Annotated in this window: 47 protein-coding genes, 3 tRNA genes and 1 pseudogene (1 of these 51 running past the window's edge); 27 read left to right on the forward strand and 24 right to left on the reverse strand. The window is 45.5% G+C overall.

Annotation, left to right across the window (positions count from 1 at the left end):
• Positions 1-314: 314 nt before the first annotated feature.
• Entirely contained in the window at positions 315-557 is a 243-nt protein-coding gene (locus ABL924_RS01715; protein ID WP_349025336.1) for a hypothetical protein, read from the reverse strand.
• A 49-nt stretch (positions 558-606) separates the two neighbouring features.
• Entirely contained in the window at positions 607-735 is a 129-nt protein-coding gene (locus ABL924_RS01720) for a hypothetical protein (protein ID WP_349025337.1), read from the reverse strand.
• 90 nt (positions 736-825) lie between these two features.
• Between ABL924_RS01720 and ABL924_RS01725 the strand changes: the two genes are divergently transcribed.
• On the forward strand, positions 826-1,659 hold the full coding sequence (locus ABL924_RS01725; RefSeq protein WP_349025338.1) for an EAL domain-containing protein: 834 nt from the start codon (positions 826-828) through the stop codon (positions 1,657-1,659).
• 106 nt (positions 1,660-1,765) lie between these two features.
• Here ABL924_RS01725 and ABL924_RS01730 read toward each other — a convergent pair.
• A pseudogene (locus ABL924_RS01730) lies at positions 1,766-2,948 on the reverse strand (IS4 family transposase).
• A 499-nt stretch (positions 2,949-3,447) separates the two neighbouring features.
• Between ABL924_RS01730 and ABL924_RS01735 the strand changes: the two are divergent.
• Positions 3,448-3,657 (forward strand): hypothetical protein, encoded by a 210-nt coding sequence (locus ABL924_RS01735; RefSeq protein WP_349025339.1) that lies wholly within the window; start codon positions 3,448-3,450, stop codon positions 3,655-3,657.
• Positions 3,654-4,037: a type II toxin-antitoxin system death-on-curing family toxin gene (locus ABL924_RS01740; RefSeq protein ID WP_349025340.1), complete on the forward strand. Its 384-nt coding sequence runs from the start codon at positions 3,654-3,656 to the stop codon at positions 4,035-4,037. The genes ABL924_RS01735 and ABL924_RS01740 overlap by 4 nt, the downstream gene beginning before the upstream one ends.
• Positions 4,038-4,241: 204 nt before the next feature.
• On the opposite strand, the gene ABL924_RS01745 is transcribed toward ABL924_RS01740, so the two are convergent.
• From ABL924_RS01745 to cysS, 5 genes are all read right to left on the reverse strand, one after another.
• Positions 4,242-4,317: transfer RNA gene (locus ABL924_RS01745), tRNA-His, on the reverse strand.
• Between the two features lie 25 nt (positions 4,318-4,342).
• A tRNA-Arg gene (locus ABL924_RS01750) sits at positions 4,343-4,419 on the reverse strand.
• A gap of 5 nt (positions 4,420-4,424) precedes the next feature.
• A tRNA-Pro gene (locus ABL924_RS01755) sits at positions 4,425-4,501 on the reverse strand.
• Positions 4,502-4,606: 105 nt separating this feature from the next.
• Positions 4,607-5,236 carry a methenyltetrahydrofolate cyclohydrolase gene (gene fchA / locus ABL924_RS01760; protein WP_349025341.1) on the reverse strand — a complete coding sequence of 210 codons (630 nt, stop codon included), beginning with the start codon at positions 5,234-5,236 and terminating at the stop codon, positions 4,607-4,609.
• Positions 5,237-5,329: 93 nt separating this feature from the next.
• Entirely contained in the window at positions 5,330-6,769 is a 1,440-nt protein-coding gene (gene cysS, locus ABL924_RS01765) for a cysteine--tRNA ligase (RefSeq protein WP_349025412.1), read from the reverse strand.
• Positions 6,770-6,923: 154 nt separating this feature from the next.
• Between cysS and ABL924_RS01770 the strand changes: the two genes are divergently transcribed.
• The 4 genes from ABL924_RS01770 (at position 6,924) to ABL924_RS01785 (ending at position 12,583) form a co-directional block, all read left to right on the forward strand.
• A complete protein-coding gene (locus ABL924_RS01770) occupies positions 6,924-7,514 on the forward strand; it encodes a peptidylprolyl isomerase (RefSeq protein WP_349025342.1) in 591 nt (196 codons plus the stop codon).
• Between the two features lie 67 nt (positions 7,515-7,581).
• The gene (locus ABL924_RS01775; protein WP_349025343.1) at positions 7,582-8,307 is read left to right on the forward strand and encodes a UDP-2,3-diacylglucosamine diphosphatase; all 726 of its coding nucleotides are present in this window, start codon (positions 7,582-7,584) and stop codon (positions 8,305-8,307) included.
• A 251-nt stretch (positions 8,308-8,558) separates the two neighbouring features.
• Positions 8,559-10,412, forward strand: coding sequence for a PQQ-dependent dehydrogenase, methanol/ethanol family (locus tag ABL924_RS01780; RefSeq protein ID WP_349025344.1), 1,854 nt, complete (start codon positions 8,559-8,561; stop codon positions 10,410-10,412).
• A 269-nt stretch (positions 10,413-10,681) separates the two neighbouring features.
• Complete coding sequence (locus tag ABL924_RS01785; RefSeq protein ID WP_349025345.1) at positions 10,682-12,583, forward strand: transketolase C-terminal domain-containing protein; 1,902 nt, start codon at positions 10,682-10,684, stop codon at positions 12,581-12,583.
• Positions 12,584-12,643: 60 nt separating this feature from the next.
• On the opposite strand, the gene ABL924_RS01790 is transcribed toward ABL924_RS01785, so the two are convergent.
• Positions 12,644-13,897, reverse strand: a complete 1,254-nt coding sequence (locus ABL924_RS01790) for a GGDEF domain-containing phosphodiesterase (protein ID WP_349025346.1) — start codon at positions 13,895-13,897, stop codon at positions 12,644-12,646.
• Between the two features lie 690 nt (positions 13,898-14,587).
• Between ABL924_RS01790 and ABL924_RS01795 the strand changes: the two genes are divergently transcribed.
• The 3 genes from ABL924_RS01795 (at position 14,588) to cysN (ending at position 23,512) form a co-directional block, all read left to right on the forward strand.
• Positions 14,588-20,125 carry a PA14 domain-containing protein gene (locus ABL924_RS01795; RefSeq protein ID WP_349025347.1) on the forward strand — a complete coding sequence of 1,846 codons (5,538 nt, stop codon included), beginning with the start codon at positions 14,588-14,590 and terminating at the stop codon, positions 20,123-20,125.
• 806 nt (positions 20,126-20,931) lie between these two features.
• A complete protein-coding gene (gene cysD / locus ABL924_RS01800) occupies positions 20,932-21,840 on the forward strand; it encodes a sulfate adenylyltransferase subunit CysD (RefSeq protein ID WP_349025348.1) in 909 nt (302 codons plus the stop codon).
• 46 nt (positions 21,841-21,886) lie between these two features.
• On the forward strand, positions 21,887-23,512 hold the full coding sequence (cysN, locus tag ABL924_RS01805; protein WP_349025349.1) for a sulfate adenylyltransferase subunit CysN: 1,626 nt from the start codon (positions 21,887-21,889) through the stop codon (positions 23,510-23,512).
• A 201-nt stretch (positions 23,513-23,713) separates the two neighbouring features.
• Here the strand turns inward: cysN and ABL924_RS01810 are convergent, their stop codons facing one another.
• Entirely contained in the window at positions 23,714-25,669 is a 1,956-nt protein-coding gene (locus tag ABL924_RS01810; RefSeq protein ID WP_349025350.1) for an alkaline phosphatase D family protein, read from the reverse strand.
• Positions 25,670-25,932: 263 nt separating this feature from the next.
• Here ABL924_RS01810 and ABL924_RS01815 point away from each other — a divergent pair, with 263 nt between their 5' ends.
• On the forward strand, positions 25,933-27,708 hold the full coding sequence (locus tag ABL924_RS01815) for a di-heme-cytochrome C peroxidase (RefSeq protein WP_349025351.1): 1,776 nt from the start codon (positions 25,933-25,935) through the stop codon (positions 27,706-27,708).
• A gap of 307 nt (positions 27,709-28,015) precedes the next feature.
• On the opposite strand, the gene ABL924_RS01820 is transcribed toward ABL924_RS01815, so the two are convergent.
• The 4 genes from ABL924_RS01820 to ABL924_RS01835 form a co-directional block, all read right to left on the reverse strand.
• Positions 28,016-28,315, reverse strand: a complete 300-nt coding sequence (locus tag ABL924_RS01820; RefSeq protein WP_349025352.1) for a hypothetical protein — start codon at positions 28,313-28,315, stop codon at positions 28,016-28,018.
• A gap of 66 nt (positions 28,316-28,381) precedes the next feature.
• Positions 28,382-29,602 (reverse strand): N-acetylmuramoyl-L-alanine amidase, encoded by a 1,221-nt coding sequence (locus tag ABL924_RS01825; RefSeq protein ID WP_349025353.1) that lies wholly within the window; start codon positions 29,600-29,602, stop codon positions 28,382-28,384.
• A 137-nt stretch (positions 29,603-29,739) separates the two neighbouring features.
• Complete coding sequence (gene tsaE / locus ABL924_RS01830; RefSeq protein WP_349025354.1) at positions 29,740-30,147, reverse strand: tRNA (adenosine(37)-N6)-threonylcarbamoyltransferase complex ATPase subunit type 1 TsaE; 408 nt, start codon at positions 30,145-30,147, stop codon at positions 29,740-29,742.
• On the reverse strand, positions 30,147-31,610 hold the full coding sequence (locus ABL924_RS01835) for an NAD(P)H-hydrate dehydratase (RefSeq protein WP_349025355.1): 1,464 nt from the start codon (positions 31,608-31,610) through the stop codon (positions 30,147-30,149). Before ABL924_RS01835 ends, tsaE begins: the two co-directional genes overlap by 1 nt.
• Before the next feature lie 39 nt (positions 31,611-31,649).
• Between ABL924_RS01835 and queG the strand changes: the two genes are divergently transcribed.
• From queG to ABL924_RS01865, 6 genes are all read left to right on the forward strand, one after another.
• Positions 31,650-32,729: a tRNA epoxyqueuosine(34) reductase QueG gene (gene queG / locus ABL924_RS01840; protein ID WP_349025356.1), complete on the forward strand. Its 1,080-nt coding sequence runs from the start codon at positions 31,650-31,652 to the stop codon at positions 32,727-32,729.
• A gap of 433 nt (positions 32,730-33,162) precedes the next feature.
• On the forward strand, positions 33,163-33,387 hold the full coding sequence (locus tag ABL924_RS01845) for a type II toxin-antitoxin system prevent-host-death family antitoxin (RefSeq protein WP_349025357.1): 225 nt from the start codon (positions 33,163-33,165) through the stop codon (positions 33,385-33,387).
• Positions 33,384-33,785, forward strand: a complete 402-nt coding sequence (locus ABL924_RS01850; RefSeq protein WP_349025358.1) for a type II toxin-antitoxin system VapC family toxin — start codon at positions 33,384-33,386, stop codon at positions 33,783-33,785. Before ABL924_RS01845 ends, ABL924_RS01850 begins: the two co-directional genes overlap by 4 nt.
• The gene (locus ABL924_RS01855; protein ID WP_349025359.1) at positions 33,754-34,869 is read left to right on the forward strand and encodes a DUF3419 family protein; all 1,116 of its coding nucleotides are present in this window, start codon (positions 33,754-33,756) and stop codon (positions 34,867-34,869) included. Before ABL924_RS01850 ends, ABL924_RS01855 begins: the two co-directional genes overlap by 32 nt.
• Positions 34,866-35,822: a GNAT family N-acetyltransferase gene (locus tag ABL924_RS01860; protein WP_349025360.1), complete on the forward strand. Its 957-nt coding sequence runs from the start codon at positions 34,866-34,868 to the stop codon at positions 35,820-35,822. The genes ABL924_RS01855 and ABL924_RS01860 overlap by 4 nt, the downstream gene beginning before the upstream one ends.
• Before the next feature lie 3 nt (positions 35,823-35,825).
• Positions 35,826-36,515 carry an iron-containing redox enzyme family protein gene (locus ABL924_RS01865; RefSeq protein ID WP_349025361.1) on the forward strand — a complete coding sequence of 230 codons (690 nt, stop codon included), beginning with the start codon at positions 35,826-35,828 and terminating at the stop codon, positions 36,513-36,515.
• 125 nt (positions 36,516-36,640) lie between these two features.
• Here ABL924_RS01865 and ABL924_RS01870 read toward each other — a convergent pair whose 3' ends face one another.
• The 4 genes from ABL924_RS01870 to ABL924_RS01885 form a co-directional block, all read right to left on the reverse strand.
• A complete protein-coding gene (locus ABL924_RS01870; RefSeq protein ID WP_349025362.1) occupies positions 36,641-36,796 on the reverse strand; it encodes a hypothetical protein in 156 nt (51 codons plus the stop codon).
• Between the two features lie 51 nt (positions 36,797-36,847).
• A complete protein-coding gene (locus tag ABL924_RS01875) occupies positions 36,848-37,168 on the reverse strand; it encodes a hypothetical protein (RefSeq protein ID WP_349025363.1) in 321 nt (106 codons plus the stop codon).
• A 123-nt stretch (positions 37,169-37,291) separates the two neighbouring features.
• The gene (locus ABL924_RS01880) at positions 37,292-39,022 is read right to left on the reverse strand and encodes a bifunctional protein-serine/threonine kinase/phosphatase (RefSeq protein ID WP_349025364.1); all 1,731 of its coding nucleotides are present in this window, start codon (positions 39,020-39,022) and stop codon (positions 37,292-37,294) included.
• Between the two features lie 10 nt (positions 39,023-39,032).
• Positions 39,033-40,523, reverse strand: a complete 1,491-nt coding sequence (locus ABL924_RS01885) for a NarK family nitrate/nitrite MFS transporter (RefSeq protein ID WP_349025365.1) — start codon at positions 40,521-40,523, stop codon at positions 39,033-39,035.
• 477 nt (positions 40,524-41,000) lie between these two features.
• Between ABL924_RS01885 and nirB the strand changes: the two genes are divergently transcribed.
• From nirB to ABL924_RS01910, 5 genes are all read left to right on the forward strand, one after another.
• Positions 41,001-43,538: a nitrite reductase large subunit NirB gene (gene nirB / locus ABL924_RS01890; protein ID WP_349025366.1), complete on the forward strand. Its 2,538-nt coding sequence runs from the start codon at positions 41,001-41,003 to the stop codon at positions 43,536-43,538.
• Entirely contained in the window at positions 43,538-43,927 is a 390-nt protein-coding gene (gene nirD, locus ABL924_RS01895) for a nitrite reductase small subunit NirD (RefSeq protein WP_349025367.1), read from the forward strand. Before nirB ends, nirD begins: the two co-directional genes overlap by 1 nt.
• Positions 43,924-44,841: a PhzF family phenazine biosynthesis protein gene (locus ABL924_RS01900; RefSeq protein WP_349025368.1), complete on the forward strand. Its 918-nt coding sequence runs from the start codon at positions 43,924-43,926 to the stop codon at positions 44,839-44,841. The genes nirD and ABL924_RS01900 overlap by 4 nt, the downstream gene beginning before the upstream one ends.
• A 197-nt stretch (positions 44,842-45,038) precedes the next feature.
• Positions 45,039-47,195, forward strand: a complete 2,157-nt coding sequence (locus ABL924_RS01905) for a nitrate reductase (protein ID WP_349025369.1) — start codon at positions 45,039-45,041, stop codon at positions 47,193-47,195.
• Positions 47,196-47,368: 173 nt separating this feature from the next.
• Positions 47,369-49,279: a DmsC/YnfH family molybdoenzyme membrane anchor subunit gene (locus ABL924_RS01910; RefSeq protein WP_349025370.1), complete on the forward strand. Its 1,911-nt coding sequence runs from the start codon at positions 47,369-47,371 to the stop codon at positions 49,277-49,279.
• Between the two features lie 154 nt (positions 49,280-49,433).
• Here the strand turns inward: ABL924_RS01910 and ABL924_RS01915 are convergent, their stop codons facing one another.
• The 3 genes from ABL924_RS01915 to ABL924_RS01925 are packed head-to-tail and all read right to left on the reverse strand — an operon-like array spanning position 49,434 to position 51,385.
• Positions 49,434-50,036 carry a nitroreductase family protein gene (locus tag ABL924_RS01915; RefSeq protein ID WP_349025371.1) on the reverse strand — a complete coding sequence of 201 codons (603 nt, stop codon included), beginning with the start codon at positions 50,034-50,036 and terminating at the stop codon, positions 49,434-49,436.
• Between the two features lie 37 nt (positions 50,037-50,073).
• The gene (locus ABL924_RS01920; RefSeq protein ID WP_349025372.1) at positions 50,074-50,931 is read right to left on the reverse strand and encodes a pirin family protein; all 858 of its coding nucleotides are present in this window, start codon (positions 50,929-50,931) and stop codon (positions 50,074-50,076) included.
• The gene (locus tag ABL924_RS01925) at positions 50,924-51,385 is read right to left on the reverse strand and encodes a DoxX family protein (RefSeq protein ID WP_349025373.1); all 462 of its coding nucleotides are present in this window, start codon (positions 51,383-51,385) and stop codon (positions 50,924-50,926) included. Before ABL924_RS01925 ends, ABL924_RS01920 begins: the two co-directional genes overlap by 8 nt.
• Positions 51,386-51,502: 117 nt before the next feature.
• On the opposite strand from ABL924_RS01925, the gene ABL924_RS01930 reads away from it, so the two are divergent.
• The 4 genes from ABL924_RS01930 (at position 51,503) to ABL924_RS01945 (ending at position 54,601) form a co-directional block, all read left to right on the forward strand.
• Entirely contained in the window at positions 51,503-52,396 is an 894-nt protein-coding gene (locus tag ABL924_RS01930) for a LysR substrate-binding domain-containing protein (RefSeq protein ID WP_349025374.1), read from the forward strand.
• A gap of 272 nt (positions 52,397-52,668) precedes the next feature.
• Complete coding sequence (locus ABL924_RS01935; protein ID WP_349025375.1) at positions 52,669-52,839, forward strand: hypothetical protein; 171 nt, start codon at positions 52,669-52,671, stop codon at positions 52,837-52,839.
• A gap of 3 nt (positions 52,840-52,842) precedes the next feature.
• Positions 52,843-53,490: a hypothetical protein gene (locus tag ABL924_RS01940; RefSeq protein ID WP_349025376.1), complete on the forward strand. Its 648-nt coding sequence runs from the start codon at positions 52,843-52,845 to the stop codon at positions 53,488-53,490.
• 211 nt (positions 53,491-53,701) lie between these two features.
• The gene (locus tag ABL924_RS01945) at positions 53,702-54,601 is read left to right on the forward strand and encodes a DmsC/YnfH family molybdoenzyme membrane anchor subunit (RefSeq protein ID WP_349025377.1); all 900 of its coding nucleotides are present in this window, start codon (positions 53,702-53,704) and stop codon (positions 54,599-54,601) included.
• Positions 54,602-54,614: 13 nt separating this feature from the next.
• On the opposite strand, the gene phoR is transcribed toward ABL924_RS01945, so the two are convergent.
• Positions 54,615-55,889, reverse strand: coding sequence for a phosphate regulon sensor histidine kinase PhoR (phoR, locus tag ABL924_RS01950; protein WP_349025378.1), 1,275 nt, complete (start codon positions 55,887-55,889; stop codon positions 54,615-54,617).
• A 9-nt stretch (positions 55,890-55,898) separates the two neighbouring features.
• A complete protein-coding gene (gene phoB, locus ABL924_RS01955; RefSeq protein WP_349025379.1) occupies positions 55,899-56,591 on the reverse strand; it encodes a phosphate regulon transcriptional regulator PhoB in 693 nt (230 codons plus the stop codon).
• A gap of 246 nt (positions 56,592-56,837) precedes the next feature.
• Between phoB and mscL the strand changes: the two genes are divergently transcribed.
• Positions 56,838-57,245, forward strand: a complete 408-nt coding sequence (gene mscL / locus ABL924_RS01960; protein WP_349025380.1) for a large-conductance mechanosensitive channel protein MscL — start codon at positions 56,838-56,840, stop codon at positions 57,243-57,245.
• 275 nt (positions 57,246-57,520) lie between these two features.
• On the opposite strand, the gene ABL924_RS01965 is transcribed toward mscL, so the two are convergent.
• Positions 57,521-57,671: the 3' portion of a fructosamine kinase family protein gene (locus ABL924_RS01965; RefSeq protein WP_349025381.1), read on the reverse strand. The gene runs 731 nt beyond the window's last position; only the last 151 of its 882 coding nucleotides appear in the window; its start codon lies off the right edge, out of view; the stop codon is at positions 57,521-57,523.

Genomic DNA, 57,671 nt, shown 5'->3' on the forward strand with positions numbered 1-57,671 from the left:
AAAGGAGTTCATGGTCAATGCTTCCATCAAGCTGTGGGTAGCCCTGACTAATTCAACTACCTTCCTAGAGTACCAACGGAAATATATATGTATCTTTACATAAACACTCTCACTTAGTTTTTCAATAGACAAAAAAACTAATCCGGCTCTACTTTACAACTCCTGGTCGCATAAGAGCAAACACCTATCCGCCAAATAACCCTTTGAATATGCCCTTCGACAGATCCAAGACAAACAATGGCGGCTTGGTTCTGTTTGTCTTGAGCAACCATCAGACGAATCCATTCTAGAGCTCACTTAATGTTTCCCTGGTTCTAGCTTAACGCCTCGGCGTTCATGGGTAACATAGGCTTCAAAGCTATCATCTTCGGATCGTCCGCAGCCAAGGGTTGGCCTTCGAGCGGGTTTCTAAGACACCAGTTGATCATCTCCCAAAGCGGAACGACTTTAGCTAACTGCTTCTGAAACTTCGAATAAGTTTCGGGATGGATATTGGTCGCATTAGGATAGCATTGGGCGCGAGTACCCCGTTGCTGTCGAGGGTTGGACTCGTCCACAAGGAACTGCCTTCACCAACAGTTGCCATAAATTGCTCCTACCACCGCTTTACATCGGCATCGGTAAATTCATCTGCCGAAATACTGCTCGTAACCAGTCGGCAGCATCGACGATATTGCACACATCGCCGAAAAGCTTATCATTGCATGTGCTGAACCACGCACTCTCGATGGCCATGAGCTACACGTCGGCGCAAGTATCGGCATTAGCCTATATCCCGATGACGGGCAGGATATCGATGCACTAAGCCGCAATGCCGATGCGGCCATGTACCACGCAAAAGAATTAGGGCACAACAATTTCCAATTCTATAACCCGACCATGAATGTGCGCACCAGCGAACGTTTTGTTTTGGAGAACAGCCTTCGCCGGGCACTCAAGCAGAATGAATTCGTGCTTTTCTATCACCCCATTTTCGATTTAGCCACACAAAGCCTCATCGGATGTGAAGCGTTGCTGCGTTGGCAAGAGCTGGGGCGCGGCTTGTTGCTCCCCAGCGAGTTCCTTCCGCTGATCGAGGCTAGCGGACTGAACGTACCCATCAACCATTGGGTGTTGCAGGAAGCCTGCCGCCAGATCAAGGTCTGGCAATCACAGGGCTTGAACACGGTTCCGGTAGCGGTTAACCTGAGTGCGGCACAGTTTAAGCGCAGGGATTTTCTGTCCTCAGTAACTGAAACCTTAACCAATTCGGGGCTTGACCCGCACTATTTAGATCTGGATCTCACGGAAAGTATCGTAATGGGCGATGCCGAAACGGCTATCGGTATCCTGCGCAGCTTGAAGGAAATTGGCATCTCTATCTCCGTTGACGATTTCGGCACCGGTTATTCAAGCTTGAGCCATTTACGGCGCTTCCCCATTGATACGCTTAAGATCAACCAGTCGTTTGTACGCGACTTGACGACCGATGTGGACGATGCCGCGATCACCGCTGCGATAATCAGCATGGCCAAGAGCTTACGCCTACGGGTGGTGGCCGAGGACGTGGAAACGAAGGAACAACTCGATTTCCTGCGTGGTCAAGGCTGCGATTCGGTACAGGGCTTTTACTATTACCCGGCATTGCCTGCGGAAGAGTTTGCCCGGATTTTAGTTTAGGTTGCCTGGATAAAACCGCGTTAAAGCTACACAGGTAAACTTATCAATAAATTTGGTGGACAGGATTTGGGTAGCATGTACATGGCCTCTTCCGTATACGATTACATCATTGTCCGGAGATTTCTTCAAACAAATTCAATTGGTTAGGAATTCTCAGTTCCTCTGTATTGAATACTGTATTTGTATCCAAATTGTTTGAGTGGTTTTTTTTCGAATAGGGTCAGGCTTAAAATCTGTAGGATTGTGTAGAGTGAAGTTTCTGATTCCAGGCGTTTCTTGAGAATGGCGACGAGTACATAGACGGCGATGGCGATCCAGACTTGTGTCTTGACGGCACAACGGAAGTTCCAAAAAACGCCTTGATCCGCAGATGCTGCTTGATCCATCCTTCGGCCTTGCTCAGGACAGGATTGAAGAACAGCTCCACCTGCCAGCGGTAGCGATAAAGCTCGGCGATAGTCAGGGCTGGAAGATCGAAGTTGTTGGTAAGAAAGACCAGCAATTTGTCGTTCTTGGCATCGTAGAACTTCACCCGTCGCAACTGGATCGGATAATCCTGGCTGGCCTCCGTCCCAGTCAGCCTGATGGTTTGGTCGCAGCGTAGGCCGGTTGCCTTGTCGACTGGGCGCGAATGGATTCGCCGGTATCGTAGGTTGGCTTTGGCGCGCGTGACAAAGAAAGCTTGGGACATGTGCAGGGCATGGAGCCGGGCGAAGTCGATATAGCCCCGGTCCATGACGTAAAAGCTGCCAGCCTCGAAAGCAATCCGGCCGAGAATGTTGACATCGTGGAGCTTGCCGTCGGAGATATGGATAAAAGCCGGAATGTTGCCCCGCAAATCGAGTAACGTATGGAGCTTGACTGCACCTTTGTGTTTGCGAAAGCGCGCCCACGGAAACAGTGCCAGGCACAGGTCGATGGTGGTCGAATCGAGCGCATAGACTGTATGTGCCAATTCCAAGCCGAAGCTGTCCTCGGCATAGAGCTTGCGGGCCGTCTGGATCAAGCTGAGGGCGAAATCCTGGTAAATGCGCCAGTCGCGGTTCTCGTGGCATCCGCCAGTGTGCTCCTGGCAATGCCGCCCCGTATGCCCAGATGGTAGAGCTTGGCGGAATGCGCGCGCAGGCTTCCCGGCAAGTCAGTTGCGCGAAGGCCATGCATAGGAATTGGTCGAGGTGCGAGAAAGTGAGCGTTGGATAGCACCCAGGGTACTTGGCCACACAACGCCGGAAAGTGTGTAGTGGCAGGTAATCCATCAGTTGGGCAAACACCAGCTTCCCAGTATGCATTGAACCCCCTCCGGAAAAATCCGGTAGTTTCCAACACATTGAAATCGGTACACCTATAAATAGCATTTTCTCACTTTTTATCAATCAGTTAAGATGTACCAGTCCGATAATCTCCGGACAGCAGTGATTTAATCAATTAGAATTAATGCTTTGCATCCCCGCAATATTTGATAAAAAACCTCAGAAAGCGTCATTTATGGCTAATAAATTCTCGTTTTAGCGCGTTTTTGGACACGGCAAATAGCTTCCAGTTGCTTTTGAAACTAAACGGTCGCATAGCTGAGCATCCACTATATCCTGGCAAATACAATTCGGCAGATATTGTATGTGAGACAGACGTATTTCTTGAATCCGCCAGATATGGATAATAATCAACAAAAAGCTCTAAAGTTTCACAGGATTTATCTCTGGCTCAAAGCTACAACAATAGTATTGTGTTTTGTTGTAAAACAAGATAAATAATGATAAATTGTGTTTTTAAATCTATTAGGAACTCCACATGGCAGCCATCCAATTATCCGATAGCCTGTTAGACGCGGCCAAAACAGCGGCGAAAGCCATGCACAGGTCTACACCAAAACAGATCGAACATTGGGCTTTGCTGGGCAAGGCGGTTGAGGAAACGCAAGACATTTCCGCCGTGAAGCTGGCGAAGTTCGAGGACATTATCGGGCGGTATTCTGAAACCTTCAGAATTTTGTCAGAGTGACAGGGATTATCTGGATCACCGAGAGCGACACCATCCTGATCCACGAACGCTTATTGGCCCTTAACGGCGGTGCCGCCGGGATACTTGACCGTGGCTTATTGCAATCCGCGCTTGCCCGACCGCAGCAGTTGCACAATTACGGCAACAACCCAGCCATCATTGACCTGGCGGCATCGTACATCATGGGGATTGTCAAAAACCACCCCTTCGTTGATGGTAATAAGCGGGTTGGCTTTGGTGTGGGCATCCTGTTCCTGGAAATGAACGGCCATGCTTTCACCGCCAGCGCAACCGCCGTCGCAGATACCATATTGGCTGTCGCTTCCAGTGATTTGGATGAAGACGGGCTGCGGGCGTTTTTAAAAGAAAACAACCAATGAGCATAGCCTTAAACTCACTTAAGCGTTTTTAGGCATTCCCCATAGCCAATTTGTGAAGAAAGCGTACAGTTTTATAATAATTGTTCTCAGGTACGCTCATCTTGCATCTGAATATTTGGCTCGCCATGCCGAAAATGTGGTCATGAAATTTGGACACGGGAACCACAAGCAATGTTTATAGCTTAAGGTAACTGTTTGATTTAATGGGGTGAACGACGGGGCTCGAACCCGCGACAACCGGAATCACAATCCGGGACTCTACCAACTGAGCTACGCTCACCATAGGAAATATGGAGATAAGGAAATGGTACGCTTGGCAGGACTCGAACCTGCGACCCTCGGCTTAGAAGGCCGATGCTCTATCCAGCTGAGCTACAAGCGCAAAGCTGGTCGGGGTAGAGGGATTCGAACCCCCGACATCCTGCTCCCAAAGCAGGCGCGCTACCAGACTGCGCTATACCCCGACTATATCTTTACAACGACTTGTTGAATTTGCCAACCGCCCCTAAAGAGCAGCGTATGATAACGACGAGTAGTATAATCGTCAATTGTTTTTTATCCTGCCAACATCAAAGTCTGGTTTTAACAGTTTGGTAAATGTCATCGATAAGCTTATCGACACCTTCAATCAACTGCTCAAGCTCTGACAACTTATCTTCAGCGTAAACCTTATCCTTAAGGCTTCCTGCATTTATATAGACATTTAATGCAGAACTTTTTAGCCCGCCGTAAGCTGCCATTACCGCTGCACCGGCATCGCTGACTGCGCTAGGATTGCCTTTTTCGGCGGCAACTTTGCTTAATCGAATGACATCTACACAAGCATGGACGCATTGCATCGGCACTGCGGTTGCGTCTTTTAATACTTCTTGGATAGCTGCGCTGCGGATAGCTTTTTCATCGTCGGAGTCTTTTGGCAAGGCGTACTTGGACATGAGTCGATTGAACACGTCGATGTCAGCTTGGATAAGGCCGGTCAGTTGGCTGCGTAAGGCTTCGGCTTTGCCTAAGACTTCCTGCATTTCCGCTTCGACTTCGGCGAACTTGGGTTTGCCGATAGTCAGGTTGCAAACCATGCTGACCAAGGCCGCACCTTGTGCGCCCATAAGCGCAGCCGCACTACCGCCACCGGGCGTGGCGGATTTGCTAGCGAGTTCATCGAGGAAGGTTTGGATGGGTTGGTTTTTGATTTCGGTCATGTGTCAGGTTAGTCTGATTATTGCTTTAACAGTTTTCGGGTTACGCTGCGCTGCGCTAACCCAACCTTCATTTGATTAAATTAGCTTAAACGCTTATTCACGCCGCCAATTGGTTGAGCCATCCGGCTTATCTTCCAAGATAACGCCTTGCTTTTTTAACTCGTCACGGATTTGGTCGGCTAAAGTCCAGTTTTTTTCCTTTTTGGCGTTTAACCTTAATTGAATCTTTTCATTAATGTAAGCGTCACTATCTTCAACAGTGACTGTTATGTTTGCTATTGCATCTTCCGTAAAACCAGAAATACTAATATTTGTTACGATCCCTTTTAAGAAGCCATCTGGTTTTTGTTGTAATAACCCTAACAAACCTGCAAGGTTAATAAATGTAACTGCGAGTTTTTCTACCTTTTGAATTTCTTTATTTTGCTTGGCCTTATTTAACTCAGTCGCAATTTCAAATAAAACTGAGATGGCAACTGGTGTATTAAAGTCATCATCCATCGCTTGTTCAAAACGATTTTTATACTTTTCCTCTATTGGCGCATCAATTATCTCAACATCACGTAACGCAGTATACAATCGAGTTAACCCAGCCTTAGCATCATTCAGTTGTTCATCAGAATAATTAAGCGGACTACGGTAATGGCTTAGTAAGATAAAAAACCGGATAACTTCCGGCTGATATTGCTTTAGCACTTCCCGTACCGTAAAAAAATTCCCCAGTGACTTGGACATTTTTTCATTGTCCACGCGCACGAAACCGTTGTGCATCCAGTAATTTACAAAGGTTTCCCCAGTCGAACCCTCTGATTGAGCGATTTCATTTTCATGATGGGGAAATTGTAAGTCCATGCCGCCTCCGTGGATATCAAAATGGTTGCCCAGACAACAGGTGGACATGGCAGAGCATTCGATATGCCAGCCTGGCCTGCCCTGCCCCCACGGCGAATTCCAAAACGGCTCTCCGGCTTTTGCCATTTTCCACAGCACGAAATCCAGCGGGTCTTGTTTGGCTTGATCGACATCGACGCGTTCGCCTGCTTGCAAGTCAGCAAGGTTTTTGCCGGACAGCTTTCCGTAACCGTCGAATTTTGAGACTGAATAAAACACATCGCCGTTCGCGCCAACATAGGCTAAACCTTTGGCTATCAATGCCTCAATCATGCCGATAATATCAGGAATAGATTGCGTTGCCTTGGGTTCGATGTCCGGCGGTAAGACGTTTAATGCCCGTTCGTCTTCGTGCATGGCATCAATAAAACGCTGGGTTAATGCCGTGAAGTCTTCGCCATTCTCGTGGGCGCGGTTGATGATCTTGTCGTCGATGTCGGTAATATTGCGGACATAAGTCAGCTCGTAACCTTTATGGCGGAAATACCGTGCCACGGTATCGAACACGACCATGACGCGGGCATGACCAATATGGCAATAATCGTACACGGTCATGCCGCACACATACATGCCAACCTTACCCGGTACGCAGGGCTGGAATTCTTCTTTTTTGCGGGTTAAGGTGTTGTATATTTTCAAGATTGGTCTCGGTAAGTAGAGGCAAGAAATCTTTTGCCCGTACATCTTTAGGTAAGCGTTTTGGGTAAAAGGAGTGCAATCTACCAAGATTAACGCTTCTCTTTCAAGCTAAAAACACCTAAAATTTTGGGTTTATCACCAGCACAGGAAATAAGCTATGCGTACTTTGATACTGTCTGCCCTGTTGTGCCTTAGCGCAACCTCATCATTTGCAACGGAAAATAAAATGTCTCAACCTTCATCATCCAGTAATAAAGTTAAATTGACGACCTCACTCGGCACAATAATTGTACAACTGAACGCCGAGAAAGCACCTGTTTCTTCCGCTAATTTTTTAACTTATGTTAACGAAGGCTTTTATAACGGCACGATATTCCACCGTGTCATCAAAGGTTTTATGGCACAAGGCGGCGGTTTTGATACGGCTTTCAAACAAAAAGAAGTTCATGCCTCAATCAAGAATGAAGCCGACAATGGCCTAAAAAACAATCGTGCCACTTTGGCGATGGCGCGGACTAACGACCCTAATTCTGCAACCGCGCAGTTTTTTATCAACCTAAAAGACAATGCTTTCCTCGACCATACCAGCCCAACCTCCAGCGGTTGGGGTTATGCGGTATTTGGTGAAGTAGTTGAAGGGATGGATGTGGTTGATGCAATGGCGACACAAGCAACGGGCAATAAGGGCGGCCATCAAGACGTGCCGAAAACTGACATTGTGATTGAGAAAGCGGAAGTAATTAAATAAATAAGGCTAAAAATGCAAGGCCAAAGGCAAAAAATCAAAAACCTTGCGCCTTGTGCCTGCTTTTGTCATGAACACTGAAATCCTGTTTATTTCCGACCTTCATCTTGCCTGGGATAAGCCGGAAATTACCCAACGCTTCCTTCATTTTCTGGACAACAGGGCGACAAAAGCCAGCACCTTATACATCTTGGGTGACCTCTTTGATGCCTGGGTGGGCGATGATGATTTCAGTCCACCTAATCCCAAAATTCGTGAATCGCTGAAACGGCTTACAGAATCGGGGGTTAAGGTGTATTTCCAGCAAGGAAATCGTGATTTTTTATTGGGGAATCAATTTTGTAAGGATACCGGTATTGTCTTATTGGATGATCCTTATCAGATTGATTTATTCGGTGTGCCAACATTGCTTATGCACGGCGATTTGTTATGCACCGATGACTTGCCCTATCAGGAATTTCGCCTTAAGGCACGCTCATCTGAATGGCAACATAATGTGCTATCGAAACCGTTATTCGTTCGCTTGTTGGTAGCCCGTTGGTATCGTATCCGCAGCTTTTTCCATAAACGTAAAAAACCCCAAGAAATTATGGATGTCAACCAAGACACAGTAACCCAAACTCTGTCGAAACATAATTGCTTGCGTTTGATCCATGGACATACCCATCGACCTAATATTCATAATTTTGAAATCAATGGAAAAGCCGCACAGCGTTATGTTTTAGCGGCATGGACTAAAGACAAAGGTGACGCGCTGGTTTGGGATAACGACGGCTTTCGGATAGAAATTGTATAACGAGCGGAAAGAGATTGTATAGCGGGAATATCATTGACAATTGGTGTCGTAAAGGTATACCGATAGACGTAGGATTGTTGGGTTAACATTAAAAGTTGACATTTCCGGCAAAATAATTAAATCTAGTAGGTGGCGTGAATAATTCCTGCACCTGAGGAGATAAAAATAATCACCCCAAAAACTAATATTAGTAGTCTTAAAAATCACAATAAGTATTTTGTCGTACAACAAGATATCAGGAGAAAAGTAATATGAACAAGCCTCTTAAAAACTGGCTAATTGCGTCGAGCGTAGCTGTTTTGATTGCTGCGCCAGCAATGGCGACAGCGAATAGTGCCAATGAACAACTATCAAAGAACCCAGCCAACTGGGCAATGTGGGGTGGTAACTACGCCGGCACTCGCTACAGTGAACTTTCAGACATCAACGTTGATAACGTAAAGACCTTACAACCAGCATGGTCTTTCTCAACAGGTGTTTTACGTGGTCATGAAGGTGGTCCGCTTGTTATCGACGACATTCTTTACATACATACACCCTTCCCTAATACCGTGTATGCAATTGACCAAAAAACCCAGGCGGTTATCTGGGAATATACACCTACCCAAGATGCAGATGTCACCATTCCTGTGATGTGTTGCGACACCGTAAACCGTGGCTTAGGTTACGGCGATGGCAAAATCTTCTTGCAACAATCTGATACCGTCTTAACCGCTTTAGATGCAAAAACCGGAAAACGCGTTTGGAGCGTACAAAACGGCGACCCAAAATTAGGCATGACCAACACGTCTTCACCTCTGGTCGTTAAAGACAACGTGCTAACCGGTATTTCCGGTGGTGAATTTGGTGTACGCGGATTCTTGGCTGCTTACAACATGCGGACTGGAAAGCTGGCCTGGAAAGGTTACAGTATGGGCCCTGATTCAGACACTTTGATCGACCCTAGCAAAACCACAACATGGGAAAATGGCAAGACTGTTCCCGTTGGCGCAGATTCCAGCGTAAAAACTTGGAAAGGCGACCAATGGAAGATCGGCGGCGGTACTACCTGGGGCTGGACGAGTTACGATCCTGAATTGAACCTGATCTATTACGGCTCAGGCAACCCGTCTACATGGAATCCTGTACAACGTCCTGGTGACAACAAGTGGTCTATGTCTTTGTGGGCTCGTGATGCTGACACCGGTGCGGTCAAATGGGTGTATCAGATGACTCCGCATGATGAATGGGATTTTGATGGTATCAATGAAACCGTACTGGTTGACCAAGAAGTTAAAGGCAAAATGCACAAGACTATCGTGCATTTCGACCGCAACGGTTTTGGCTACACACTGGATCGCGTAAGCGGTGAATTGTTAGTTGCTGAAAAATTCGACAAATCAGTAAACTGGGCTTCACATGTAGATATGAACTCTGGTCGTCCACAAGTGGTGTCCAAGTACAGTACTGAACAAAACGGTGAAGACGTAAACAGCAAAGGCGTTTGTCCTGCTGCGTTAGGTTCTAAAAACCAACAACCGGTATCTTACTCTCCACAAACTGGTTTGTTCTACATCTCAGGCAACCACTTGTGCATGGACTATGAACCATTTGCGGTTGACTACAAAGCTGGACAACCTTACGTGGGTGCTACATTAACCATGATGCCAGCAGGTGCTGACGTTATGACTGGACAACCTGATGGCAGTACCAACCTTGGTCAGTTCACTGCATATGACGCTAAAACCGGTAAAATTGCTTGGTCAAACAAAGAACAATTCTCGGTTTGGTCTGGCTCATTGGCTACATCAGGTGGCGTTGTATTCTACGGAACGCTTGAAGGTTATCTGAAAGCGGTTGATGCCAAAACCGGTAAAGAACTGTATAAGTTCAAAACCCCATCTGGCATTATCGGTAACGTTAATACCTGGAAATACAATGGCAAACAATATATTGGCGTACTGTCAGGTATTGGTGGCTGGGCAGGTATCGGTATCGCTGCAGGACTAGATACAGGTAAAGAAGATTCCAACACAGAAGGTTTGGGTGCAGTAGGTGCTTACAGAAGCTTAAGCTCTTATACCAAACTGGGCGGCACACTGACTGTGTTTGCACTGCCTAACTAATTAATCTTTCCTGATTAATTGTTACTAGAGACCCTGGTCAGCGATGACCAGGGTTTTTTTATGCCTGATAATTGGGTATTTCTCGTGAATCAACACGGAAAAACTTTACCAAATCCCCTAATTTTGAGAACATACACGGTGAAAGAAGTGGGTTATCAAGTAGGTATATCAAGTCTTGACCCGGCCAATCAAACAAAAGATAGTTGTCATTGTGTCGCTTTTTATACAACGATAATTATGCACAATCTTTAACACATGAGAAAAAAACCATGACAAATTTTCCAATCGACCTTGGCTCTTATAAACGCATCAAATTGGATGCCAGCGTTTCGACTTTAACGGCAGAACAAAAAACCGCTCTGCAAGCCAACATTCAATTATGCCGCGATGCGATTGTGTTTTTTACCGCGACGGGTGCTGCGCGTGGCGTGGGCGGTCACACCGGTGGCCCATATGACACAGTGCCAGAAGTCATGATTATGGATGCCCTGTTCCGTGGCTCAGACAAATATGTGCCGACTTTCTTCGATGAAGCCGGACACCGCGTTGCCACGCAATACCTGATGTCCGTGTTAAACGGCGATATGCCTGCCGAAAAATTGACCGAATACCGCGCCGCACATTCGCACTTACCAGGTCATCCTGAATTAGGTTTTACCCCAGGCGTTAAATTCAGTTCAGGCCGTTTAGGTCACATGTGGCCTTATATCAACGGTGTGGCAATCGCCAACCCCAGCAAAACCTTGTTCTGCTTAGGTTCAGACGGATCGCAACAAGAAGGCGACGATGCCGAAGCCGCACGTTTGGCAGTAGCTCAAGGCTTGAATGTCAAATTAATTATCGACGACAATGACGTAACAATCGCTGGTCATCCTTCAAAATACCTGAAAGGTTGCTCAACCGCAAAAACCTTGGCTGGTCACGGTTTAACCGTATTGGAAGGCGATGGCGAAGATTTAGACAGCTTGTATGCCAACATCTGCAAAGCCATCAACACGGACGGCCCAGTTGCCATCATCAACTACCGCAAAATGTGCCCTGGCATTGTCGGCCTGGAAGGCTCTACCCACGGCCATGATGTCGTCTCCGTAAAAGTAGCCTTAGAATATTTGGAAACACGCGGCCATACTGCCGCTGTTGAGTTTTTGAAAGCTGTCGTTGCCCCTAAAATGACGGATACTTTCTTAGGTTCTAGTGATAAGTGGGATGCCAACCGTAACGTGTTCGGCGATGCTGTGGTTGCAGTTATGAACGGCATGAGCGAAGCGGATCGTAAAACCAAAGTCCGCGTTATCGATTCCGACTTGGAAGGTTCTTGTGGCTTGCACAAAATTCACGCCGCATTCCCCGACTCATTCATTTCATCTGGCATCATGGAACGCGGCAACTTCTCCGCTGCCGCTGGTTTCGGCATGGAAGCAGGTAAACAAGGTATTTTCGGCACTTTCAGCGCGTTCCTGGAAATGCTGATGTCCGAAATCACCATGGCACGCCTGAACAACTCCAATGTGTTAAGCCATTTCTCACATTCAGGCATCGACGACATGGCCGATAACACTTGCCATTTCGGTCTGAACAACATGTTCGCCGACAATGGTTTGTCTGATGGTTATGCGACGGGGTTGTATTTCCCAGCCGACCCTAACCAAATGAAAGCCGTTGTGGAAAAGATTTTCTTTGATCCAGGCTTACGTTTCGTATTCTCAACCCGTTCTAAAACGCCATTGATTTTGGATGACAAAGGCAACGAATTCTTTGGTGGTAGCTACAAATTCGTTCCCGGCAAAGATGAAGTTATCCGCGAAGGTACGGCAGGTTATGTGGTCGCTTTCGGTGAAACTTTGTATCGTGCCTTGGATGCGGTTGAACGCTTAAAAGCGGAAGGTATTGATGTCGGCTTAATCAATAAACCGACTTTGAACGTGATTGATGAAGATATGTTAACAAAGGTCGGTAAATCGCCAATGGTTCTCGTTGTCGAATCGTTTAACAAGAAAACAGGCTTAGGTAGCCGTTACGGTTCTTGGCTGCTGGAACGCGGCTTAACGCCGAAATTTGCCCATTTAGGCACTCACAAAGAAGGTTGCGGTGGGCTTTGGGAACAATTTCCGCATCAAGGGATAGATCCTATCGGCATCACGGCTAAAGTCAAAGAGTTGATGAAAAAGTAATCAGCCCTTTTTGATTCAAAAAAGGCCACGTTTAACGTGGCCTTTTTTATTAGACTCGCATCAATCTGTTGCCGGATCAAACAATATCTCCGGTTTACCAGTATAATAGCCTTGGGCAAAGTCGACCCCCAAATCCCCCAACCTCTTTAACTGTTCGGCATTCTCAACGTATTCTGCAATCGTCTTTCGACCATACAATTTGGCAGCAGCGGTTATAAACTTAACTACTAACTCAGAATACGGATCAACCAAAAAATTATTAATAAAGGAGCCATCGATTTTCATAAAATCGACATTAAACTTAGACAAGTTCGCTAGATTACTTGAACCGATCCCAATATCATCCAGAGACAATTGACAACCCAGTCGATTTTTTAATAGATTCATAAAATGGATGGCTTGCTCAAAATCACGATCCGCAACGGTTTCAGTAATTTCAAAACAAACTTGTTCTGGATTGATGCCAAAATGCTTGAATTCTTTTGCCAAAACATCAAGGAATGGACTGTAACGAATTGTGCTGCCCGAAATATTCAGTGAATACATAACGTTTGAGTGCTTTTGTTGGGCAAAATAACGGCAAAATTCATGCACAACATAGTAATCAACTTCCCGACTGAGGTGAAATAATTCTGCGGTTTGCAAAAACCGACTTTTCGAGTCTATGTCGCCCTGCTCATTCTTGTACCGCAACAATACTTCATATTTGCGTATGGTTATTTGCCGCTCACTAATTGGTACAATAGGTTGGGCGAACAGCACAAAGGATTTATTTTTCAAACCCTCTGTTATTGTCGGCAATAACCCTAATGAGTCGTAATAATCATGTAACACAGGGTCGTCATGCTCGATGAGTTTCACTAAACTGTTACCTGTCCGCCTTGCCTGGAATAATGCTTCATCCACTGCGGCCAATATTCTTTCGGGCGTTTTATATTCTGGTGATAAAGGCGTTACGCCAATAATTAATTTTGGATAATAGCTAATGCCATCTATATTAATGGATTGACTATCAAGTAACTGAGCCAAGTCTTCCGCAATCTCCATACTTTCCTTGACAGGAAGCTTTAAGATGACAGCAAATCGATTCCATCCTAATTTGCCCATGCAAGCATTTGGCAAATTTGTAATTCTGTTGTAAATAATCAGTTGAATAGCGCTTATAAGCCTTTCTTCCGCATCAATACCTTGCAACAAGCTGGCAATCTTAGGCGCGTGATTGATCTCCGTATAAATTAGAGTGTAATGTGAATCGTTACTTGAAGAAATCTGTCCAATTGTCTGAATAAATGAGGGTCTAGTTAATAAATCCATATAGAGGCTGCTTATTTTTACTGTGTTAATCTTGCCGCTAAAAATCAAATTTAGAAACAAACCGTCTCTAAGACTATTGCAAACAAACGTAAAATACAATCAGTATAGTTACATAAATATCTACTGATTTATGGGAAAATTTTTTATACATCACAACGACATACGTTAACACCAGTAATTGTAGATAATCCAGCTTATGATCTGATTAAAAACCAGGTGGCTAACGTATGAAAATCCCTACAAGCTGTTAAAAAACGATTCCCCCTTACATGTTTAATCTCAACATCTAATTATAGGAACGGTTTGAACATAACCGACACAAGTAAATAATCCAATAAATTTAAAATCTCAAAGCAAGTGTCAATGGACACCCGTCAGATAAGTTAAATTCACCAAATTTACTGCATAAAGACACTTTTAATACGCAGACCAAATAAAGATATAGGTATTTATACCAATAGTATTAGTTTTTGAAGTCCATATACTGACTCACAAAATACCTCTGCCATACGATGTGAAAAATTACCCTAGTCTGCGTGAGCAATTACCTATGTTTTTATTTAGTAATGCTTATGATTTCAAATCAACACAACCTGCTAATACGCTGGCTGTGACTGATCTAGGTAGATAAACTGGAAACATTGGCTTCTGATTAAAAGAAACCATAAAAGAATCTAAGAGAGACTAAAAATGAACACAAACCGTATCAACTTATTGACCTGTTTTTTTGTATTTATCTGGTTTTTTTCAGAGGCTGGTTATGGCCATGGTACGGGGAACGATGAGAGTATGCATCAATACCAAGATGCCTATCTAGCTGAAAAAGTTAGAGAGCAGGAAGAAAAAGGTGGGCCTGTTAAGCAACAGCAAAGCCTTAACCAATTGTTAGCAGAAATGTTCAATAATGCACTGACAACACTGTTTAATGTAGTGTTGCCCGCGCCTGTCAATGCTATATTGCCGGATGCTGGTAATACTGCGATTTATGGCGAATGGGGTTCACTGACAACATGGCCATTTGCCTTTGCATCAGCAGCCAATCTTCCCGACGGTCGCATACTGGCTTGGGGTAGCAATACTCTACGCCGATTCTCAGGTGGCACGTTTACCTATGCAGCAATATGGAATCCAGTGACTGGACAAATGGTCAATGCCAATCACCCCACCCATTCAATGTTTTGCGGAATACCTGTCATGTTAGAAGACGGGCGGATATTTGTAAGCGGTGGTGATGTCAATAATGCCTCTTCAGTAAGAGGTACCAGCACTTTTAATTACATGACCCAAACATGGACGCGTATCCAGGATATGGCTGTAGGCCGCTGGTACAATGGTTCGGTTGCCTTGCCCAACGGAAAGGTTTTCACTGCTGTGGGTCAGCCAGGAAGTGCTTATCCAGAAATATGGACTCAAGGAGCAGGTTGGTCTTATCTAAATGGTGCGGGTTTGCAAACAGCAATTCTTGATTATCCAACAGTGACTGAACCTATGAACTGGTTACCGCATTTACATTTAGCACCCAATGGCAAGATTTTTCATTCCGGCCACACTCCACAAATGCATTACATTGATCCTTTGAACAATGGCAATGTAACGCCAGTTGGCCTTACAAACGATTGGAATACCGCCAATACTCCAGGGGTATTATTCGATGAAGGCAAGTTATTGCAAGCAGGTGGCGCTTTATACGATGCCAACAAGACAGGCACAGGCAAAGCCGCAGTTATCGATATCAATACTGACATGCCAAGTCGGATGCCTACTAATGGTATGCAATTCCCACGCATTTTTCATAACCAGGTTGTTCTCCCGAATGGCGAGGTCATGGTGATTGGTGGAAACACAACTGGTGCAAAGTTCACGGATGTTGATGCTAATGGTGTTAGTGTTAGTCAAATGACACCGGAAATATGGAATCCCATCACCCAAGCATGGAGGCCAGTTGCAGATATGCTTGTGCCACGTAATTATCATTCCGTTGCACTATTAATGACCGATGGCCGGGTATGGTCTGGTGGTGGTGGCCTCTGTAACTGTTCTGCGGATCATCCCGATTCTCAAGTATTTACGCCGCCCTATTTATTCAACAACGATGGCTCTCTAGCTACCCGACCAGAGATAACTTACGCGCCTAACGTGGTTTCATACGGGTTAACCATTAAAGTAGAAGCAACAGCAGGGATAAATAAATTCAGCATGGTGCGGATGTCTTCCACCACGCATGCTTTAAACTCAGATATGCGTTTCCTGAATGTGCCTTTCATTACAGCAACTGATGGAAGTTATTCATTAAGTCTCCATACTAACCGTGATGTTATGACTCCAGGCTATTGGATGCTCTTCGCACTGAACGCTCAAGGTGTACCTTCGGTTGCAAAGATTATTAAAGTCAGTACATCCGATACGCCAATCATCTCAAATCCCGGCGATCAAGGAACACTGATCAATACGAGCGTTGCTCTCAATCTTCATGCTATCGACCCTAATGGCGATTCTCTTACATTCAGTGAAGTAGCGCTACCTCAAGGATTAACCATCGATCCAAATACCGGAGCAATTTCCGGAATCCCTACTTCTGCGGGAAGTTCGCGCGTAGTAATATCGGTTACCGATGGAGTGAATACGGCAACAGTGAGTTTTGTGTGGAATATTGTCAACAATCAAGCTCCTGTTGCATCTGCTGTATCTGGGGGGCCAGGTGGAACAGCTTTTTCAGATAACGTGGCGGCTAACCAGTTCTTAACGGGGGTTAATGTTAGCACTGGAACGCGAGTCGATTCCATAATGGGTATTCTAAATTCGGGTGTGCTGGCTAAACATGGGGGCACTGGCGGAATCTTGACAAATGTGACATGGCCTGCTGGCGAATATCTAGTGGGGATCTATGGTAATTATGGTACTTATATAGGTAAAATCCGTTTTGTTACGAATACCGGACGAGTATTGGGGCCTTTTGGGACTGCAGTAGGCAATAATACAAACAGTTTCAATTTTATTGTTCCTGCAGGTCATGAGATTGTTGGTTTTAACGGCCGCGCAAGTACTGGCTATCTCAATGCCATTGGAATTATATATCGTGTCCGACAAATTATTAACCAGCCTCCATTGGTCACAACTGTTGCCGATCAGATTCATAGTATAGGTGATACGGTCAATTTAGCGATCAGTGCTACTGATCCTGACAACGATTCTTTGACCTATAGTGCTATTGGCTTACCGCTAGGGTTAAATATCGCTGCAGATACAGGATTAATCAGCGGTACGCCGACCAGCCCAGGTAACTATGATGTCATCGTTAAAGTGCAAGATGCTAGGGGAGCATCATCTGCATTGAACTTTAGCTGGGCAGTATATTTGCCGCCATTAATTTTCAATCCAATAACTACGACACCCCAGCCTGTCAATACTGTGGTTAATCTGACTGCCAGTGTTAGTAATGGAAAAAACCCTCGTTTCAAATGGTCATTCGGTGACAGTCCCACGGAAACTGGATTTTCCAGCACGGCAGCAGTCAGCCATACCTATACTACACCTGGATTGTATGTAGTTCGTGTGACAGTGACAGACGATAGTAGCATAACCAACACAACAACCTTCATTCAAGCAATTCACTTGCCGCAAACAGCCAATCGCCCAACGAAATCGGGGAACATGGCGATCTCCACTACCAATGGCAATAATCGGATTTGGGTGGTCAATCAGGACAACGATACGGTGAGCGTATTCAATTCGGATACCAACACTAAACTGGCTGAAATTGCCGTTGGTAAATCGCCTAGAGCTATTGCTATTGCCCCAGATGGCCGAATATGGATAAGCAATAAAGCTGCGGCAACCATTTCGATTATCAGCCCCACAACTTTACAAGTACAACAAACAATTAGTCTACCGTTTGCATCACAACCGTTTGGCTTGGCATTCGCACCAAATAGTGGAGCAGCATATGTTGTTCTGGAAGCTTCTGGCAAATTATTAAAACTCAATCCATCCAATGGAGTGCAACTCGCAAGCCTTGATATTGGGCCGAATCCGCGACATATCGCAATACAAGGTGATAGTAGCAAACTCTTAATATCTCGGTTCATCACAAAAGCTTTACCTGGTGAAGGCACTGCAATAGTACAAACCCAAGAAACAGGCATCAACCGAGGTGGCGAAGTCATTATTATCAATGCAGCTACGATGACTATCGATAAGACCGTCGTTCTGCAACATAGTAACAAGGATGATACCAATAACACAGGTTCAGGCATCCCAAATTACTTAGCTATGCCCGTTATTTCACCCGATGGACAAAGTGCGTGGATACCCTCTAAACAAGATAATTTAAAACGTGGTGTGCTGCGCAATGGCAATAACCTCAATTTCCAAAATTCTGTGCGATCTATCAGCTCCAAAATTAATTTAGTCACTTTGACCGAAAATTATGCAGCAAGAATCGACTACGATAATGCGGGCTTGGCTAGCGCAGCAACTTTCGACTATTCCGGCAATTACTTGTTCGTTGCGCTAGAGACCAGCCGCGAAGTTGCAATTGTCGATGCTTATGGTGGACACGAACTCCGCCGCATTCAGGTAGGCCGAGCTCCAGATGGATTGATTGTTTCGGCTGATGGTAAAAAACTTTACATCAACAACTTCATGGACCGTACTGTTAGTGTCATCGATTTAACCGATGTGCTAAGTAAAGGTGATTGGGCGCCTCCAGTTGTTGCTACACTCACAGCAGTGGCCACGGAGAAACTGCCCATTCCTGTGTTAACGGGCAAGCAATTGTTCTATGATGCTAGGGATCTCCGCCTAGCGAGCGATGGATACTTGAGTTGCGCGACATGTCATAATGACGGTGGTCACGATGGGCGTGTTTGGGATTTAACTGGCTTTGGCGAAGGTCTACGTAACACTATCGATCTGCGTGGACGGGCTGGTGTAGGTCAAGGTTTACTGCACTGGACGGGCAATTTTGATGAAATTCAGGATTTTGAAGGCCAAATACGCAGTCTTGCCGGTGGCAGCGGCTTAATGAGTGATGCCGATTTTGCGGCCACCCAGAATACCTTAGGAATCCCCAAAGCTGGCTTGAGCGCCGACTTGGACTCCTTGGCAGCTTATGTGGCCTCACTAAACACTTTCGCATCCAGTCCTCAACGGAATCCCGATGGTAGTCTGACAACATCGGCTGTGGCGGGAAAGACGCTATTCAGCACTGCCGGCTGCATCAAATGTCATGGCGGCACTCAGTTTACAGATAGTCCTTCAAAACTATCTCATGATGTAGGAACGATAAAACCCAGCAGCGGAAAGCGATTAAATCTTACTTTGACGGGATTGGATACACCAACGTTGCGTGATGTATGGAATACCGCACCGTATTTGCATGACGGTTCTGCACCGACACTTAATGATTCAATACGCGCACATACAGCCGTGTCCTTAAATGATGTAGAAATCGTCCAAGTTGCAAGCTATATTCAACAAGTAGGTGGAAATGAACCTGCGCCTGCAAACACACCACCAAGCGTTGCGATAACAACACCCGTCAATGCTAGCAATTACCTGGAGGGCGTTGCGATACCTATTGCAGTCAATGCCAGCGACAGCGATGGTAGTGTCGTCAAAGTTGAAGTCTATGCGGGCAGTACCTTGCTCGGCACTGATACCGTAGGACCATATGATTTTAGCTGGACTGGAGCAGCAGCAGGTAACTATGCACTGACAGCAAAGGTTTACGATAACTATGGAGTTGTATCAACCAGTAACGTAGCCAGCGTAACTGTGCAGGCTAATAATGGCACAGGCAATGGGTTACTCGGACAGTATTTCAATAACTTAACATTAACAGGCTTGCCAGTATTGCAACGCTTGGATGCCATTAACTTTGCTTGGTTAACAGGATCACCTGGTTTGGGAGTAAAAGTGGATTCTTTCTCAGTGCGGTGGACAGGTCAGATCCAAGCTCCGGTAACCGGAGCCTACCAGTTCCAAACTATTTCTGATGATGGGGTGCGCTTAACGGTAAATGGTGTGCAACTCATTAATAACTGGACTAATCATGCGCCAACAATCGACACCAGTGCCAGTATTAATCTAGTTGCAGGCGTGAAATATCAAGCCGCGATGGAGTATTATGAGCGTAGTGGTGGTGCGACAGCAAAATTGTTATGGGCAACACCAGGACAAACTGGTTTTGCGGCAATTCCTATTAATCGTTTATATAACGGAGGGTGATTTAAGAATGAGCAATTACCCTTGTCATTGATGAAAACCTTCTATATTCCAGGAGAGTTTTATCAATTCCCGTCACGCAAACTAAGATTGTATGTGAACTGGGTGGATTGTGAAAACCGGATGCCCGTCCAAGGAGTTTCTAAAAAAAGTTGATCACACCGATGGTTCGACAGGTCGATGGCTTACCAAGGAAAGGATCAACCCCGTTGCCATTGTCTGTGGGTCTGTCGAAAGACTTAATAAATGAATCCTTAAGTCGCTATTTTTGCTAAAGCTTATTTAGGCATCTCAGTCCGAGCAAGCAGTAAAAATAACGCGACTACTAATGCTTGGGCTACCCCAGCAATCCTGCTTCCCTAGCCTTATACCCAACAAGGAGCATAAAACATCGGTACGTAATGACGCGATGCGATGTCGGAATGCTTTGTATTTTCAATACGTAAAAAATGTTTCATATAACGTTTCATATAAAGGTACTTCGTCTGTCTAAACGGCTATTTAGCTAATTTAAAATAGAACACTGCCCAAATCCAGCGGAAGATGAAATATCCTGGACGCAGCTGTAAGTATCCGCAACCTTCCGCCATCGCATTTTTATCATGATCGGCTTATTCCCATATCTCGAGTGAGATTGAACCGTTTTCCCGACACACCCATTAGAAATACAGTAATCCTTCAAACTCATTTTGTATTGGACGAGGCTAATTCTGGCAATAGCTGCTTTTTACAACTAAAATGGTCGTCATTAGAGCTATCTATAAGCATTACGGCAAACCGAACCACCTAGTAACTACGACAAACACTCAATGACCGATTACACACTCACCCACCTCAAACAGCTAGAAGCTGAAAGTATCCACATAATCCGTGAAGTTGCTGCCGAGTTCGAAAAACCTGTGATGCTGTATTCCATCGGCAAAGATTCAGCCGTCATGCTCCATCTGACCATGAAAGCCTTTTACCCCGGCGTTCCCCCATTTCCAATGTTGCACGTTGATACGACCTGGAAATTCAAGGAAATGATCGAATTCCGTGACAAGATGATTAATGAATTGGGACTGGATTTGCTGGTGTATATCAATCAGGACGGTGTCGATCAAGGCATAGGACCATTTACGCATGGCAGTAAAAAACATACTGATGTCATGAAAACGGATGGGCTAAAGCAAGCATTGAACCTTTACCAATTTGATGCGGCTTTTGGCGGCGCACGGCGCGATGAGGAAAAGTCACGTGCTAAAGAACGTGTATATTCCTTCCGCGATAAAAATCACCGCTGGGATCCGAAAAACCAGCGTCCGGAATTATGGAATATCTACAATGGTACGGTTGATAAAGGCGAAAGCATAAGGGTTTTCCCGCTTTCCAATTGGACTGAACTGGACATTTGGCAATATATTCATCTGGAAAACATCCCCATCGTACCCTTATATTTTGCTAAAGAACGTCCGGTGGTCAATAAAGATGGAATGCTAATCATGGTCGATGATGAGCGTATGCCCATCGGCCCTGATGATAAGGTCGAAATGAAAATGGTGCGCTTCCGTACCCTGGGCTGTTATCCGTTAACTGGTGCAGTTGAGTCGACGGCGACCACCTTACCTGAAATCATTCAGGAAATGCTCATTACCACCACCTCAGAGCGCCAAGGCCGATTGATCGACCACGACCAAGCAGGTTCTATGGAGCAGAAAAAGCGAGAAGGCTATTTCTAAGCCTTACAACACTGTACTTATATTTATTTAAGAATTAAGAAAAAACATGTCCCACCAATCCGAACTTATCAGCACCGATATTAACGCTTATTTGGCACAACATGAACGCAAGGAAATGCTGCGTTTCTTGACCTGCGGCAATGTAGATGACGGCAAAAGTACCTTAATAGGTAGGTTGCTTCACGATTCCAAAATGATCTATGAGGACCAGTTGGCAGCCGTGCAAGCGGACAGCGTTAAATCCGGCACCACGGGCGCAGGTAAAATCGACTTGGCGTTACTGGTAGATGGCTTGCAAGCGGAACGGGAGCAAGGCATCACCATCGACGTGGCATACCGTTATTTTTCCACCTCCACCCGCAAGTTCATCATCGCCGATACCCCAGGACACGAGCAATACACGCGCAACATGGCGACTGGTGCATCCACTTGCGACCTAGCCATCATCTTGATTGATGCCCGTTACGGTGTGCAAACGCAGACCAAACGTCATAGCTTTATTGTGTCTTTGCTTGGTATCCAGCATGTCATCGTCGCCGTCAACAAGATGGATTTGATGGATTACAGCAAATCGGTATTCAACAAAATCAAACAGGATTATCTCAGCTTTACAAGTACACTGGATTTGCACGATATTTGTTTTATCCCGATGTCCGCGCTGGATGGCGATAACGTCGTTAACCGTAGCGGCAACATGCCCTGGTTTACTGGCTTACCGTTAATGGAAGCGTTGAATACCATTCAAATCGCCAACGATCATAACTTTGACGACGCGCGTTTCCCAGTTCAGTACGTCAACCGCCCCAACCTTGATTTCCGTGGCTTCTGCGGCACGGTAGCATCAGGAGTATTTCGTAAAGGCGATGTTGTGACCGCCCTGCCCTCAGGTAAAAGTAGCAAAATCAAGGCTATCGTCACTTATGATGGCGACCTTGAAGAAGCATTTCCACCGATGGCGGTCACCGTTACGCTTGAAGATGAGATCGATGTCAGCCGTGGCGACATACTGATTGGCAAAGACAAAACAGCCCCAGTAGTATCAGACAAATTCAGTGCCAATATAGTCTGGATGGCAGAAAAACCGCTCACACCAGGTCGTCAGTACGCTATAAAGTTAGCAACACGTAGCGTGTACGGTTCCATCTCCCTGATTCATCACCGGATTGATGTCAACACGCTGGAACATCATGATGCCAATGAGCTAAAACTCAACGAAATCGGTTCTTGTACTGTATCGGTAACTGCTCCGGTCGTGTTTGATCCCTACAAAAACAGCAAATGGACGGGGTCTTTCATCATTATCGACCGCCTAACAAATGGCACGGTCGGCGCTGGCATGATTACCGGCATCACCGACGAAGAAGAGTTATTACCTGTCAGCGTAGCCGACCGCAAAGCCCGTTTCAGCCAAACGGCAACCGCAATTGCCTTAACTGGCACAAACAGCAAAGCCTTCGCATATCAATTGGAAAGAAAACTGTTTGATAACGGCCACGCCGCCACCATTCTGGAAACTCCCAGTACGGCGTCGTTAGTTGGTGTCATCAAAAACGCTGGACTGCTTTGTCTTTGTGTAGAAAATAGTGGATTAGCAGAGATGAGTTTTGACACCAGTAAACAATCGATTAATGATATTTATGCCGAGTTGAAAGATAAGAAGGTTATTTATTGATAACCTTATTGTGATCAGGCTAAGGAATGATGAAGTTGCTTTTACACCCCTTCCCGACTTCCACCGTACATAGAAATCCCCATACTGAAAGATAAGTCCAGCGTTTTTGATTTGTCGCAAAACTAAAACAAGCCAAGCGTGTTCTAGCGAGGTTTCCACTGCTTTGGCGTGGATTATGTGCTTTTGCTTTCAATGGCGGCGCTACTCCGCTTTTAAAGTAAACACTGTGGCAATTTTGTTATTAAGCAATGTGTGTTTCACAGGCTGGCCTTTATCAAATTCTACTAAGCCAATATTGCACTGTGCAGTGATGCGCAGGTTAGTCGTGCCGTCTTCTGGAATGTACTGGGTTTTGGTTTCCCAACGTTGATTGGGATTGTAAGCCCACCAGTTATTATGTCCTGACTTGCCTTTTGCCTGACCTACACGACCAAGCAGTTTCCCTTTATCACTGGGTGTGTTGCACAAAGCAGAACTGGTTAGCTGCCAGCAATGTAATGTTTTGCCCATATTGTCGAAATGCGCGTACGCCGTAAAGGAATAATGGACATCCCCCGACAAAAAGACGCACTGTCGAATATCCATACGGTGCAACACGCAGTTCATAAAGTTACCGAAACCATCGCGGTTACATATCCATCCCTCGGCATCAAGCACATTAGCCAAGTAACTCGTTCCCAGCCCTCTTGCTTGAAGTTGCTTTTCGATCAACCGAATAATCAACATGTCTTCAATTGCGCCAACGGCCCATAATGCAAACTGTTGAATGCCGTCAACCGGCGCAAACCCCATAACTGGCGTAGTGGCAACGATAATTGGCCAAACCGGAAGCTCACTTATATTGCCCTTTTCAATATCATGCTCCTTTTTCACCATTATGGTAATCCATTCCATCCTTAACCAGTCCAAGGCATAACGATCCATTAATTGCGGTGGATAATACGCCCCGTCAGGTTGCCGTTGGGTACGTGAATCCATCACAATTATTGGTGGGTTGGTGGGGACTGAATAGCCCCACCCCCGATGTTTCCAGGTATTTAACTCATACTGTTCAGCAAGATTCATGGAAGGGGTATCTGTGGCTAAATAATCGATCACCGAATGAACCATAGGCCAATCAAAATGTTCAGGCTCATTACCCCAGCCTTGAAATGCCCAATAACCTGCCAAGGCATTCGCCACAACCCTGCGACCCAAAGGAAGGCTACGCACGTTATCATACCAAGCGCCGGTTATGTTCCAATCGTCGGTCACATCATGGTCGTCAAAGATCATGTAAGTGGGTATATTAGCCAACAAGCGCCTTACATTGGGCAAAGTCTTGTGAAAATCTTGCAGCGCTTGTCGCCGATTTGCGTCATCCTCCAGTGCAAAATCAGGTGTCCAGTTCCCGGCATTACCGAAAACATAAAGATACATCGCCGCAAATTCACCGAAGGTAAACAGATGGTTTTTGGCCTGATCCGAGCTGAAGCCCGCCTCATCATCAGCTAAAGTCTTTCTTCCATCTGGATGAGGTATTGAGGGATCAAACACGTCACCTTTTTTTTGTGGCAGCATTTCCTGATAACCCAACAAAAGCGGCCCTTTTTGTTTAAGCAGCGCAAGAATCGAATCGGCGACATCGTCGGCATAAATCTGGTCACCCGTCAGTAACAGTACAGCGGGTCTAGTGCTAAGGTCAGCATGATTGTCGGCAATCTCGGTATCGCCACGGCTTAAAGCATCAAAATTAGGCTCATTTTGTACCTCATGACCATGCGGCTTGCGGCAACTGCCATGTAATAATCGCTTGAGCTGTTTGGGAATAAAAAAAGTGGGGTTGGCATTATTGCCATAGGTCAGTTTTAAGACCTTAAGATTGATGGCTTTTTCTTTTTTATCAGTCACTTGATCTATTCGGTAAGACAGTAATTCATCAAACGGAAAAGTACCATCAACAACAATTGGCTGCGCTACTAATAGATAAACAAACAGGTTGTTACCTAGTTGGCATCGCTCCGTGTCAATTTCTGTTAAATCGCTGATCCCTATGGCTTGCCCACCCTTTAAAATTGTCAATTTAAAATCCATTTTCTTATTGCTTGCAAACCAAATACAAACTCGGCTCAACGTTACCCTACGCAATATCGGCCCTGCAAGTAGTAAATCAGCCATCACACGCTCCTCATCTATTCGTCAATTTATAGTCATGTCATTTGGCACAGCATTGTTAAATCTTGTGCTTTGCGGTTATCTCAGAATTATCTAGCTTATTAAAAACTTCACAGATCTAAGGAAAAATGCAAAGCTAGTCTTGGGAGTGTACCTTAAATTCGGTGTTGTTTTCTGTTAAATAATACACAGCATTGCTGTGAACTAATACCTTGCTAATGTTGCTGGAAGTCCTAATACTGCAACCTTTGATTGGAGGAATGAAGATGAAAACATTAAATCTACTCCGAGCTTTTTTCGGAATCTTGTTCTGGTTACTTAATCCTTTAGCTGCACATGCAGAGAATTGCACTCCCAACACGTTTGAGGGTGCTTTTTCGGGCGAGGTAACACTCTGTCAAAACTGGAATGCTCAGGAACAACAAAAGTTCTGGTTTCTCTCGCAAGGCTCACAGATCATCCCTTACCAATGGTTTTTGTTCCTAGAACAGCCCAATAGCACGAAGTTGTTTGTCGATGATTCACACATGGATAGCTTTCGCTATCTCCCGCAGAAAAAAACCGCTCTGAATCCAGATGGTTTGCCTATCGGATTCACCAAGGACACGGCGAAAAATAATCCGTCTTATGAAAAAATATCCCAAGACTGGCTAGGTGTAACCTGTGCTGCTTGCCATACAGGTCAAGTTGAATTCCAGGGGCATAAGGTGTTGATTGACGGTGCTCCAACGATGGCCGATATCGAAGGCTTCATGCATACCTTAGTTAAGGCCATGCAAACAACCATAACTGACGACCAAAAATTCGAACGCTTTGCAAAAAATGTTTTGGCTGGTAGTTATACTAACCCAGGCGCTAAAGATAAACTCAAATCGCAATTAGAAGACATCACCCAAATTCGCCAAGTCTGGAATGAAATGAATGCTGGCGATTCACCTTACGGTTTTGCCCGTCTGGATGCTATCGGTGCCATTTTCAACACCATTACTACAACAGCAATGGGCATCCCAGGCAATCGCCACCCCGCCAATGCTCCCGTCAGTTATCCTTTTATATGGGACACTCCGCAACATGATAGGGTGCAATGGAATGGTAGTGTCGCCAATAAAGGCGGTGGTGCTTTAGGCCGTAATGTGGGCGAAGTGTTAGGGGTTTTTGCAAGCCTAAACCTTAACACCAACCCTTTTCTATTAACTGGCCATCACAGTTCTGCCAATATTCCCCATTTAGGCCAACTTGAAAATCTGCTCTGGAAATTGCAATCACCGCAGTGGCCAGCAACACTATTGCCGAAAATTGATGAAACCAAATTGGCAACTGGGCGGAAAGCCTTTGAACAATATTGCCTTTCCTGCCATGCTGATATTCGTCGTGATGACCCCAATCGGCGAATCAAAGCCGTGTTAACACCTCTAACTGAACTGAAAACCGACCCGGCAATGACCTCCAATTTCTCTAACATTGAGTATGAAAGCGGGAAACTACGTCACCGTTCAAAAAAATATATTCCTAGCACTGATATTTTTGGAAAAACGGGGGGTGGTGTTGAGTTTTTAAATTATTCAGTGGTTGGCACCATTGCCAAAAATTTATTTGCACATCCTGCCGAGACAGTAAGAGCTGTCAATGCAGGTAGATCCAATAAGGCTGAGCAAATGCAGGAACTGGTTGGTTCTAAAGCCGTTAGGGAAACACTTAAAAAAGTCGCTGAAGATATTCATTTGATCAACCCCACTCCTAACCAATTAGTTTATAAAGGGCGGCCCTTAAACGGAATTTGGGCGACAGCGCCTTATTTACACAACGGTTCGGTCAGAACGTTGCGGCAATTGTTATTACCTGCGGCGCAACGGCAAAAAATCTTTCAAGTCGGTAGCCGGGAATATGATCCCAATGATGCAGGCTTCAAGGATTTAGGTGGCTTTTCATTTGATGTTTCGTTGCCAGGTAATTCTAATGCTGGCCATGAATACGGCACTCAAGATTTGGCAGAACATCCTGACAAGCTGGATGCTTTACTGGAATATTTGAAGACTTTATGACTACAAACAGCTTAGATCCAATCAACATGTTCGATCCGTTGAATCGCTTAAATGCTGTGGAAGAAATCGGAGCGATATGAAGCCCAGAATTGGGCTTCATGTGAAGTACAGTGGGCAATGCCTGTTGATACCGAAATAAAACTGACCAACCGTGCCGATTGAAAATTGGTTTGATCTCTTTTTGTGAATATTTTCGATAGTTCTAGGAACGGTACATTGTGACTATTCATGAAACCTTAGCAAGTACTTCGACATAGCTATCGAATACTGAGATGCCTAAAACTTAAAACAACCGATTATTCCCGAGCTATTGAAACTCTTTACCATGCTGATCTAAAGAAATACTGCCAAGCCGCCGTGATGTAAAAGCATTCACTGTCGAGTCAGCCCACTCGAAGGAAGGCTCGTTAGCATCTGCGGTTGCACTTGCCCTTTTAACAGAAACATCAGCCTTTTTGGGTTGATAGCGACTTGGTCGTTTGCCGCGGAAATCGGACACAGAGCCATGCAGAACAAAGCCGCGTAAAAAATAGCCTAACGCGAGACCTGCGATAAAATAACAGGCTGGATTGGTTTTAATTATCTCTAAAATAGTATTTATATCCATTAACTTAGCTCCATTGGCTTATAGCTGGTTGTATAACAATATACCTGAAACCTTAACAGGGCATTATTAAAGCTTTGCCATTCTGTTGGTTTCAGAGGGTTCTAACTGTTCAAAATAATTGAGTACACCGTTAAAAATGGCATTGGCCATTTTTGTTTGGTAACGGGCACTTAATAAATTAAGCTCATCCGATGGATTCGAAATGAAAGCTGTTTCGACCAGAATGGATGGAACATCGGGCGATTTTAACACTACGAAACCGGCTTTCTGGACAGTACTGTAATGTAAAGAACCTATGTTTTGAAAATTTTTCAACACGTTACCAGCAAGGCTTACACTCGCTTGTTGAGTTGCCGTCTGCGACAAATCCAGCAGCACAGATGCCAGCACATCCTCCTTATCATCCAGATTAACACCACCTACCTTCTCCCTGGCATTCTCGCTATTTGCCAACCATCGAGCTGCTTCGTTTGAAGCACCGTTTCTGGACAGAGTAAAGACGGAAGCGCCTTTTACCTCAGCATTTTGAAAAGCATCAGCATGAATCGAGATAAACAAATCGGCTTTGGCTAGGCGGGCAATTTTGATTCTTTCCCGTAAACCGACATAATAATCGCCCTTACGCACCATTTTTGCCTTCATTCCAGGCTGTGCATTAATTAACGCTTCGAGTTTTTTTGCGATGGCTAAAGTGACTTGCTTTTCATGTGTGCCATTTGGCCCTCTTGCACCTGGATCATCGCCGCCATGACCCGCATCAATAGCGATCACAAAGCGCTGTTTTTTATTTACAGCATGTTTGCTTCTGGAATTGGACGTTTTTGTCGTTGTTTCAGTTTGTTCATCGAGGTTACTTGGTTTGCTATAAGCGAGTTTTTCTGAAGTCTTTTTAACCTTATCAACACTATTTCCCGAATTTTTATTCAGTAAATCAATAACTAAATGTTGGTTATCTGAGTTATTTGTAGCCAATTTATGGCTTTTTGCGGTAATAGCTTGTTTTAAATCAATCACTATCCGCAAATCAGAGTCATTTTTTGCGGCGGCACGAACATGTGCAAACAAGGGATGAGATGCAGAAGGCTGACCTAACCCTTGATCTGCTTGGGTATTTTTGACATCAATAACCAATCGGGATGGATTGTCGAGTACGAAAACACGGTGCTTAGGGGAAGATGTTACCTCAAATATTACCTTTGCGCGACCAGTCTCAGATGCGTAACGTACTGAATCAACGTGTATTTGTTGACCATACCCCAGCGTTGAAAATACCAGGAAGATAAACACAAGAAATATTTTCTTACAACCGCGCCACATAAGCTAACTCACAAAGTGATAATCTGAATTAGATTATAGCAATATGTTATTGTTTTTAAATAGCTAGATGAGAAATATTTTTACAAAACTTGTTATTGCTCACAAAATTAACGTATTTCCACTAACCGTCCAGTCTCCTTTACAGTCAAGGTAATCACTACATCAGGTTCAGGCAAAAACCCTTTGCCCTTATCAGGCCATTCGATAAAGCAAACGTTGGCGTGATTGAAATAATCATTAATACCTATCCATTCCAACTCTTCTGGATCAGTAAGCCTATATAAATCAAAATGATAGAATTTACCCCCCCCTATTGTGTACTCCTCCACCAAATTATAAGTAGGGCTTTTGACGGTTCCTGAGTAACCTGCGGCGCGTAAATAACCTCTCACCAAGGTCGTTTTGCCTGCCCCTAAATCACCATGTAAAAAAATCAGGCTGTTGGGCACTAATGATTGAAAAAGCTCGGCTCCAAATTGCTCGGTTTCCTTGGTGTTCTGCAAAAACTTTTGCATCAATTAACCAATTGCCTAAGATAAGGCATTAAATCACTGGCCAACAAACCCCGTTCGCCAGCTTGCTTAACTGCTAAATCAGCCGCCATGCCATGCAGGTACACGCCTTGTTGCGCCGCATCTTTGGGTAAAAAACCTTGTCCGATCAAGCCTGCAATAACGCCAGCAAGCACATCGCCCATTCCACCCGATGCCATACCAGGATTTCCCGTTGTGGATACAGCAATATCATCATGTCCAGCTATCAAGGTTCCAGTGCCTTTAAGTACAACAATACCGCCATATTTAGATTGAATAGCAGCAGCGGCAGTGTAGCGGTCTTGCTGCACATCAGCGGTGGCACATTGTAATAACCGCGCAGCCTCGCCAGGGTGGGGTGTTAATATCCAATTGGCATGTTTTTCAGCGACATGAGCTAAAAGGTTAAGTCCGTCAGCATCAATGACCAACATTTTTGATGATTTTATCGCCGCAATAAACAATTCTGCCGCCCACTTACTTTGGCCTAATCCTGGCCCTACGACAATAACATTGGCTTTATCGAGTAATGCCGATAGCTGTTCTGCATTGCCCACGCCATGACACATTAATTCCGGCCTGCCCAAATTCAATAATGCAGCGTGTTCGGTATGCGTCGCGACACTTACCAGACCGGCACCCACGCGCAATGCCGCTTCGCCAGCCATTCTAGCTGCACCCGAATAGCCACGGTCTCCGCCTACTATCAACACATGTCCGTTATCACCTTTATGGGTACAACGGGAGCGTTGCGGAAAGGTTTTTTTGACTACTCGATAAATGTTGCTTGCAACTTTCTTAAAAACATCCTTTGGCACAGCCAAGGATGAATAAATAATTTCACCGCAATAATCTGCTGCCAATCCCGTATATAAGCCTTGTTTCAAGCCGATAAAAGTCACGGTACAGGTCGCTTTTACGGCACAACCCATGATATTTCCAGTATCGGAATTTAAGCCAGACGGCACATCAACAGCGATCACATTAGGCTGGTTTTTATTAATATTACGGATGGCTTGCTCATACACCCCAGTAACGGGTTTGCTCAGTCCCGTCCCAAACAATGCATCAACCAACACATCTGCCTTAATAACCATATCAGCTTGAAATGGCGTAACTGTGCCTTTGGCTTTGATGTAGTCTTGATAAGCAATGAGTGCGTTGCCCTTTAAATTTTCAGGATCAGAAAGCGCATAAACAATCACTTTCAAACCTACGCCCACTGCCAGTCCGGCTATAATGTAGCCATCGCCGGCATTATTGCCAGAACCGCAAAAAACACTGATCGTCTTCGCATTCGGCCACTTGATTCGAAGATGCCTAAAGACGGCATTTCCGGCCCTGCTCATCAACTCAATCCCAGGAATACCGCATTCCGTCATCACGATACGATCCAATTCCCTAACCTGAGCAGCCCGATAAAGTTTTGTTGGTAGTTTCTGCATGGTATCTTTAATGATCTCTTATATTATCTTAGGTAAAACATGGTGGTTTCAGACAATCCTGAAAAAATGACCAGCCTCGCCGCACAAATCAAAGTTTGGGGACAGGAACTCGGCTTTCAGCAAGTTGGCATTACCGACACTGATCTATCGAAAGCCGAAACCCATCTTGACAACTGGCTAGCCAAAGGCTTCCACGGCACTATGGATTACATGCAGCGGCATGGGCATAAGCGTAGCAGACCTGAGCTATTACATCCAAACACAAGCCGTATTATTTCAGTACGAATGGACTATTTGCCTGAGCCTGGCAAAGCCATGTGGCGTGAACTTGAAAATCCACTTACCGCTTACATTGCCCGCTACGCCCTAGGCAGGGACTATCATAAATTGATGCGAACCCGTTTGCAAAAGTTAGCCGACCGTATCTATGCTGAAGTTGGCGATTTTGGTTACCGCGCTTTTGTCGATAGCGCCCCAGTATTGGAAAAAGCCTTGGCAGAAAAAGCTGGCTTAGGGTGGATAGGCAAGCACACCAACCTGATTAACCGTAAAGCCGGATCGTGGTTTTTTCTCGGTGAACTTTATACCGACCTGCCCTTACCTGTCGACAACCCTGCCACAGCACATTGTGGCGTGTGCAGTGCTTGCCTCGACATTTGCCCAACCCAAGCCATCGTCGGGCCTTATCAGGTCGATGCGCGGCGCTGTGTATCGTATTTGACCATTGAACTACACGGCTCGATCCCTGAACCGTTAAGGGCGCTAATAGGTAATCGTATCTATGGCTGTGATGATTGTCAGCTCATTTGCCCCTGGAATCGTTTTGCCAACCTGACTCATGAAAAAGATTTTAGTCCAAGGCATCGTTTAAATACTCCAGAGCTGCTGGAGGTGTTTTCTTGGACTGAGCAGGAATTTTTGAGCAAAACTGAAGGTTCGGCGATTCGCCGCATTGGCCATGAACGTTGGCTGAGAAATATTGCCGTTGCTTTAGGTAATGCGCCAAAATCTGATGCTATTATTGAAGCACTAAAATCGAAGCTTCTGTATCCATCAGAATTAGTGCAGGAGCATGTTAAATGGGCTTTGAATCAACAAATTATAATTGCATCCACTTGAATACTCCTGTCTTGAAGGTGTGAAAGTTAGGCCATTTTTTCGCTTTTAGTTTCCACATGGGTTCACCTTTTAGCTCAATCGGGGAGTGTTACGACATAAACAAACCTTATTATGAAGACCTCTGCACAACCAGCCTAGTGCAATTAAATTTTGCAATCTAACTGGTTTGGGCTAGGTTCTTCCAGGATATGATGACTGTGTTGCTCGGTCTTTAATAAAGACTTAATTTTACCCGTTTTGGGGCTTGGGGTCGTGCAAAGGTCTCAAAATGATAAATAAGGGAATCTCTAAAAATTCAAAAAACTCCTTCTCCCTCTGGGAGAGGGGATTATTAGAGATTCTCATAAGTATAAAAATATCTCGTAAATGGTTTGATTGATTTTTTATAACATAAGGACTATAGTCATGCCTATAGTCATATAGGGATAATATCATGCAAACCATCAAGGCATCTGAATTCAAGGCCAAATGTTTACAACTGATGAATGAAGTGGCGGAATCTGGCGATATTATCGTCATCACCAAGAACGGCCAGCCCGTGGCGCAGCTTACCCCTGTGGCATCAAGACCGAACACGCTCGTTGGTTGCCATAAGGGCAAGATCAGTATCGTTGGGAATATAATCGCGCCATTGGGTGAGCCGTGGGATGCGGAATGACCGTCCTGCTAGACACCCACGCCTTAATCTGGCTAGACCAGGATGACCCAAACCTCGGCTCTGAGGCGCGCCAACGTGCCGACCTAGCTTTGCAGCAAGGTTGCTTGGCAGTATCTGCGATCTCATTCTGGGAAGTTGCCATGCTCGTCGCCAAGGGGCGAATGACTATGTCGCTGCCGCCAGCGGCATGGCGACGGGATTTGTTGCGCCTGGGGCTGGTTGAAATTCCCGTTGACGGCGAAATCGGCATCGTCGCCGCCCAGCTTGACCTGCACGGCGACCCGGCAGACCGGATTATCGTGGCGACAACGCAGCTAAAGGGAGCGGTTCTCTTGACTGCTGACCAAGCAATTTTGGATTGGAATAGTGAAGTTGAGCGTTATGATGCGCGGCGATAACGATTTACCTCTCTGGGTGCGCGAAGCAAAAAATCTTCCAGTGGCTTTCGCGCAGGTGCGCGAAGATGCTCTTATTGATGAATGGGTACTCAGGCGATTAGGCCAAGACGCTTCAATTGCGCTGATCGCTTCAGGCGGGTGTACGGCTGCTTTACTGGCTACGCTTACCAATGTTGCACATCTACAGCTAATCGATCCAAACCCATCTCAACTTGCATTAACGCGGCTTAAAATACGGTTATTACAGAGTTACGATATTGCTGATCGCTTGGCTATCTTGGGCCATAGGCCAATGCCTACTCAAGAAAGAAAAAATCTGCTGGCACTAGAATTGAGTATGCTTGGCTTGGCAGAAGACGCTATAGGGTCATTGGACTTTGTGGCGCGAGTAGGACCTGATTACTCAGGACGTTATGAGTGCCTCTTTGCTGTTTTTCAGCAAGCTGTGCGCGTACAAGCCGACGAACTTGCTGACATATTATTGCTGTCTGATCCCATTGAGCAAAGTCGCAGGGTATCACCAAAGACGGCATTTGGCCGATTGCTCGACCAAAGTCTTGATGAAGTTATGGCTTTGCCAAACCTAGTGCAGCTTTTTGGTACGGAGGCTACATTAAATCCAGTGGAATCGTTTTCAAGGCATTTTGCAAATAGAATTCGTCATGCCTTTACTGCCCTTCCCGCGGCAAATAATCCTTACTTATGGCAAATGCTTTATGGTCGCTACCCTGAGTCAGAACTTTGTCCCTGGTTGAGTAAGCCAGGACCCGTTGTTTTGCCGGAAATCACTTACCGTAAGCAATTTATGATTGATGCCTTGCAAGATCAGCCAGATTCTTTCGATTTTATCCAGTTATCAAATATCCTTGATTGGCTATCGGAAGCGCAAGCAATATCCACTTTAGATATAACGCAACAAGCATTAAAACCCGGTGGTTGGGTGCTGATACGCCAACTCAATTCATCCCTTGACATACCAAAGCTGGGTTCTATGTTTGATTGGCACACAGCGGAAGCACAACAATTGCATTCGGGTGATCGCAGTTTCTTTTATCGCGCTTTACATTTAGGCAGGAAGCGATGAGGGTACATGAACTTAAATCCGCTCCTGACACTGAACTAAGCCGTGCCTTGAAACGGTTTGAACAGCAATTTGCCTATCCTTTGGGGATAGGGCGATGCTTCCACATTCAACACCATACTGATTATCCGCGATTTTTTCGAGCAATAGGGGATGATGCAATGTGCTTTGTTGCAGAATCAGGGGCGCGCGTGATTGGTGTTATCAGTGTGGCACATCGAAAAATACTGATGCCCAATGGCGAGATCAAGCAGACGGCCTATATCGGTGATCTTAAAATCGATCCAGCATCGAACCGTGGCCGTATCCTTATCAAACTAGCCCAAGCAGCAGAACGATGGGTGAAAAAACGAGGCACAACAGCCTTTGGTGTAGTCATGGATGGCACTTCTGCAATTCCACCGCAATATACGGGGAGACTAGGGATTCCCTTGTTTCAGGAGATAGCAAAGATTAAGGTGTTGCAAGTCACTCTACCTGCACCAACAGCCAATACACAAAACCTTATTAAACATCAATCGGACGTTGAAATAGCCAGCGTCTGCTTGGGTCGTTTAAGTTTGGGTAGTTATGCGTGTATAGGCGGAGATTCTGATTTGCGTTCTGATATGGAGACTATGTGGCTTACGGCTTCGAATGAGCAAGCGTGCGCTATGCTTGAAGATACCCGCAAAGCCAAACGACTAATAACTAATGACGGAAACGAAATGTGTAATGCACATTTATCTTATTTCGCCTTCAAGGATTTGCGTTCTGGCGTTGAGTTGCTAAAAGTTGCTTGCCATCTTGCGACAAAAACCAGGCATTCAGGTTTGTTTGTGGCAATTGCAGAATCCGATGCTAATCACTTCCTTCAAGAACTCAAAGATTGGAATATCATTGTTGCACCAGCAACCGTTTTTGGTATTGGGTTTGAAAAAAAATTTTCATGGGTCATAAACACTGCGGAGATATAAATCATGAAACAAACCAGTCGCGCACCGTTCGTCACCGCCGCTGCTGACGCCGTACTCAAGAAATACGACATTCGGCATAACCCCTATTTTGAGTCTCTTACCAACGGTACGATGTCGCTAGACCGTTTTCGACAAACGCAGGAGCAATTTTTCTGGGCGGTCACTTTTTTTCCGAGACCCATGTCGGCTTTGGTTGCGCGTATTCCAGACCCGCAAAATCGACTTGATATACTTCATAATTTGGTCGAGGAACATGGTGAATTTCAAGAACAATTCTTTCATCACACCACTTTTCAGCAGTTTTTAAAATCTATAGGGAGCAATCCCGAGCATATCAACGACCAACCACTCTGTCCTGCCTTACGTGCTTTCAACAGTGTATTGACCGCCTCTTGTGTATTAGATGAACTTGAAGTTGGTATCGCCTGCATGGGCATAATCGAATTTGTCTTCGCAGACATCTCGGCTACTATTGGTAAAGCCGTCGTGCAAAACGGTTGGGTTGAAAAAGATCAGCTTGTGCATTACAAGCTTCATGCCGATATTGACGAAAGACATGCCGAGGAATTCTTTGTCGTCATTGAATCCCAGTGGAATGACCCGCAACGCCGTTATTACATTGAACAGGGTTTGGCACTTGGCGCTTATATTTTTAACAGGCTCTATACAGATTTATTCGATTTATCTGTATAAATGAAACAAAAAGTAGTCATCGGCTTTATCGGCACGCAGCTTGATTCTAGCACCTCGGTACGGTGGGTTAGCCATAGGGCGTGGTTAGCCGCGCAAACACATTGCACCTAAACAATTACTGGCGTTCATGCGGGGCGTAACCCGCCGAATGTGTGGGCTTCGCTTTGGTGGATTACGACGCGCTGAAAGCCTTTACTTATTTGAAAATTAAAAGATTTTGCGCGTATCGGCAATTGCTCCTGCATCCATGAAGTCGTAATCCACAATCCTTCGAGAATCACACCTTCCCGTATGCCGCGCCGAGCATCGGAGCATTTATCGGGAATAGCCCGTTAGGGGTGCGGCAGGGATGCCGCACTTTGCCAGAAGGACAGGGATGTCCTTTCTGGCAAACCCCGATAAATGCGAGAAGCGCAGGAAGCAAGCGGCATCGGGCGGATTTCTTTTGGATACTTTTCTTTGGCAGAAAAATGCAGGAGTATTTTTCTGCCAAAGAAAAGTATCTCGTCCGTGGGTACGAGAACCCACATTAAAGTCGCTGTCGTGGTAGCAACACATCTTGCAACTACAATCGGTTCTTGCCATATGCAAGGAATGTAAAAGCCTGTCAGAAGCCGGACGACGACTAATTTGCCGTGTCCCGCACACAACATGGTAGCACGAATGACGCTGAGCGTTTGCGGAAATACTTGGGGAAGTTTGGCTTGGAGTGGTCAAATCTGTAATCAGATAAGTGTTCTGATAAAGTGATTTTATTCATTTTCTGACCAACTACGCTATTTTATTGATGCTACCAAATACAGCAAGACCAAGTTAATAATGATGAGAATCGCGGATAAACCTTGCCAGAACCGTAAGGGATTACGTTGTAGTAAAGGGATGTTATCTTCAGAACGCAGAAAGCTAGGATTGGGGTTATTAAGGTCATATAGAAATTCCGATAATTCCTCATAACGCAATCCTGGCGTAATTGAAGTGGCCTTTTTCAACGCACCGTCAATCCAGATGGGTACCATTGGATTGTTATGAAAACTAGGTACATAGCGTAAGTTGGCAAGATAACCTTGGCTGGGTTTTTCCGGCATATCCTCACCAAAAGCTAAACTGCCGTTGAGCATTTCGTAGGTAATCACTGCTAGGGAATAGAGGTCTGATTTTACTGTGCCGCGTTGCCCAAGGTGGTATTCGGGCGCAGTGTAATTCAATGTGCCAAGAATATTGGCTTCTCCATCAAGGTCAATGGGCGTAATTTCGGCAATACCGGCAATTTTAACCGAACCAAAGTCAATAATTTTTGCCACGCCGTTCTTGTCGAACATTATGTTTTCCGGCTTAAGATCCTGGTGCAACATTTCTTTGCGGTGGAAGGCTCGCAATCCTTTGGCAATTTGTTCTACTATTTTCCTAACCGTGATGATGTCGGCTTTGGGGTTTGCGCTCATCCAAGACCTGAGAGTTTGTCCTTCCAGATATTCGGTAACGTAATACACTGCGCTTTTGGGGCGGTCAGTTGTGATGATTTTTAAAACATTGTTATGGTCAATCCGTTTTCCAGCCCATTCTTCATGCAGAAAATGTTCAATGAAATGGGTGTCGTCATCATAGAGTATTGACGGCGTTTTTAAGATGACCTGGGTATTGGTTTGGGTGTCCAAAGCACGATAAATCTGGGTGCGTTTGCTGGCATGTAATTCCTCTTCAATACGATAACCATCAAGCATTGCGCCAGCTTGCAACGGGGGTGGAAACGGTAAGTTGGCATGGCGGCGAAGGATTTCATCTTCTTTTGCGTCTGGTAAACCCTCAACCCTAAGCAATTGGCAGGTCAGGTTATCATCGCTGTTATTGGCTTTGGCTTGTTGCAGAATCTTCTCGGCAAGCAAAGTCAGATCGGCGCCTTCTTTCAGCAATTTCTTTAAGCTTTTGTCGTCGATAAAATCGTGGATTCCATCGGTGGTCATCAAAAACAGGTCGTTTTGCTCTAGCGGCAAAGATTTGTAATCAACTTCCAGCCTGGGTTCTATGCCCATCGCCCGGCTAAGGTAATTTTTATCCTGGGAAATCCAGATACGATGGTCACGGGTGATTTGCTCAAGATTGCCTTTTCGTAAGCGGTAAATTCGGGAGTCACCTACATGAAAGAGGTGGGCAGTGGTGGATTTTAAAACGATGATGCTTAAGGTGCTGACCATGCCTTTGGTCGATTGATAACGGATTTGCCCTTGGCTATACAGCCAGGAATTAGTGGCGGAAAGAATCTTTTGCCCAGCTTGCTTAACCGACCAGGAATCCGGTGTGCTGAAATAATCGTTTAGGAAGCTTGCGACACAGGCTTGGCTTGCCTGTTTTCCAGCATCACTACCGCTCATGCCATCAGCAATCGCGGCGACGATGCCTTTGTGGGTCAGTTGCGGTTCGTTAGAGATAATGGCACCGACGAAATCTTCGTTATCGTCTTTGATACCCTTATCGGTAGCAAAGCCAACGCTGGCTTTGAGTGTAGTCATAGCCGATAGTTTAACTCAACTCAATCATCTCAACCGTCCCGTCTTCCAGGACTTCTGCCATGTGGCCTTTTGGTTCATCGATAAATTGGACGGTAACCAGTACGGCTAATGCAACAGCGCACATCACCAAAAAAAAGACCGATGGAGTGACAAGCGATAAGATTGTCAAAAAAAATACTCCACCGACATTACCATAAGCGCCGACCATACCGGCGATTTGCCCAGTCATACGGCGTTTGATTAACGGCACGATGGCATATACCGCGCCGCAGCCGCCGGACACAAAGCAAGAGCAAGACATGGTAAGCAATACGACAACCGGAATCGACCACTCCGAATCTATGAACGACATGATGAAGTAACCTGCTGACATACCTGCGATAAAAACAGACAAAGACACTTTGCGGCCAAATTTATCGCTAAGCCAGCCGCCAGCGGGACGGGCAATGAGGTTAATAAAGGCAAAACTCCCACCCAGCAATCCTGCCTCGACCATCGTAATACTTTGTGATTCATGAAAGGTTTCAAAGAAGAACATCGGCAACATCGACACCACAGCCAGTTCTGAGCCGAAAGCAATCATGTAAGCCAAGTCCAAAACCGCAACTTGCTTGAATTTGTATTTGTGAATCTCTGCAACCGGTTTTTGTAGGTGTTCCTCATTGACATGGATGATCTTGTACACGTTATACACGAACAAACACCAGATGCCGATGTGGATAAAGATGGCGGCCATGTCTGATAAAAGATTGGTATAGTTTGCGCCCCCAGATGATGACAGTTTCCAAGTTAGCAAACTTAAGGTTGCGTACAAAGGGATATTCATCGCTATATAAAAGAATAAATCCCAGATGCTGCTGACTTCCATAGCTCCCGCTTTTTTGGGTTTGAAGTAGGTTGAGCCCTTGGGCGTGTCTGTCACGCTGAAGAAATACACGACGGAATAGAGCAGAGCGATAACGCCAGTGGATGCTATCGCATAACGCCAGCCTTCGTCACCACCAAAGGCTAGGGCAAGCGACGGCAAAGCAATCGCCGCTGCCGCCGAGCCAAAATTGCCCCAGCCGCCGTAAATGCCTTCGGCAATCCCGACTTGCTTGGCTGGAAACCACTCACCAACCATGCGGATGCCTATCACAAAGCCTGCGCCAATAAAGCCCATTAAAAACCGGGCAAGCGCCAATTGTTGAAAGTTATCTGCCGTAGCAAACATAAAACAAGGAATACTGCCTAACGCCAGTAAAGTCGAATAGGTTCGTTTAGGGCCGAACTTATCCACCAGGATTCCAATAATAATACGTGCCGGAATGGTCAACGCCACGTTTAAAATCAGGATGGTTTTTATTTCCGGCTGGCTTAAGTGTAAGGTTTTGGCAATCGCCAGCATTAACGGTGCATGGTTAAACCACACGACAAAGCTGATGAAGAACGCCATCCAGGTCATGTGCAGGATTTTGATATTTCCTGAAAAGGAGAACAGGTTCAGTTTTGGTGATGACATTTCGGATAGCCTTCCTAATTAAAGTGGTGTTATTGAAGAATAAGCAATAGCCGTGCCATTTTTGTAGGGAGTATTTTTTTTACATCGCTTCGTTTTAAATAATGGCAGATGGCGAAACCTGTATCCGATTTGACAAAACGGAGTTGCAAACCTAGGTTTGCACTCCAAAATACACGCGACTCACAGGCATGAAGCTAACAAGTCCATCAAAAAAATACAGGTTTAACCTACGGCTCAAATAATCATCAAAGCAATCTTGCTAGGTAGTTCCTCTGCACCAAATGTGATGGGATTTCCACTGCGATAAACGGTAACATGCACCACGAGCGAGCCTATTGCACCGTTTTAATGCATAAACCCGCACGATTTTGTGCTTTCGATAAAAAATAACAGTAATGTCAGTTGCTTATATTTATGGCATACAAATTGCTTTTACTCTATAAAATCAAAAAATATAAATTGGGTTGCGAGGTAAGCATGAGTACAAAAAAGTCACTGGTTGTTATCGGCAATGGCATGGTGGGCCAAAATTTCCTAGCCAGCCTAATGGCAAGCCAGTGCAAAGACAGATATCACGTTACGACGTTTTGCGAAGAACCTCGGCCAGCTTATGATCGCGTTCACCTGTCAGCATTTTTTTCAGGTAAAACGGCAGCCGATCTGGCTTTGGCAGATGAAGACTTTTTTGCAAGCAACGATATCACAATCCATTTAGGCGACAAGGCCGACCGCATAGATCGCGAGAAGAAAATTGTTACTTCGGCCTTAGGCGTAACTATTGCCTATGACACCTTGGTTTTGGCAACGGGTTCTTATCCCTTTGTGCCGCCCGTGCCAGGCCATGACAGACCTAACTGTCTGGTTTATCGCACTATAGAAGACTTGGAAGCAATGGCAACTGCGGCTAAGTCAAGTAAAATTGGTGTCGTAGTAGGCGGTGGTTTGTTGGGGTTGGAAGCGGCCAATGCGCTTAAAGACTTAGGCTTGGAGACTCATGTTGTCGAATTTGCGCCACGCCTGATGGCGGTGCAGTTAGATGAAGCTGGCGGTGCGATGCTCAGGCATAAGATCGAAGATTTAGGTGTAAAGGTTCACACCGGTAAAAACACCACGCTGATTACCGATGGTGAGAAGTGTGTAAACAAAATGTGCTTCGCTGACGGCGAAGAACTGGAAACTGACATCGTTCTATTTTCAGCAGGTATTCGTCCGCGTGATGACATTGCCCGTGCTTGCGGCCTGGAAGTTGGCCCACGCGGAGGCATCGTCATTGATAACCAGTGCAAAACCTCCGATCCTGCTATTTACGCCATCGGCGAATGTGCACTTTGGAATGGCATGATTTTCGGTTTAGTTGCACCAGGTTACGCGATGGCGCGTACCGTGGTTGCCGATCTTGCGGCTGAAACCGCGAGTTTCACTGGCGCGGACATGAGCACTAAGCTAAAACTGATGGGCGTTGATGTTGCCAGTATCGGTGATGCCCATGCCAAGTCGCAAGGAGCGCTGGTTTACACTTACCAAAATGGCGCGAGCGAAGTCTATAAGCGTCTGGTGGTCAGTCAGGATAAAAAGCAATTGCTTGGCGCAGTACTAGTCGGTGACGCTTCGGGCTACGGCACTTTATTGCAATACTGCTTAAACGGTATCGAACTGCCAGAAAATCCTGATGCGTTGATTTTACCCCCGCGTTCCGATGAATCCGTCGGTTTAGGCCCCGATGCACTTCCGATGTCCGCCCAAATCTGCTCCTGCTACGATGTGACTAAGGGGGCAATCTGCCAAGCGATAGAAGCAGGTTGTACGTCGATTGGCGCATTGAAAGCAGAAACCAAGGCTTCTACCGGCTGTGGCGGTTGTTCAGCATTATTAAAATCGGTGATGGATTGTGAGTTATTGAAACACGGTATAGAAGTCAACACCGACATTTGCGAACATTTCCCCCATACCCGTCAGGATCTTTACAACCTCGTCGTCGTCGAACAAATCAAGACCTTCGACGGGCTATTAGAAAGCCACGGTAAAGGCCGAGGTTGTGAGATATGCAAACCTGCCATCGGCTCTATTTTGGCATCTTACTGGAACGAATACGTACTTGCGAACGAGCATTTAGGCTTGCAGGACACCAACGATACGTTTCTGGCGAATATGCAGAAAGACGGCACGTACTCCGTCGTACCACGCATCACTGGCGGCGAAATCAGCCCTGACATGCTGATTGCACTCGGTCAAGTCGGCAAAAAATACAAGCTTTATACCAAGATTACGGGTGGTCAACGGGTGGACTTATTTGGTGCGCGGGTTGACCAGTTACCTCATATATGGAAAGAACTCATCGATGCAGGATTTGAATCCGGCCACGCTTATGGCAAATCCTTACGTACCGTAAAATCCTGTGTCGGCAGTTCGTGGTGTCGCTACGGTATTGACGATAGCGTAGGTTTGGCGATAGAGCTGGAAAATCGTTACAAAGGCTTGCGATCTCCACATAAGCTCAAGTTTGCCGTTTCTGGTTGCACCCGCGAATGTGCGGAAGCACAAAGTAAAGACATCGGTGTTATAGCGACTGAATCAGGCTGGAATTTATATGTCTGCGGCAATGGCGGCATGAAACCGCGCCATGCGGATTTATTTGCTACCAGCTTAGATAAAGAGACTTTGATCAAATACATTGACCGGTTATTGATTTTTTATGTACGAACGGCAGCCCGTCTCCAACGTACGTCGGTTTGGATGGAGAACATGGAAGGTGGTCTGGATTATCTGAAAGCCGTGGTCATTGAGGATAAACTTGGCTTATGTGAACAACTAGAGCAACAAATGAGCTATGTCATCGATACCTACCAATGCGAATGGAAAACCACGATTGAGGATGAAAGCAAACTAAAACGCTTCCGCCACTTTATTAATAGCGACCAGCCCGACGATAACGTGGTATTTGTCGAGGAGCGCGGACAACTTCGGCCCGCCGATGAAGAAGAACGCAAGCATTTCAAAATGATGGAGGTTGCTTGATGGCACCTGTAGGAAATGCAGCATGGAAAAATGTTTGTAGTGCGGATGATTTGCAGCCGGACTCCGGTGTGTGCGCGTTGGTTGATGGCCAGCAAATGGCGATTTTTTACATGGCTAAAGAGCAGGCAGTTTATGCCCTCCATAACTACGATCCGATAGGCAAAGCCAACGTATTGTCGCGTGGGGTGATAGGTGATATCAAAGGCGAGCCTGTTGTGGCCTCACCGTTATACAAACAACATTTCAGCCTGAAGACGGGGAGATGCCTTGAGGATGAACAGGCCGTCGTCCCCGTTTATCCAGTCCGTATCCTTAATGGTAGGGTTGAAGTGCAGACTACCACGGCTGATGCTACTGAAGGCTATATTAATGAGGAGGCTGGCGCATGAAAGCCGACTACTACATTGCAGACGTTTTCACCACTCAACTGTTCAATGGCGCACAAATAGCCGTATTCCCCAATGCTGATGGCTTAAACGAAAAAACGATGCAGCTCCTCGCCAGGGAATTGAACTTGTCCGAAACGGTTTTTGTCTTTCATCCTGAACGGAGCGATACCCTACGCAAAATGCGGATTTTTTCCCCAAAAAAAGAAGTCGATTTTGCAGGGCATCCGATTATTGCGACGGCTTACGTTTTGGGATTGTGCGGTGATATCCCTTTAAAGGACGGAATTACTCCTATCGTTCTCGAACAAAATATAGGGCCGATTGATGTCAATATTACAGCGGTTGACGGTAAACCTACGTTTGTGCAATTTGCCCGTACAGTAGTTTCAATCGTTGACCGATTTGCGCCGACCGATGAAGAACTGGCGAGTTTTTTAGGCATCAAGCAAACCGAGCTGGATCATAAAAAATACTCACCGCGTCTGGTTTCTTGCGGTTTCCCCTATTTGATCGTACCCGTATGGAATTACGATACCGTGAGGCAAGCAAAATTTAACAGCGCCGCCTGGAGTCAATCCATCGCGCCGCAAACCGCCGCACAGGAAATTTTGCTGTTTGCGCCCAAAACGCCGTTTGTGGACTCTGATTTTAACGCCCGCTTGTTAGGCCCGCATATTGGTATTTACGATGACCCGCCAATCGGTAGCGCCATGCCCGCATTTGCTTCGTATTTGTGTTCCTTTGAACACACCCGAAAAGGTACTCACGTTTTTGCAGTCGATAGAGGCGATGCTAACAGCCGCAGGAGTGTCATCAATCTGGAAATGGATAATAAAGGCCATGAGCAATTACCTTTGCGGGTAGGTGGTGAAGCCGTGTTGTTTGCTCAAGGTACGATTGACTTACCGGAGTGATTTTTGCATCGTCCCCACGCATCGACGTGGAAATGCCGCTTGTGATGCTCCAGCGTCACGCAACGCCAGAGCGTTGCTACATGAATTCCCATTTATGCCCTGTGGGTACGCAAGAGAATGGGAACTATATGAATATGATTATTTAAGTTTTCTATAGCCATATGTTATTTGGAAGAAATATAAAGAACCCCATTAAGATGGCCGATAAAGGCGTGGTCAACTGGACTTATTCGACCTGTGGCTATTGCTCTACCGGATGCTCCATTGAAATCGGCACGAATACCGAAGGCCAACCTGTCGCTTCCAGAGGGGTAGGCGATGCCGATGTCAATCGTGGCAAATTGTGCCTTAAAGGTATCTTTGAATATGAAGTATTTGAAGCCTCGGGTCGTGCCAGTAAACCCCTTATCCGCGATTACATTCACAAACCCTATTCTCCTACGGATTGGGATACCGCACTGGATAAAACCGCATCCGAAATCAAGCGAATTCAGGCTACCTATGGACGGGATTCGTTCGCCGTTGTATCCACCGGCCAAATCCTCACCGAAGAATTTTACACCTTGGGCAAGCTGGTACGTGGCGCAATCGGCACCAATAACTATGACGGCAATACTACCTTATGTATGGCCTCGGCAGTATCCGGTTATAAGCGTTCGTTTGGTTCTGATGGCCCACCAGGTTGCTATGAAGACTTTGAACATACTGATTGCCTGATCGCGTGGGGTTCAAACTTGCCCGAGCAACATCCGATTATCTACTGGCGGATGAAAGAGGCACAGGAAAAGCGCAAATTTCCGTTAATCGTCGTCGATCCTCGTGTGACCATCTTTGCACAAAATGCCGACATCCATTTGCCGATCACTCCAGGCACGGATGTGGTGCTGCAAAATGCATTAATCCATGTCATTCTCAAAGAGGGATTGGAAGACCGCGACTATATTAATGCCAACACCAACGGCTTTGAGGAGTTAGCCAAGGAAGTCGAAAACTACGACCCGACTACAGCAGCAAAACTTTGTGGTATTGACGAAGATACGATTCGCACAGTAGCCAGACTTTATGCGAAGGCTGGGGTGGCTATGAGTATCTGGACGATGGGCATCAACCAAAGCACCCACGGCTCCGATGGCGTGGTGGGCATCAATAACCTGAACTTGGTCACAGGCAATATTGGCAAGGCGGGCGGCACCAGCTTGTCGATTACCGGACAATGCAATGCCATGGGGACGCGCGAGTGGTCTTCCTGCTCTGGCTTGCCTGGTTATCGTGCCTTGGAAAAACCTGAAGACCGTGAAGAAATCGCTAAGTTTTGGGGTATTGATCCTGATTTTTTCCCCAAGAAACGTGGTTTGACCGAAACCGATATTTTCCCTGCGATAGAAACCGGAGAAATTAAAGGCCTGTGGTTGGTTGCTACCAATCCTATGACCTCGATGGCGAATACGCCACGTATCCGAAAGACGCTGGAAAAACTCGAATTTTTAGTGGTACAAGATGCCTACTATGATGTTGAAACCAGCCAATACGCGCATATCTTTCTGCCGGCGGGGATTTGGGCGGAAAAAGAAGGCGTGTTCACCAATACCGAACGTCGCGTCAATCTTACCCGTCAGGTTAAGCAGCCTTATGCCGATTCCAAATCGGATATGCAGATTTTTAACGAGCTGGCGAAACGGTTTGATAATGGCAAGCTTATTAAATTTCCGGAAAAACCAGAAGACGTTTTTGAAGAAATGAAACAGCTCAGCAAAGGGCGGTTGTGCGATATAAGCGGCATGAGCCACGACTTGATCGAACAGCAACGCGGCATTCAATGGCCTTATACTGAAGCGCAAGCTGCACAGGACGCTAAAGGTACGCAACGCTTATATACAAAGCCTGCGACTTATTGTTATCCCGATGGCAGGGCAAAATTGATTCCCCTGCCCTTCATCAACAATAACGAAGTACCGGATGAGCAATATCCATTCTGGCTTAATTCCGGCCGCCTTGTTGAACATTGGCATACCCGAACCAAAACCGGAAAGATTGGCAACAATAACAAATTCAGCCCTATCCCGTTCATGGAAATGAGTCCAGATGCAGCAGAAGATTTGGGCATAAAACACCAATCCTATGTGCGCGTCACCTCCCGTCGTGGCGATGCAGTTGTCATGGTGATGCTGACGCATCGGGTGCCGAAAAATATGGTGTTTATTCCATTTCATTTTTTTGATTGCGTTAACCGCCTGACGTTGGGCTTACTGGATCCCCATTCAAGACAGCCAGCATTTAAACAATCAGCAGTGGCTATTGAACACGTAGACCAAGATTTTGCCGCGCAATTAAGCAAGGAATCTCGGACTTATTAGTAGAATGTCAAAATTACACGTAACCGTGCATTTACTCCACCTCCATCAGGGAGATGAGGGGGTTAAAATAAACTTACCCTTTTGCTTATTTCCCCTCACCCAACCCTCTCCCTCTGGAGAGGGTTTTAATTTGGGCTTATAAAACCCCTAACTCAACCATCACTGGATTGATTATGTTCGAAGTACGTGACGATGAACCCAAATACGCTTTTCTGAATAACACGGAAAGCAAGGAAAAAAACCGCTACAACCTCAACATCGAATTGACCGATGCCAGCAGCGAGTTAAGATGTAAAAGCCTAAACATTAACGGTGATGCTGCTATTGGTGAAAATCCTGATCGTTATAAGCAACATGGCTTTTATTTCAATGCCGACAACTGCATCGGTTGTCACGCTTGCGAGTCCGCTTGTAGCGAAAAAAATGATGTGCCAGCGCATATTGCGTTTCGTTCGGTTGGCTTTGTCGAAGGTGGCACTTATCCCGATTATCAGCGCATTAACATTTCAATGGCATGTAACCATTGCGATGATCCGGTTTGTTTAACGGGATGCCCTACCCGTGCCTATACCAAATTTGCCGAATATGGCGCGGTGCTGCAAGACCCTGATATTTGTTTTGGTTGCGGTTATTGCACTTGGGTATGCCCTTACAATGCGCCCCAACTTGATCCCGTCAAAGGCGAGGTATCAAAATGCAACATGTGCGTAGATCGTCTGGAAGTTAACCTAAAACCGGCTTGTGTAGCGGCCTGTTTAGGTAATGCACTGGACTTCGGCGTAATCGAAAATATCCCTGAAAATCGCACCCAAGCGAAAACTGAAATACCAGGATTTCCTACTACCGATATTACGCATCCCAATATCCGTTTCCAACAAACCCGTACCACACATCGGGAAATGACCCGTACCGACGATATGCCACTGAAATATCATCGTGATGACGCGCAAGATAAATTCAAACCGGTCGTTGACGAAAAGCAAGGTAAGGAACGGCATTGGAATTTTCGTAAACTGCTGACCAGCCACGAAAGTGCCCATGTTATTTTTACGCTGTGTACACAGGCTACAGCGGGTGCTTTTGCATTGCTGATATTGGGTGGCTGGTTCAATGTCGCCCCAATCGTCATGCTCAAAAATACCAGTGCGTTCATCCCGCTAATCTTTGTGATAGTTGCAGTTAGTACCGTGGGCTTATTCAAACTGAACATGCACTTGGGTAAACCACACCGTTTTTATCGTGGCTTTAATAATCTGAGGTTATCGCCTGTTAGCCGTGAAATTGCCGGTGTTTCGATGTTTTACACTGGGTTGTTAGGCTATGCCGTTTTTGGTTTATTTGATAACGGGCTGATGCAATTCATTGCTAACAGCTTTGCTTTCGTTGGGGTCGTTAGTGGTGCAATAGGCTTGTATTACATGTATAAGTTATACCGAATTCCTGCCAGACCATTCTGGAACCACTGGCAAACAGGAAGTGCATTTTTTGGGACGATGCTCAGCTTTGGCGCTTTATTGATTGCGGCTGTCAGTGTATGTATTCTGCCATTGGCATCTGCTGGAACACAGCCATTATTACAACTGCTCGCTGCTATCATGGTCATAGGCTTGTCTGTTGAAGGCATAGGCCATATTGCCCACGCCCGTGCTATGCATGGGGCAGAACATGAAGGTTCAGCGTCATATTACCAACAAGTCACTGAGTATGGAAAATCCTACATCCTTCGTAACTGTCTGCTAGGGTTTAATCTAGCATTAGCCGTTACCTTAGCAATGACAGATTTATCAAGTGCTGCTGGCACTATATTGGGATTAATATTAGTCATAACCATGCTCGTCATGGCAGCATTTGGACGTTCCTTATTCTTCGTGCTGGTCATCCCGACCACCATGCCCGGCGCATTTTTCTGGAAGAACAAAGGCTTTGTCGAACATGCCAGAGCAACAGGTTTAGCCGATGCACCCCAGCATGGCGTGGCTTATGAACGGCATCATTCATTCAAGGTAGATGAGTTAATCAAGACGATCAAGGAGAATTCGATTAGCGATATGATTAACCATATCAAGTGGATTTTTGGGAAATAAGCAATAATACCAATCCCAATAAGTTGCTATACGAATCCCCTCATCCCAGCCTTCTCCCTCTGGAGAAGGCTGGGATGAGAACTGATGGGAGTGGTATAAATTTTCAACAGGCGAATCAATAATCAATCTGATAAGCATCAAAGCAGCATTCAATTTACTCGATTCCTTTGCCCCATTGCCCCGCATAAAACCGTTCATTCAATTCTGCCCTCCTCCGTTCGGCTAATTCGGCACTTTTAAATTCGTCATCAAGCTGCCCAATATCAGCCTGATAACCCACAGCCATCATCGCCATGGGCTGGCAATTGGCAGGAAGCTGAAAAACTTCGTAGGCTAAGTCAGCATCAAAGCCGCCCATTTGATGCACACATAATCCCAATGCCGTTGCCTGCAAGCACAGGCTGGCACTGGCGGCTCCGGTGTCATACATTGCCCAACGATTGGGCTTGCCGTTGTGGTTGAAATGTCCCATAGCGACTGACAATATCAACAACGGTGCGTTCTTGGCCCATTGCCTGTTTTTTTCGACCAGCGTCCCGAATGCCTGTTGCCAAGCCGCTTCGTCCGTCGCTTTATCGCACACCACAAACCGCCACGGCTGGTCATTAAAACAAGACGCTGCCCAACGTGCGGCTTCCAGCAGCGCCAGTAAGTCATCACGGCTTACTGGTTTGTCAGGATCAAAAGCCCTGGGACTCCAGCGTTTCTGGATTAGCTCATGTATCTTTACGCCAGTATTTGCTGGTTTATGCTGCATATTCATCTCCTTAACTTTAAGTTTGATAACAATGGATTTATTGGGTCAACACGCCATCACGGTAGTCACGGTACGCCTGTTCAATTTCTGCCGTCGTGTTCATGACAAACGGGCCTGATTGCACAACTGTCTCATTCAATGGCATCGCGGCTAAGATAAGAAATTGTGCCGACTGATCTAGCGTTATCAGATGAATGTTATCGCCGTTAATTAACTGCCCCAGTTGTCCAGCCTTTAAAACTTTATCCGATGATCCAAACGTCAACTCGCCTTTATAAACATAGACTAAAGCCGTATGTTCTGGGTCTACCGGAATATCCAACGCTTGCTGAGGACTTAGTAATACATCGAAATACAAGGGTTGTGTCGTCACGCCTGATACTGCTCCCGATATTTTTTCCGTTCCCTCAACATATTCACCAGCAATCAGCTTAATGTAACCTCCATTTGCTATTGTGATATGGGGGATGTCCTTAGCCGCAATGTCACGGTAATGTGGCGGCTTCATTTTCTCCTTGGCAGGCAGGTTTAGCCAAAGCTGAAAACCATGCAGCAAGCCATTTTCCTGTTCCGGCATTTCGGAATGGATAATGCCGTGTGCGGCTGTCATCCATTGCACGTCGCCTTTCTGTAAATGGCCTTCATTGCCCAGATGGTCGCGGTGCAGCATGGTGCCTGCCAGCATGTAAGTCACGGTTTCAAAGCCGCGATGCGGGTGGTCAGGGAAGCCGCCGATATAATCTGCCGCTTCATCCGAGCCAAACTCATCGAACAAAATAAACGGATCAAATTTGTGTTGTTGCGGGTTGATGACGCGTTTGAGCTTAACGCCAGCACCATCCGAGGTATTTTGCCCAGCAACAACCGTTGCAAGTTGTCGATTTTGCTTATTCATCTTTAACCCCCAAGACATTGTTCTTGACTAGATAGCTGTCCAAAGAATACCGTCCACCACCCATCAATATCAGTGTTACCGTCGCTGACAACAAAGCCAGCGCGTATTCAATGCCGTGCGCTTCCAGAAAAAAGCCGTTGCCCCAATGCACCCCAAACAGTGCCACTAACATCGTGATGGCACTTACCGCAGCCGCAGGACGGGTCAATAGACCTATTATTAGGGCAATGCCACCAAAAAATTCCGCACTACCTGCCAATAACGCCATTGTATACCCTGGGTTTAAGCCTACCGATGCCATCCATTGCCCAGTGCCTTCCAAGCCATAGCCCCCAAACCAGCCAAACAATTTTTGGCTACCGTGTGCCGCCAGGATAATTCCGATAGGCACACGCAAGGTAGCAACTTCCCAACCAGCATTAGAAATTAGAATTTTATTGATTAAATCTTTCATACTTACCTCATAAATGTGTAATAAATTGAAACGTCAAAGCCATTATAAAGTTGCTTGTTAGAATAAAAAGCGATAGATTTTGCTTAATACATTCAAAATATTTGAACAATAATCGTCATGAAATACCCGATCACCCTTGATGCCTTGGAAGTCCTAGATGCCATAGACCGGAAAGGCAGTTTTGCCGCAGCAGGTAACGAACTGTTCCGAGTGCCTTCGGCGATCTCTTATACCGTGCAGAAGCTGGAACAAGACCTGGCTGTGGTCTTGTTCCGCAAGGAAGGCCGGAAGGCCGTACTGACGCAAGCCGGAAAAGTCTTGCTTGAGCAAGGCCGAGAAATCCTGGAAGCAACCGAACGCCTGGCGGTCGCCACCAAGAAAACCCATAGCGGTTTCGAGCCTGTGTTCAATATTGCAATCGACTCCATCCTGAGTTTTGAGTTCATTTATCCGTTGATAAACGAGTTTTACAAGGTACTGCCGGATATTGAAATCAATATTTATGAAGAAGTATTGGGTGGCGCACAAGAAGCTATAGTGAATAATCGGGCGGATTTGGTCATCGGTACAGGCGCTGAAACCCTACCTAGTCCAGGCATTAAATATCATAAGATTGGCGAGATTGAATGGCTTTTTGCCGTTGCACCTGGACATAAGCTGACTAACGCACCACTGCCGCTTTCCCGGCAATTAATTGAACAACACCGCTTTATCGTGGTGAGGGATTCGGCCAGGAATCAAGCCTCACAAAGCCGTCGTGTGTTCAGCAAACGTCCGGTATTGAGCGTACCGTCAATTACCGAAAAAATAAATGCCCAGTGTTTGGGGCTAGGTGTTGGGTTTCTGCCAGCACACCGGATTCAAGTCCAGCTTGAACGAGGCCAACTCATTGCATTGCAAGTGGAAAACAAGATACCCATAGAAGCTATCAACATAGCTTGGAAACCGACAAATAACGGGAAAGTCTTACGCTGGTTTATTGATAAGCTATCTGGTTACGACTTCATTTAGGAATTAAAGATATAAATCCTCCTATATGAATGCTTTTTAATGAATGGCAATAACCAACGCGCTAAAATTATCCTTCCACGCGGGGCGGGGTTTTAAACTTCCAAATGTTTTGCTGATGGCAATATTCCTGAACCAGGCGGAGAATAAAAAGCGATAGATTTTGCTTAAGTATTAGCATCTGGTTTTGTGCATTAACCACCTATTGTTCTGAGCCTGTTCATCCAGACGAACAAGAGCTTTTAGATGCAAAATGTGAAGACGCTAGTTGGGCAGTGCCTGAACTACAGGCTAAGCTATATGAATTGGAGACCGCTTATAAGGACTATGGGGGCGGTAATGAGAAAGTTAATTCCGGTGCTTCTGGTCATAAGACCAGGATAGAAATTATTGAGGCTAAGCTAAAGTGGTTTGAAGATGAATGCAAAACACCCAATTGCCTTTAAGTTATGTCGCTGAAAAAAATAATAAAAAGTTTTGAGTCAGATTACTACCGTATTTTTTCCATTATCTCATTTAATTCAGATGCTGGAAAATGGATGGGAAAAATACGTATCATGAGGAAAGATACTGATGAAGTTGTGAGAGGTGGGTTCAGGATTTTCGATGAAGACAAGAAAAACCTTGAAAAAAAATTAGTTTCACGATGCCTTGAAAAATTACCAGATGATTTATCAAAACTAGGCAACCCTTATGAATGGCAAAATAAAGGCAGAGAAATTTTACTGCGCTATCTGGCATTGAAATACAGCATTACTAGCTTTGGTAGGAGTTATCGCGAGGCTTTTGAAAATGTAAATAGTATGAATGAAACTGAGCGAACTGAGAATTTTGTCAGTTTTTGGAATCTCTTGCTTGATGAATCTGTAGCTTTGACGAGATCTATAGAATTGCTAACTGAAGAAGACAGGTGCAATATGCTTCGATTACCAAAATTCGTTTTTGATAATTTGTCCGATCCGTGGAATTTGGACGAAATTGACTCTAGGTTAGGTATTTATCGTTTTATTCTAAATCCATCGCAACTCGAAAAAAAAACCTATAACAATCAGAAAAGAACATTAAGAAAACATTATAAAAAACTTGGCTGGTCTTAAAATTACGACCGTACGGCGGGTTGTAACCCGTAAGGCGCAATAGGGTCGTAGGGACGATTTGCGAGGCGTAATCGCCCGAACCTGGCCTCCCCAAAACGTAAGGCGGAATAAAAAATTGGCGCTAATGCGTGACGGGGTTTGCAACCCCGTTACTCACGTTTTGCCGACGATTTCGTTGTTGAACCATGTTGAAACCTACCAACGGGGCAACATGCCCCGTCCGGCTCAGGAGAACATGCACTTGGGTAAACCACACCGTTTTTATCGTGGCTTTAATAACCTGAGGTTATCGCCTGTTAGCCGTGAAATTGCCGGAGTGTCGATGTTTTACACCGGGCTGTTAGGTTACGCAGTGTTCGGACTTTTTGATAATCCCATACTAAATTTGATTGCCAATATCTTCGCCCTTATTGGGGTGCTGAGTGGTGCTATAGGCTTATTTTATATGTACAAGCTGTATCGTATCCCTGCCAGACCGTTCTGGAATCATTGGCAAACAGGAAGTGCATTTTTTGGCACGATGCTCAGTTTTGGCGCATTGTTGGTTGCGGCTGTCAGTGTATGTATTCTGCCATTGGCATCTGCTGGAACACAGCCATTATTACAACTGCTCGCTGCTATCATGGTCATAGGCTTGTCTGTTGAAGGCATAGGCCATATTGCCCACGCCCGTGCTATGCATGGGGCAGAACATGAAGGTTCAGCGTCATATTACCAACAAGTCACTGAGTATGGAAAATCCTACATCCTTCGTAACTGTCTGCTAGGGTTTAATCTAGCATTAGCCGTTACCTTAGCAATGACAGATTTATCAAGTGCTGCTGGCACTATATTGGGATTAATATTAGTCATAACCATGCTCGTCATGGCAGCATTTGGACGTTCCTTATTCTTCGTCCTGGTCATCCCGACCACCATGCCCGGCGCATTTTTCTGGAAGAACAAAGGTTTTGTCGAACATGCGAGGGCAACCGGCTTGGCCGATGCACCCCAACATGGCGTGGTTTATGAACGGCATCATCAGTTCAAGGTTGATGAGTTAATCAAGACGGTCAAGGAGAATTCGATTGGCGATATGATTAACCATATCAAGTGGATATTCGGGAAATAGACTGGAGAAATTTTTAACATTTCCTGTCCAAGGGAAATACACAGCTAAACGTACTGCCTTTATAAAGTTCGCTGGTAATGACAAGCCGAGCATCATGCCGCAGCAGTACGTGTTTGACGATGGCTAGACCTAATCCGGTACCCGCCACTTTATTGGAACGTCGCACATCAATGCGGTAAAACCGTTCGGTAATCCTGGGGATTTCGGCCTCGCTAATGCCTTCGCCTTTATCCACTACGTCCAATACCAGGCTTTCCTTAATTTGAAACCAGCGTACTTTGACGGAGGATTCTTTGGACGAATATTTCAGGGCATTGCCGAGTAGGTTGGAAAATGCACTACGCAACTCCTGTTCATCACCGTAAATGTGGGCGGACGTTTCCAGACTTAATTCGATACGCCCTGCACTGTTATGAAGATTTTCGCTTTCTTTGCAAATCTTCCCTAATAGTGTGGGGATGTCAACACAATGGGTTTTCTTGGGTTGCGTTTCCAGGTTAGACAATAGCAGTAAGTCATCAACTAAATATTGCATCCGCTCAGTCTGCTCGTGCATTTGCTGGAACGAATGCGTCAGTAATGGCGGTAACGGCTCGTCCAATTCCTGCAATGTTTCCAAGTAGCCTTTCAACACTGTCAACGGTGTCCTTAACTCGTGGGAGACATTGGCAACAAAATCTTTCCGCATCTGCTCCATTTTCCGCAGCTGCGTCACATCCTGCGCTAACAACAGGCGCAAGCCAGCGCCATAGCTGACGACTCGCACCGCCAGGGTGATATGGCTGTTAGTCGGAGAGGGCATGATGATGGTTTCGTTGAAGTTACTGGACTTAAGGTAACGGACAAAAATGGGAAAACGGATAAGGTTAGGGATGCGCTGCCCACGGTCTGACGATTGCAAACCCAGTACGTTTTTTGCGGCGGTGTTCGCCCACTCTATTTCATCTTCCTTGCCTAATACAACGGCGGCATCAGGCAGCGCATCCGTTGATTTTCTGAACTGGTCGATGATTTTGCCTAATTTTTTTTTACGTTTTTTTTCGCTTTTTTTAATCTGGTAGACATGATAATAAATATCTTCCCAAATACCTTTTGCCTTGGGGTATTTGCCACGACCACCGTTACTTATCCAGCGTTCAAAGCGGTTAATCTGGATGATTTGCCAAACTAACATTCCGACTATTAATAAAAATAATAAGGGGATAAACAATCCAGTTAAGTTGCCAATTACAACTACGCCCAGCAACAGCAGGAGTACCCAGCCAAGTTCTTTTTTCCAAGCAGCCATTTGGGTTAGTTAGTCTAGCAATGAAAACCGGTAACCGAAGCCGCGGACTGTTTGTACCATGTCTTCCTTACCATAATCGCCGAGAATTTTGCGTAAGCGGCGGATGTGGACATCGACGGTACGTTCTTCAATATACACGCTACGCCCCCATACCTGGTCGAGCAATTGGGTACGGCTGAACACCTTATCGGGGTGGGTCATAAAAAACTGCATTAAGCGGAATTCGGTAGGACTCACATCTAACTGTTTTTCACCAATGCTTAACCGGTGTTGTTCGGTGTCAAGAATGAGCTCACCTAAGGTAATTTGTGATAAGCCATGTAATTTGCCGGTTCTGCGTAATACGGCGCGTATTCTTGCGACCAGTTCTTTGGGGGAAAAGGGTTTGGTCAGGTAGTCATCAGCGCCTATCTCAAGGCCTCTGACCTTATCTTCTTCTTCGCCCCTGGCAGTCAGCAAGATGATAGGTAACTCACGGAAGCTGGGGTCTTTTTTCAACCGCCTAGCCCATTCCACCCCACTAACACCGGGTAACATCCAGTCCAACAGAATAAGATCAGGAATGCTGTCTGCCAGAATTTTTTGTGCAGCATCAATTTCTGCCGCTGCTATGGGATAAAAACCCGCTTGTTCAAGCACTATCATCAACATTCCTCGGATAGCAGGTTCGTCTTCAACAATAAGAATATTAATTTTGGTCATAAATAATTGATGGCGTTTAGACGAAGTATTTTAGCCGCTTGAGTGTGACGAAATTATGACAACCTGAAAGATAAGAGCCTAAATATTAAACTCGGCAACCAACAATCACCAAAAAACTATACTTTTCAACGTATTCATTCGATAATTAGACTGGTGCGTTAGGTGAATAAAGCGGTATTCAATTCACGTAAATGCTGTATCCAGCGATAGTAAACCTTTTTATCATGAGAATGAGGGAATTTAATTATGAGTATGTTACAAGAGTTTAAAGAATTTGCCATGAAAGGCAATGTGGTCGATTTGGCTGTCGGTGTCATTATCGGCGGTGCCTTTGGCAAAATAGTTTCGTCTTTGGTCGCTGATGTCATCATGCCTCCGATCGGCGTACTAATGGGCGGTGTTGATTTCACCAAGCTTGGGGTGGTATTGAAAGATGCTGTCGATGAGAAAACGCCAGCAGTCATGTTGAATTACGGTAACTTCCTCCAAACAATTGTTGATTTTACAATAGTTGCATTTGCTATTTTTATGGCTATCAAGTTGATGAATAAGCTAAAAAAAGCAGAAGTTGCAGCTCCAGAAGCACCACCCGCACCAACCAAAGAAGAATTATTACTGACTGAAATCAGAGATATTCTAAAGTCTAAAAACTAAACTCCTCGTTATCGCTTTTCTTCAAATGAACTATGGAAACTCCAGCTTTTAAATATCCGGCTGGAGTTTCCGCTTCAATCTTCCAAGAGTTTATAAGTCGTCAAAAAACGTCTTCTCCCTGGGATGCCTACATGGATGTAGGTAGTAGGCAATGCAGGAGCTATTGCCGAGAAGGTTGGGATGAGGGATTTAAAAGCAAGCATTTACAACCCTCACCCTAGCCCTCTCCCAAAGGGAGAGCGTAGCGAGGGTGTCGGGGATTTTTAGAGATACCCTTAATTGATTTCACTCAGAAGTTTAGCAATCATGCTCTCAGCTTGTCTTAGATAACCACTGCCGAACAAGTTGATATGATTGAGAACGTGATAGAGATTGTAAAGATTTTTTCTTGTGGCATAGCCTTGATCTAAGGGACAAATAGCTTGA

The sequence above is a fragment of the Methyloglobulus sp. genome (assembly GCF_040079455.1).
GTDB lineage: Bacteria > Pseudomonadota > Gammaproteobacteria > Methylococcales > Methylomonadaceae > Methyloglobulus.

What these genes read in the sequence shown, in the direction of transcription:
- ABL924_RS01720 (WP_349025337.1), bottom strand. Translation starts at nt 735, where the DNA reads ATGGCCATCGAGAGTGCGTGGTTCAGCACATGCAATGATAAGCTTTTC.
- ABL924_RS01725 (WP_349025338.1), top strand. Translation starts at nt 826, where the DNA reads ATGTACCACGCAAAAGAATTAGGGCACAACAATTTCCAATTCTATAAC.
- ABL924_RS01735 (WP_349025339.1), top strand. Translation starts at nt 3,448, where the DNA reads ATGGCAGCCATCCAATTATCCGATAGCCTGTTAGACGCGGCCAAAACA.
- fchA (WP_349025341.1), bottom strand. Translation starts at nt 5,236, where the DNA reads ATGACCGAAATCAAAAACCAACCCATCCAAACCTTCCTCGATGAACTC.
- ABL924_RS01770 (WP_349025342.1), top strand. Translation starts at nt 6,924, where the DNA reads ATGCGTACTTTGATACTGTCTGCCCTGTTGTGCCTTAGCGCAACCTCA.
- ABL924_RS01775 (WP_349025343.1), top strand. Translation starts at nt 7,582, where the DNA reads ATGAACACTGAAATCCTGTTTATTTCCGACCTTCATCTTGCCTGGGAT.
- ABL924_RS01780 (WP_349025344.1), top strand. Translation starts at nt 8,559, where the DNA reads ATGAACAAGCCTCTTAAAAACTGGCTAATTGCGTCGAGCGTAGCTGTT.
- ABL924_RS01785 (WP_349025345.1), top strand. Translation starts at nt 10,682, where the DNA reads ATGACAAATTTTCCAATCGACCTTGGCTCTTATAAACGCATCAAATTG.
- ABL924_RS01790 (WP_349025346.1), bottom strand. Translation starts at nt 13,897, where the DNA reads ATGGATTTATTAACTAGACCCTCATTTATTCAGACAATTGGACAGATT.
- ABL924_RS01795 (WP_349025347.1), top strand. Translation starts at nt 14,588, where the DNA reads ATGAACACAAACCGTATCAACTTATTGACCTGTTTTTTTGTATTTATC.
- cysD (WP_349025348.1), top strand. Translation starts at nt 20,932, where the DNA reads ATGACCGATTACACACTCACCCACCTCAAACAGCTAGAAGCTGAAAGT.
- cysN (WP_349025349.1), top strand. Translation starts at nt 21,887, where the DNA reads ATGTCCCACCAATCCGAACTTATCAGCACCGATATTAACGCTTATTTG.
- ABL924_RS01810 (WP_349025350.1), bottom strand. Translation starts at nt 25,669, where the DNA reads ATGGCTGATTTACTACTTGCAGGGCCGATATTGCGTAGGGTAACGTTG.
- ABL924_RS01815 (WP_349025351.1), top strand. Translation starts at nt 25,933, where the DNA reads ATGAAAACATTAAATCTACTCCGAGCTTTTTTCGGAATCTTGTTCTGG.
- ABL924_RS01820 (WP_349025352.1), bottom strand. Translation starts at nt 28,315, where the DNA reads ATGGATATAAATACTATTTTAGAGATAATTAAAACCAATCCAGCCTGT.
- tsaE (WP_349025354.1), bottom strand. Translation starts at nt 30,147, where the DNA reads ATGCAAAAGTTTTTGCAGAACACCAAGGAAACCGAGCAATTTGGAGCC.
- ABL924_RS01835 (WP_349025355.1), bottom strand. Translation starts at nt 31,610, where the DNA reads ATGCAGAAACTACCAACAAAACTTTATCGGGCTGCTCAGGTTAGGGAA.
- queG (WP_349025356.1), top strand. Translation starts at nt 31,650, where the DNA reads ATGGTGGTTTCAGACAATCCTGAAAAAATGACCAGCCTCGCCGCACAA.
- ABL924_RS01845 (WP_349025357.1), top strand. Translation starts at nt 33,163, where the DNA reads ATGCAAACCATCAAGGCATCTGAATTCAAGGCCAAATGTTTACAACTG.
- ABL924_RS01850 (WP_349025358.1), top strand. Translation starts at nt 33,384, where the DNA reads ATGACCGTCCTGCTAGACACCCACGCCTTAATCTGGCTAGACCAGGAT.
- ABL924_RS01860 (WP_349025360.1), top strand. Translation starts at nt 34,866, where the DNA reads ATGAGGGTACATGAACTTAAATCCGCTCCTGACACTGAACTAAGCCGT.
- ABL924_RS01865 (WP_349025361.1), top strand. Translation starts at nt 35,826, where the DNA reads ATGAAACAAACCAGTCGCGCACCGTTCGTCACCGCCGCTGCTGACGCC.
- ABL924_RS01875 (WP_349025363.1), bottom strand. Translation starts at nt 37,168, where the DNA reads ATGTTGTGTGCGGGACACGGCAAATTAGTCGTCGTCCGGCTTCTGACA.
- ABL924_RS01880 (WP_349025364.1), bottom strand. Translation starts at nt 39,022, where the DNA reads ATGACTACACTCAAAGCCAGCGTTGGCTTTGCTACCGATAAGGGTATC.
- ABL924_RS01885 (WP_349025365.1), bottom strand. Translation starts at nt 40,523, where the DNA reads ATGTCATCACCAAAACTGAACCTGTTCTCCTTTTCAGGAAATATCAAA.
- nirB (WP_349025366.1), top strand. Translation starts at nt 41,001, where the DNA reads ATGAGTACAAAAAAGTCACTGGTTGTTATCGGCAATGGCATGGTGGGC.
- nirD (WP_349025367.1), top strand. Translation starts at nt 43,538, where the DNA reads ATGGCACCTGTAGGAAATGCAGCATGGAAAAATGTTTGTAGTGCGGAT.
- ABL924_RS01900 (WP_349025368.1), top strand. Translation starts at nt 43,924, where the DNA reads ATGAAAGCCGACTACTACATTGCAGACGTTTTCACCACTCAACTGTTC.
- ABL924_RS01905 (WP_349025369.1), top strand. Translation starts at nt 45,039, where the DNA reads ATGGCCGATAAAGGCGTGGTCAACTGGACTTATTCGACCTGTGGCTAT.
- ABL924_RS01910 (WP_349025370.1), top strand. Translation starts at nt 47,369, where the DNA reads ATGTTCGAAGTACGTGACGATGAACCCAAATACGCTTTTCTGAATAAC.
- ABL924_RS01915 (WP_349025371.1), bottom strand. Translation starts at nt 50,036, where the DNA reads ATGCAGCATAAACCAGCAAATACTGGCGTAAAGATACATGAGCTAATC.
- ABL924_RS01920 (WP_349025372.1), bottom strand. Translation starts at nt 50,931, where the DNA reads ATGAATAAGCAAAATCGACAACTTGCAACGGTTGTTGCTGGGCAAAAT.
- ABL924_RS01925 (WP_349025373.1), bottom strand. Translation starts at nt 51,385, where the DNA reads ATGAAAGATTTAATCAATAAAATTCTAATTTCTAATGCTGGTTGGGAA.
- ABL924_RS01930 (WP_349025374.1), top strand. Translation starts at nt 51,503, where the DNA reads ATGAAATACCCGATCACCCTTGATGCCTTGGAAGTCCTAGATGCCATA.
- ABL924_RS01940 (WP_349025376.1), top strand. Translation starts at nt 52,843, where the DNA reads ATGTCGCTGAAAAAAATAATAAAAAGTTTTGAGTCAGATTACTACCGT.
- ABL924_RS01945 (WP_349025377.1), top strand. Translation starts at nt 53,702, where the DNA reads ATGCCCCGTCCGGCTCAGGAGAACATGCACTTGGGTAAACCACACCGT.
- phoR (WP_349025378.1), bottom strand. Translation starts at nt 55,889, where the DNA reads ATGGCTGCTTGGAAAAAAGAACTTGGCTGGGTACTCCTGCTGTTGCTG.
- phoB (WP_349025379.1), bottom strand. Translation starts at nt 56,591, where the DNA reads ATGACCAAAATTAATATTCTTATTGTTGAAGACGAACCTGCTATCCGA.
- mscL (WP_349025380.1), top strand. Translation starts at nt 56,838, where the DNA reads ATGAGTATGTTACAAGAGTTTAAAGAATTTGCCATGAAAGGCAATGTG.